Source organism: Allobosea sp. BE125 (genome assembly GCF_031456075.1).
In the GTDB taxonomy this organism is placed as follows: Bacteria; Pseudomonadota; Alphaproteobacteria; order Rhizobiales; family Beijerinckiaceae; genus Allobosea.
Genome location: NZ_JAVDTY010000005.1, coordinates 394,504 through 441,422, shown reverse-complemented (window position 1 = coordinate 441,422; position 46,919 = coordinate 394,504). Strand labels below are relative to the sequence as shown.

The following is a 46,919-nucleotide window of genomic DNA, read 5'->3' as shown; positions in this document are numbered from 1 at the left end:
GTCAGGTCAAAGCGAGCCATCTCAACCTCCAAGGCTGAGATCAATGAATCAGAACTCAGTCCCGCAGGGAATCCCGTTTATGAGTATGTGACCTAGAGCATCGGCCCGAAAAGTGGAATCCGGTTTTCGGAAGAAGCCGATGCTCTAGCTGGCGCTGACCAGCTCTTCCTCGATGTCGCGGCTCAGCAGGGCCGGGTCGCGCTCCGCCGGGTTGCCGATGCCGGCGCCGCCCGGCGTCAGCACGACCAGCCGGTCTCCCGCTGGAATCTCCTGAAAGCCCTTGCCCTTGAGCTTCTTGCCGGATTTGAGCCCGACATAGCCGGCGGCTCCGTTGCCGCCGCCATCGCGTCCGCGCGGCGGATGGTCGATCCGGTCGAAGGCCGCCAGGATCTCGAAGGAGGCGTCGACCCCACTCTCGATCTCGATGATCTGGCCGTGGCCGCCGCGCGTGCGGCCATTGCCGCCGCTGTCTGGGCGCAGCTCTTTCTTCCAGAAGATCAGGGGCGTCTGCGTCTCGGCGATCTCGACCGGCGTGCCGCGCACGCCGCTGGGATAGGCGGTGGCCGAGAGCCCGTCCTTGTCGAAGCGCGCGCCGGTGCCGCCATTGCTGGTGACGGCCATGGCGAAACCGTAATTGCCCTGCGCGCCGGCATGCGTCCGGCCGCGCACGTTCAGATTCCACAGGCAGGAGGTGCCTTCGGCCGGCACGCGCTCCGGGATGACCTGGCGCAGGCAGCCGAAGACGACGTCGGGCAGCATCTGGCCGATGACATGGCGCGAGGAGACGGCTGCCGGCTTGGGCGCGTTCAGGATCGAGCCTGATGGCGCGGAAACGGTCAGCGGGCCCAATGAGCCGGCATTGTTGGGGATCTGGGCGGCGACGACGCAGCCCAGCCCGAACACCGTATAGGCTGTGGTGTAGGAATGCGGCACGTTGATGCCGCGCTGCGCCTGTGGCGAGGTGCCGGTGAAATCGACATGGATGCCGTCATCCGAGATCGTCAGCTCGGCGGCGAGCGTGACCGGCACGTCATAGCCGTCGACCACCATCTCGTTGCGCCAACTGCCTTTCGGCAGCTTGGCGATCTCGGCCAGCACGGCTTCGCGTGAGCGCTCGCAGATATGGTCGGCGAGCTCGTCGAGCGTCTCGATGCCGAACTCGTCCATCATCTCGACCAGGCGTTTCGCGCCCATGTCGTTGCAGGCGGCGAGCGAATAGGTGTCGCCTTCGGTATCGACGGGCTGGCGCGTATTGGCGCGGATGATCGCCATGACGTTCTGGTCGACCTTGCCGGCGTCGATCAGTTTCAGCATCGGCAGATAAAGCCCCTCCATGAAGACGTCGGTGGCGTCGGGCCCGAAGCCGATGCCGCCGATATCCATCAGATGGCTGGTGCAGGAGAACAGCGCGACCGGCTTGCCGTTCCTGAAGGCGGGCGTCGTCACGACGAAGTCGTTGAGATGGCCGGTGCCCATCCAGGGGTCGTTGGTGATGTAGGCGTCGCCTTCCTTCATCGTCTCGATCGGGAAATGGCGGATGAAGTGCTTCACCGATTCCGCCATGGAGTTGACATGGCCCGGCGTGCCGGTGACGCCCTGGGCCAGCATCCTGCCCTGCAGGTCGAAGACGCCGGCGGAGATGTCGCCGCATTCGCGCACGATCGGCGAAAACGCGGTGCGCATCAGGATCTGGCCCTGTTCTTCCACCACCGCGATCAGGCGGTTCCACATGATCTGGAGATCGATCAGGCTGATCTTGTCGGTCTGGCTCATCTGATCTCTCCTCACGCGGCTTCGCGGTCCAGAATCTGGCGGTCGAGAACCTTGCGGTCCATCACGATGCAGCCGATGGCGTCGATATGCGCGTCGAAGCTCATCGAGACGAAAGTCGAGGTCTCGTCCTCGGCGATGATGGCGGGGCCGGCGATCGAGGCGCCCGGTATCATCGTCTCGCGCCGGTAGAGCGGGATCATGATGCTGGCGCCGGCCTTGCCGTCATGGAAGGCGCGGCTGCCGGAGGGCTCTGGCGCAGCCGAACTCGCGACGCGCGGCGCCACTTCGGGCTTCGGAGGCTGCGTCGTGACCAGAACCGACCAGCTCAGGATTTCGATCGCGGCTCCGGGAATAGGCCGTGCGAACAGGGCGGCGTAATCGGCCTCGAAAGCGCTCCGCAGCGCCGGGATGTCCTGTTCGCCCAGCATGCCGGAGGGCAGCGTCACGGTGATCTCATGGCCCTGGCCGACATAGCGCATGAAGGCGATGCGCCGTGCGATCACGGGTTCGCCGCGCGCACCGGGCTCGACCAAAGCGTGGGCTTCCTGCTCCATCTCTGCGAGGAGTTCCGAGACCAGCGCCCCGTCGAAGGCATCGAGCCTGACATGGCGGCTCCGGACCAGCTCATAGGAGACCGGCGCGGCGAGGAAGCCGACAGCCGAGCCGACACCGGCATTGGGCGGCACGATGACGCGCTTGACGCCGATCTTCTCGGCGACGCGCGCGGCATGCAGGGGAGCCGCCCCGCCGAAAGCGATCAGCGTGTGATCGCCGACGACCGCGCCGCGCTCGACCGCATGCACGCGGGCCGCGCTCGCCATGTTCTCGCAGACCATTTCATGCACGGCATAGGCGGCGGTTTCGGCATCGAGCCCGAGCGGCTGGCCGATATCGGCCAGCAGTGCCTTGCGCGACAAGTCAGGGTCGAGCGGGATGGTGCCGCCGGCAAAGGCGACGGGATCGATCATGCCGAGCACGACATCGGCGTCGGTGACGGCGGGATGCGTCCCGCCGCGTCCGTAGCAGGCGGGGCCGGGCTCGGAGGAGGCGCTCTCGGGGCCGACCGTGACGCGCTTCAACGCATCGATCCTGGCGATCGAGCCGCCGCCGGCGCCGATCTCGACCATCTCGATCACCGGGATGCGTACCGGGAGCCCTGAGCCCTTGAGGAAGCGGGCGGCGCGGTCGACCTCGAAGATGCGCGAGGATTGCGGTTCGAATTTCTCGATCAGGCAGATCTTGGCCGTGGTGCCCCCCATGTCGAAGGAGAGCACCTTGCTCTCGCCGAGCTGGGCTGCGGTCAGCGCGGCGAAGATCGCTCCGCCAGCGGGCCCGGATTCGACGAGGCGCACCGGGAAGCGCTGTGCGGTCTCGATCGAGGTCAGGCCGCCGCCCGAGGTCACCAGGTAAATCGCGCCACGGAACTGCTCCTGCGCCAGCCCCTCGGCCATGCGGGCGAGATAACCCGCCATCAGCGGCTGGACATAGGCGTTGGCGATGGCCGTCGAGGTGCGTTCATATTCGCGCACCTCCGGGCAGACCTCGCTGGAGAGCGTGATGCCGAGCTCGGGCATCGCGGCTTTCAGCAGGGCGCCGGTGCGGCGCTCATGCTCGGCATTGGCATAGGAATGCAGGAAGGCGATGGCGACGCTCTCGACACCGGCCGCCTTGAGTTTCGGCACGAGCGCGGCGAGCGCCGCCTCATCCAGTGGCAGGCGGACCTTGCCGTGCACATCGACGCGCTCGGGCAGCGTGAAGCGTAGGGCGCGCTGCACCAGCGGGCGCGGCTTCTCGATCGAGAGGTCATACTGGTCGTAGCGGCTTTCCGTGCCGATCTCGATGATATCGCGAAACCCCTCGGTCGCGATCAAGGCGGTTTTCGCGCCGCGGCGCTCGATGATGGCGTTGGTCGCCAGGGTGGTGCCATGGACGAAGACATCGATGTCGGACATGTGCATCCGCGCATCCGAGAGGATCAAGCGCATGCCGCCGAGCACGCCTTCCTCCGGCCGCGACGGCGTGGTCAGCACCTTGCGCGTCATCCGCCCGGCCTCGGTCTCCAGCACCACATCCGTGAAGGTGCCGCCGATATCGACCGCGAGTCTGACGTGCTGGTTCGGTGCCATGTCGATGTGTCTCCGTCGGATCGCCCGCGGCCCAGTGTCTGATCCGCGGAAGGCACCATGCAAGAAGCGGGGGCAAGAATCGGGGGCAAGAGCATGCGCGGTATGCATGGGGCATCTAACGTCAGGGGGCGACATGCCGGAGATTCGCAGGCCATAGTCGCGGCCCCGAGGCACGGCTCTTGCCTGCGCGGCCCGTCTTCGACGAGAGGTCCTTCCCTTGACTGAACCCTGTGAACTCAGCGCCGTAGAGGCTCGTGCCTTGATCGGAACCAAGAAGCTGTCGGCGAGCGAATTGCTCGAAAGCTGTATCGCCCGCATCGATGCAGTGGACCCGGCCGTCAACGCCATGGTGGCGCGTGACGATGAGCGGGCGCGCAAGGCGGCAAAGCTCGCCGATGAGGCGACGATGCGCGGCGACCGGCTCGGTGCGCTGCACGGGCTGCCGCTCGGCGTGAAGGATCTCGAGAACGTCGCCGGCCTGCGCACCACCTATGGCAGCCCGCTCTTCGCGAACCATGTGCCGACCGAAGACCAGTTGATCGTCGCCAACACCCGCAACGCCGGCGCGATCGTCCTGGGCAAGACCAATACGCCGGAATGGGGCGCCGGCGCCAACACCCGCAACGCCGTCTATGGCGCGACGGGCAACCCCTTCGACCCCTCCAAATGCGCCGCCGGCTCCTCGGGCGGCTCGGGCGTCGCGCTCGCGACGAACATGGTGCCGATCGCGACCGGCTCCGACACTGGCGGCTCGCTGCGCAACCCGGCCGCCTATAACGGCATCGTCGGCTTCAGGCCTTCGCCGGGGCTGGTGCCGAGCGAGAAGCGGCCGCTGGGCTGGAATCCGTTGAGCGTGCTCGGGCCGATGGCGCGCACGGTGCCCGATCTGTGCCTGCTGCTCTCGACCATGGTCTCGGATGACGCAGCCGATCCGCTGGCCACGACGATCCATGGCAGGACGGTGCGCCGCCCTGAGGATTTCGCCAGGCCGGGAACGATCGATCTCTCCTCGCTCAAGGTGGCGCTGACGCCGGATTTCGGCTTCGCACCGACCGAGCGGCATATCCGCGAGGTCTTCGCCGAGAAGACCGGCGCTTTCAGCCATCTCTTCGCGCATGTGGAGGCGGCGACGCCCGATTGCACCGGCGCCGACGAGACCTTCGAGGTGCTGCGCTCGGTTGCGTTCCTTGCCGGCATGTATGAGCGCGTCCGCGATACGCCCGAACTCGTCGGCCCCAATGTCCGCGCCAATGTCGAGGAGGGGCTGCGCTACAGCGCGCTCGACGTCACCCGCGCCCTGAAGCAGCAGACCGTGCTCTACAAGAACTGGCAGGGCTTCTTCGCGGATTACGACGTCATCCTCTCGCCGGCCGTCACCCTGAGCCCACGGCCCTGGTCGGAGCTCTACCCGGCCGAGATCGACGGCACGCCGACCCGGACCTATTTCCACTGGCTCGCCATGGCCTATGCCGTCACCAATGTCGGTCATCCCGCGATTTCGCTGCCGGTCGGGCTCGACCGCAACGGCATGCCGTTCGGCCTGCAGATCGTCGGCCCGCGCGGCGGCGACGCCAAGGTGCTGGCCGTGGCGGCTGCGCTCGAGGCGGCCCTGGCGGGCGATACGCTGACGGCGCGCCCGGTGCCCGATATCGCCAAGCTGACGGCCGCGCCGAAGCTGAGCAACAGCCCGGGCTTCCTGGGTTTCGATTGAACGATTTGAGCTTCGATCGAGGTTATTGGGCCTCGACTAAGCAAGGCCGGTATATGCCGGCCCAAATCCACAAGGCTGCAAGTCATAATGAGGGGAACAGCAATGAAGCGTCGGACATTCCTGAAGGGGGCGACCGCCCTGACATTGGCCGGACCGGCGATGACGGGACGCGCCTTTGCGCAGGCAGGGACGACCCTGAAATTCGCGCCGCAGGCCAATCTGACAGCGCTTGATCCGATCTGGACGACGGCGACCGTGACCAATAATCACGGCTACTACGTTTACGACACACTCTACGCCCACGATCTCGACATGAAGCCCCAGCCGCAAATGGCTGAAGGGCATGAGGTTTCGGCCGACGGTAAGGTCTGGAAGATCAAGCTGCGCGAAGGCCTCGTCTTCCATGACGGCACGCCGGTGAAGCCGGCCGACTGCATCCAAAGCCTGAAGCGCTGGGCACAACGCGATTCCTACGCTCAGCTCCTGGCCAAGGTGGTCGAGAGCATGACGGCGCTCGACGAGCGCAGCTTCGAGATCAAGCTGACGCGGCCATTCCCGATGATGCTCGACCTGCTTGCCAAGGCGGATTCGCCCCTCTTCGTCATGCCGGAGCGCCTGGCCGTGACCGATGCGAACAAGCAGGTCACCGAAATGATCGGCTCCGGGCCTTATCGCTTCGTGCCGGGCGAATTCGTCTCGGGCAGCAAGGTCGTCTACGAGAAGTTCGAGGCCTATAAGCCCCGCAGCGAGCCGCCGAGCCGCGGGGCCGGCGGCAAGGTCGCGAATTTCAAGCGGATCGAATGGCAGATCCTGCCCGATCCCGCGACAGCGGCGAACGCACTGATCAAGGGCGAGATCGACTGGTGGGAGCGCCCGCTCTCCGATCTCCAGCCGATGCTGGCGAAGGTCCCGGAGGTCGTCCGCGAGGTCACGGACGAGGCCGGGCGCGGCGCGATCATGCGCATGAACCACCTGCAGCCGCCCTTCAACAACCCCAAGGTGCGTGCCGCCGTGCGCATGGCGGTGAACCAGGAAGACTATATGCGCGCGGCCCAGGGCGACGACACCTCGCTCTGGCAGACCTCGCGCAATCTCTGGTGGCGCGGCACGCCCTATTACGACGGCGAGCATGAGGACCTGATGCCGCAGAGCCTTGAAAAGGCCAAGGCGGCGCTGAAGGAATCCGGTTATAACGGCGAGAAGGTCGTCATCATCAACCCGACCGACTTTCCCGATATCGGGCCGCTCGGCGACGTCACCGCCGAGTTGCTCAAACAGCTCGGCATGAATGTCGAGTTCGTGGCCAGCGACTGGGGCACGGTGATCCAGCGCCGCAACAGCCGCGAGCCGGTCGAGAAGGGTGGCTGGAGCATCTTCCACACCACGGGCTCGACCATGGCCTGGGCCAGTCCGGCGCAGTCCTTCCTGGTGCGCGGGCAGGGGGCGAAAGGCTGGTTCGGTTGGTATGACAGCGCCAAGGCCGAGGCGCTGGCGGAGGAGTGGCTCTACGCCCCCGACGAAGCCGCGCAGAAGAAGGCTGCCGCCCAGCTCGGCCGCCTCGCGCTCGAGGAGACCGCGACGGTCCCGCTCGGCCGGTTCGTCATCAAGACGGCCTATCGCAAGAACCTGACCGGCATGCTGAAAGGCTCGGCGCCTTATCCCTGGGGCCTGAAGCGCGCCTGATCGGCGCGGAAGAGCCAGCGTCGTCCCGGGCGGTCACAGGCCGTCCGAGACGATGGAGATTTTGGGCTCGGGGCTCCAAGCTCCGGGCCCTTACTGTTTGACCGCTGCCGTTGCCGACCGAGGCGAGGTCACCTCGCTGCAGCCGTCCTCACCGTCCTTGCCGACGCGGATGACGTGTGGCCAGGCGAAGATCCTCGGCCCAAGCGGCGCCAAAGTGCTTGCTGTCGCTGCGGCACTCGAGTCACTCTTGGCCGGTGATCCATGGGCCCCGCGCCTCACACCTGACATCGCCAGATCGAAGGCGGCGCCGAAGCTCAAGGACAGCCCGAACGTCCTCGGCTTCGACCGGATTGAAATCGCTCCGGGTTCTGGATTTCGGGCTCAAGCCCGCGGCAAGCCCCGGAATGACGTAGTGTTCTCATCAAAGGCCAACCATAAAAGGGGAGAGACCATATGAAGCGCCGTCAGTTCCTGCAGGGCACGGCAGCCGCGGCCCTGTTCGCTCCAACACTGGCCCGCGAGGCCTTGGCTCAATCGGCGAGCCCGACCGTGCTCAAGATGGCGCCGCAGGCGAACCTCACCTCGCTCGATCCGATCTGGACGACCGCGACCGTCACCAATAATCACGCCTACTACGTCTACGACACGCTTTATGGCGGCGATCTCGACCTGAAGCCGCAGCCGCAAATGGCCGAGGGACACGAGATCTCGGCCGACGGCAAGGTCTGGAAGATCAAGCTGCGCGAAGGTCTCGCTTTCCATGACGGCCAGCCGGTCCGGCCCGCAGACTGCATCGAGAGCCTGAAGCGCTGGGGCCAGCGCGATCCTTACGGCCAGTTGCTGCTCAAGGCGGTCGAGGCCTGGGGCGCGCCGGATGAGCGCACCCTGGAGATCAAGCTGACCCGGCCCTTCCCGATGATGCTCGATTGCCTGGCCAAGGCCGACAACGCGCCCTTCATCATGCCGGAACGCCTGGCCAAGACCGACGCGACCAAGCAGGTCACCGAGATGGTCGGCTCGGGCCCCTACAAGTTCGTCGCCAGCGAATATGTCTCCGGCAGCCGCGTCGTCTATGAGAAGAACGAGGCCTACAAGCCGCGAGCTGAGCCGCCAAGCCGCAATGCCGGCGGCAAGATCGCGTATTTCAAGCGGATCGAATGGCCGATCCTGCCCGATCCGGCGACCGCCGCCTCGGCGCTGGCCAAGGGCGAGATCGACTGGTGGGAACGCCCTCTCGCCGATCTTCAGCCCCTGCTCGCGAAAAGCCCCGACATCACCCGCGAGGTCATCGACAAGAACGGCCGCGGCTCGATCATGCGGCTGAACCATCTCCAGCCGCCCTTCAACAATCCCAAGGTGCGGGCGGCCGTGCGCATGGCGGTGAACCAGGAAGATTATATGCGCGCCAGCCAGGGCGACGACACCACTGTCTGGCAGGTCTGCCGGAACCTGTGGTGGCGCGGCACACCCTATTACACCGGCGAGCTCGAGGACCTGATGCCGCAGAGCCTCGACAAGGCCAAGGTGGCGCTGAAGGCGTCCGGCTATAACGGCGAGAAGGTCGTCATCATCAACCCGACCGACTTCCCCGATATCGGGCCGCTGGGCGACGTCACCTACGAGTTGCTCAAGTCGCTTGGCATGAATGTCGAGTTCGCGGCGAGCGACTGGGGCACGGTGATCCAGCGCCGCAACAGCCGCGAGCCGGTCGAGAAGGGCGGCTGGAGCATCTTCCACACCACCGGCGCGGCGGTCGGCTGGGGGAATCCGGCGCTGTCAAATCTCGTTCGCGGTCCTGGCGAGAAGGGCTGGTTCGGCTGGTGGACCAATGCCAGGGCCGAGGAACTGGCCGAGGAATGGCTCTACGCGCCTGATGAAGCCAAGCAGAAGCAGGTCGCGGTCACGCTCGGCCGGCTGGCGCTGGAGGAATGCGCCACCATCCCGCTCGGCCAGTTCGTCATCAAGACGGCCTATCGCAAGAACCTGACCGGCATGCTTCCCGGCTCTGCGCCTTATCCATGGGGGCTGAAGCGGGTGTGATCGGCGCGGGAGCGTCAGCATAACCCCGGGCGGCGGCAAATCGCCCGGGGTGACTGGGATTTTGGGTCTCGGAGCTGCGAGACCCAGTTCTCAGTGTTTCGCCGCCACGGCGGCCGACCAGGGCGAGATCACGTCGCTGCAGCCTTCCGCTCCGTCCTTGCCGACGCGGATGATGTTGGGGCAGGCGAAGTTGATCGGCAGCACGCCGTGCTCCACCACCGCGAGCGGGCCGGCCGCCTCCAGCGCCGCCAGCGTCTCGTCGGGCAGGCGGTAATCGGCGCTGGTCGAATCGGGGCCGGAGACGTCGATGCGCGGGGTATGGGCGGCCTCTGCGATCTCCATGCCGCAATCCAGCGTCCAGGCCAGCATCTGGTAGACGCTGGCGAGAATCCGCCGGCCGCCCGAGGAGCCCGCCGCCAGGCGCGGCCAGCTGCCGTCCTTCGGCGTCACGATGACCGGGCACATATTGCAGAGCGGCCTGGCCCCAGGCGCGATCGCATTGGCGCTGCCGGGGCGCGGGTCGAACCACATCATGCCGTTGTTCATCAGCACGCCGGTTCCGGGCAGTACGACGCGGCTGCCCATCGAGGAGAGCAGCGTCGTCGTCACCGAAACGAGATTGCCCTCGCCGTCGACGACGGTGAGATGCGTCGTGCAGGTGTCGCCGGGTTCGGTCGCGGCCTTCGCCGCGCCCAGCCCTTCGAGCCGGCTCGCATAGGCCTGGCGCATCACCCGTGACAGCGTCGCGAACCAGATGGCGTCGGGGCCCTCGGAAGAGGGCGCGCTGTCCGCCATGCCCTCGACCACGGCTGCGAGCGTCGGCGCGGCGGTCAGCCCGCCGGCGGTGTGCAGGAGATGCGTGCCGCGCCAGTCGATCATGGGGGCCTCGCGCAGGACCGCCTTGCAATTGGCGAGGTCCTCCGCATCGACTACGCCGCCCAGCGCCTTGATGTCGGCGGCGAGCCGGGTCGCCAGTTCGCCATGGTAGAAATCATCCAGCCCCGCCGCGGCCAGGCGCTCCAGCGTCGATGCGAGATTGCCGAGCCGGAAGAAGCCCGGCATGCCCTGATAGGGCGGCACCGGCGGCAGGCCGCCGGGCAGATAGATGCGCGCGCTCTCCTCATAGAGCCGCAGCACCGAGGCCGAGGATGAGACCTTGAGCGTGGTGTACCAGTCCTGCGCGAGGCCGCGCTTGGCGAGCGCGATCGCCGGCGCCAGCAGATCCGCAACCGGTAGGGCAGTGCCGAAGGCCTCCTTCAGCTTGGCGTAGCCCGCGACCGAGGAGGGGATGCAGAAGGAGAGTGGGCCGTGAATGTTCACGTCGCCCACCACCTCCGGCCAGGTGAAGAGGTCCTTCTTCATCGCGCCGGTCAGCGGGTAGTCGGCCGGGTCGGCGCGGCGCGGTGCGACGGGGCCGAAATCGACGACCTGCGCCCGCGTCTCGTTCGCCTTCAGCACCAGCGCGAAGCCGATGCCGCCTAACCCGCTGTTCCAGGGCTCCACCGCTGCGAGTGCAAAGCAGGCCGCGACCGCCGCATCGGCCGCATTGCCGCCGGCTTCCAGGATTGCGACGCCGGCCTCGGCCGCCTCGCGGTTCTGCGACACGACGATGCCGTGGCCGCCCTTCGCCGTCGGCTTGGTCAGGGTCCAGTTCTGGGTGCGGTAAGGTGGCGTGCGTGTCGATACAGGCGTGGACATCGGCGTCTCTCTGGTTTTGGCGTGCCTGCATAGTGGCACGCCGGCAAAGCCAGCGTCGAATGCGTCCTGCGCAGATGGGCGGCATGTTTCGTGCTTGGCGGCAGGGTCTTGGCGGCAGGATCATTTTCCCCAGTAAGTCATGCTGCAATTTGTCCTGACGAGCCCGCTTGATCCGCAGAAGGGGCTGCAGAGCCAGATCCAGGAGCGGCTCGTCGCTGCGATCCTGGCGGGCGGCCTGCCGTTGCACGAGCCCTTGCCGGCCTCCCGCATCCTTGCCCGGAAGCTCGACGTCTCCCGCAACACGATCACGCTGGTCTATGAGCGGCTGGCCGAGGACGGTTACCTCAAGGCGGTCAATCGGCGCGGCTACTTCGTCAATGATCGCTATCTGCGCGAGCAGCTCAACGTGCCCGTCGACGAGCATGCGGGGAGGGCTCTGCTCCGCTCGGACGAGCCGGTGGATTTCGCCCGCCGCCTGCGCCGCCCGCTCGCCGAACAGGCCAATATCGTCAAGCCGGCGAACTGGCGCGAGTTTCCCTACCCCTTCGTCTATGGCCAGCTCAGCCCCGACAAGATCTCGCTCAGCCGCTGGCGCGACTGTGTCAGGCTCGCAGGCACAGTCCGCCACAGCCATGACTGGATGGGCGACCTGATCGACAATGACGATCCGATCCTGATCGAGCAGATCATGCGCCGCATGCTGCCGCAGCGCGGCTTCAGGGCCGATCCGGGCAGCATCCTCATCACGGTCGGGGCGCAGAACGCGCTTTTCCTCATCGCCATGCTGCTCTGCGGCACTGGCACACGCGTCGCCATCGAGGAGCCGGGCTATGTCGATGCCCGCAACATGTTCCTGGCGCTGGGCGCAACGCTGGAGCCGCATCCGGTCGACGCCAACGGCATGCGCGTCAGCGAGGTGCTGGCGGGCGCCGACCTCGTCTATGTCACGCCGGGCCATCAGTCGCCGACCAATGTGACGATGAGCGTGGAGCGCCGTCTGTCGCTGGTCGCGGCGGCCGAGCGGCACGACTTCCTGATCGTCGAGGATGATTACGAGCACGAGCTCAACTTCGTCGGAGCACAGCGCGCCTCGCTGAAGAGCTTCGATCGGTCAGGCCGGGTGCTGCATGTCGGCAGCCTGTCGAAGCCGCTCTTCCCGGGCCTGCGGCTCGGCTTCATCGTCGCCGCGCCGGCTTTGATCCGCGAATTGCGGGCGCTGCGGCGCTTGATGTATCGCCACCCCTCGGCGCTCGACCAGCGTGCGATGGCGCTGTTCCTGGCCGAGGGCCACTACGACGCGCATATCCGCCGCCAGCGCAAGGAACTTGCCGCCAGATGGGGACTGATGCTGCGCGAGATCGATCGGCAATTGTCCGGCTGCGACGTCACCATGACGACAGGCGGCTCGGGCCTCTGGCTGACGCTGCCGCGCGGCGTCAGGGCGCAGGACCTCCAGCAGCGCGCCGCGCAGCTCGGCGTGCTGATCGAGGCCGGCGACGTGCATTATCTGAGCGAGAACCGGCCGGGAAACCGCATCCGCATGGGTTATGGCGCGATCGCGCAGGACAGGATCGCGCCAGGGATTGCGCTGCTGGCGCAGGCGTTGCGCGAGTTGGCGGATGATGTTGGGAAGCAACCCTGAGCTCGCTCCGCCCCTCAAGCCGCCATCAACTCGCTGCGCCCCAGCACCTTGCGCAGGATATCGGTCATCGCGCCGATCTCGTCCTCGGTCGTGACCAGCGCCGGCGCGAAGATCAGCGCGTCGCCGGTCGCCTTGACGTGCAGCCCCTCCTTGAACAGCAGACGCTGCACGAGCGAGCCCTTTTCGCCGGGCGCGTTGCCGGGCGTGAGCTGGATGCCCGAGATCATGCCGTAGCCGCGCAGGTCGTGGACCTGGGCCAGGTTGCGCAGGCTGAAGACGGCGTCGAGGAAGGCATCGGACATCGCCTGGCCGCGCGCGAACAGGCCGTCATCGCGGTAGATGTTCAGCGAGGCGAGCGCTGCCGCGCAGGCGACCGGATGGGCGGAATAGGTGTAGCCATGCATCAGTTCGGGCCGGTCGGCCTTGATCGAGCCGATCACGGCCTGCTGGATCTCGGTCTTGACCGCGACCGCGCTCATCGGGATCGCGCCATTGGTCAGCGCCTTGGCCATGGTCAGGACGTCGGGCGTCACGCCGAATTCCTGCGAGGCGAAGGCCGCGCCGGTGCGGCCGAAGCCGGTGATGACCTCGTCGAAGACCAGCAGGATGCCATGCTTGTCGGCAATGCTGCGCAGACGCTGGAGATAGCCCTTGGGCGGTACGATGGTGCCGATCGAGCCGGCGATCGGCTCGACGAAGACGGCCGCGATCGTCTCTCCGCCATAGGTCTTGCAGAGCTCTTCGAGATCATCGGCGAGCCAGGCGCCGTCATCGGGCTGGCCGCGGGTAAAACGCTGCTCGTCGCTCCAGGTATGGCGCATATGGACGACGTCGCAGGTCACGCTGGAGAATTCGCGGCGGTTGCCGACCATGCCGGCAAGCGAGGTGCCGCCGAGATTGACGCCGTGATAGGCCCAGGCGCGCGAGACGAAGCGCGTGCGCTGGGCCTCGCCCTTGGCGCGGTGATAGGCGAGGCAGATCTTCATCGCGGTATCGACGGCTTCCGAGCCCGACGAGCCGAAGAACACCCGGTCGAGGCCCTTCGGCAGGATGCCGGAGAGCCGCTCGGCCAGCTCGAAGGAGATCGGCGCAGCGCGCTGGAAATGCGGGGAATAGTCGAGCTCCAGCAATTGCGCGTGCACCGCCTCGGCGATTTCGCGCCGACCGTGGCCGGCGGCGCAGCAGAACAGCCCCGACGCGCCGTCGAGGATCTCGCGGCCCTCCGGCGTCCAGTAGCGCACGCCCGAGGCCTTGGCGAAGAGCTGCGGCTCGGCATGGAACAGCTTGTTGTTGGTGAAAGGGAGCCAGTGATGGTCCATGTTGAGGGGCTGCTGGTCCATGGCCGTCTCCTGAATGCGTTCGCCTCTGGGCCGTGCTGCTTTAGCCGCGCGGGCAGGGCTGATCGTAGAGCCAGGCGTGACATTCGTTGGGTCCAGCGCCGAAGGCGCGTGGTCATCGCCTTGTCACGGGGGGCGTTCCTCCTGCAAAGCTGCATCAGCTTTGAAAGGCGCATGAGGACGGCGATGGCCAAGACGATTCTGATTTCGGGTGCGACGGCGGGCTTCGGAGCAGCGACCGCGCGCCGCTTCGTTCAGGCCGGCTGGCAGGTCATCGGCACGGGCCGGCGCGCTGAACGGCTGGACACGCTGAAGGCCGAACTCGGCGAGGCCTTCCATGGCGCCGCCTTCGACATCACCGACGAGGCGGCGACGCTGGTGGCGCTCGCGGCCCTGCCTGAAGGTTTCAAGGGCATCGACGTGCTGGTCAACAATGCCGGCCTTGCGCTCGGCACCAAGCCGGCTCCACAATCTGCGCTCTCCGACTGGAAGACGATGATCGGCACCAATGTCACCGGTCTCGTGTCGCTGACGCATCACCTGCTGCCGGGGCTGATCGAGCGCAAGGGCGCGATCGTCAATATCGCCTCGGTTGCGGCGAATTGGCCCTATTCCGGCGGCAACGTCTATGGCGCCACGAAAGCCTTCGTGCAGCAGTTCTCGCTCGGGCTGCGCTCCGACCTGCACGGCAAGGGCGTGCGCGTGACCTCGATCGAGCCCGGCCTGTGCGAGAGCGAATTCACTCTGGTGCGCAATGGCGGCGACCAGAAAGCCTATGACGCGCTTTATGGCGGAGCCAATGCACTGCAGCCGCACGACATCGCCGAGACGATCTTCTGGATCGCGACGCAGCCCGCGCATGTCAACGTCAATAGCCTCGAGATCATGCCGGTGAGCCAGTCCTTCGCCGGCTTCCAGGTCCATCGGGAGGCGTGATGGCGACCTTCGATCTCGCCATCGTCGGCGCCGGTATCGTCGGCTTGGGCCATGCCTTGGCAGCCGCCAGGCGCGGCAAGCGTGTCGTCGTGATCGATCGCGATGCGCAGGCCAATGGCGCCTCGGTGCGCAATTTCGGCTTCGTCACGGTAACGGGGCAGGGCGCCGGCGATTGCTGGACTCTCGCCCGGCGTGCCCGCGACGTCTGGGTCGAGATCGCGGATGCCGCAGGGATCGACATCCTCCAGCGCGGGCTCGTCCTGGCCGCACGCCTGCCGGAATCGGAGGCCGTGATCGAGGCCTTCCTGGCGAGCGAGATGGGGGAGGGCTGCGAACGCCTCAGCGCCGGGCAGGCGCTTTCGCATGTGCCTTGCCTGAGGCCCGAGGCGGCGCGCTTCGCCTTGTACAGCCCCCATGAGGTGCGCGTGGAATCGCGCCAGGCGGTGCCGCTGGTCGCGCGCTTCCTCACTGAGCGCCATGGCGTCGAATTCCGCTGGGGCACGAGCGTCGTCGCGGTCGAGGCCCCGCGCCTGATCACCGCCGATGGCGGCGTCATCGAGGCTGAAGCCGTGATCGTCTGCCCCGGAGACGAGTTCACGGCGCTGTTTCCGGAGCGGATCGCTGCCTATGGCGTGACCCGCTGCAAGCTGCAGATGATGCGGGTGCGGCCCGCCACGCCAGTTGCGCTGGGGACAGCGGTGATGTCCGATCTCGGGCTCGGCCGCTATCCCGGCTATGCCGAATTGCCTGAGGCCGAGCCGTTGAAGCGGCGCCTGGACGCCGAGATGGCGGCCCATCGCCAAAACGGCATCCACCTGATCGTGACCCAGTCGGCCGACGGCTCGCTGGTCGTCGGCGACAGCCATCATTATGCCACGACGCCCGACCCATTCGGGTCCGAAGGGGTCGACCGGCTCATCCTCGACGAGTTCGACGCGGTGCTCGACCTGCCGGGCCGGGAGGTCGTCGAGCGCTGGATCGGCACCTATGCCTCGGCCGATGGCCGCTGGCGCTTCACCGACAGGCCGTCCGATTCCGTCCGTATCGTCGTCGTCACCAGCGGCTGCGGCGCCTCGACGGCCTTCGGGATCGGCGAGGAAACCATCGACGAACTCTATGGGCGGCAAGGGTGATCTCGGCATGACCAAATTCAAGGCGGTGGTGTTCGACTGGGCCGGCACCATGATCGATTTCGGCTCATTTGCGCCGATGGGGGCTTTCGTCGACACCTTCGCCAAATTCGGCGTCGCGGTGACGATCCCCGATGCCCGCAAGCCGATGGGGCTGCCCAAGCGCTTACATATCGCCGCGATGCTGGCAGAACCCCATATCGCCGCAGGCTGGCGGGTCGCGCAGGGCGCGCTGCCCGACGAGGCCGCGATCGATGCCGTCTACAAGCTCTTCGTCCCCCTCAACGAGGAGGTGGTGAGCAATTACTGCACGCTCGTGCCCGGCGCGCTCGAAACCGCGAATCATATCCGCGCCAAGGGCATGAAGATCGGCTCGACCACCGGCTATACCCGCTCGATCATGCAGCGCGTGCTGCCGCTGGCCGCCGCACAGGGCTACGCGCCCGACAATCTCGTCTGCGCCGACGACCTGCCGCTGGGACGGCCGACCGCGATCGGGATGTATAAATGCTTCCTCGATCTGATGGTCCATCCCGCCTCGGCCGTGATCAAGGTCGACGATACCGAGCCCGGCATTGCCGAGGGCGTCGAGGCGGGCTGCGTCACGGTCGGTTTGACCCTGTCGGGCAATGAGGCCGGCCTGACGCCGGACGAACTCGCCGCGCTCTCGCCTGTGCAGCGTCAGGCGCTGCATGAACGCGTCGCCACCAAGCTGATCGCGGCCGGTGCGGACTATGTCATCGGCACCGTCGCCGAATTGCCGGCCCTGATCGACCGGCTGGAGGACGACCGCTGAGAGATGGCGACGGCATGAAGCCCAACCTCCTCCTGATCACCGCCGACCAATGGCGCGGCGACTGTCTCTCGGCCGTCGGCCATCCTTGCGTGCGGACGCCGAATGTCGATGCGCTGGCAGCCGAGGGCGTGCTGTTCGCGCGGCATTTTGCCGGGGCTGCGCCCTGCTCGCCGGCGCGGGCGGCGCTCTATACCGGCCTCTATCAGATGAATCATCGCGTCTGCCGCAATGGTTCGCCATTGGATGATCGCTTCGACAACCTCGCCCGGCTGGGGCGCAGGGCGGGCTATGACCCGACGCTGTTCGGCTACACCGATGTCTCGCTCGATCCCCGGACCCTGCCGCCGGGAGACCCGCATCTGACGACCTATGAGGGCGTGCTGCCGGGCTTTTCCGTGCGCGAATTGCTGCCCGAGCACGAAAAGCCCTGGCTGTCCTGGCTCCGCTCGCGTGGGCATGAGAGCGCGACCGATCGCGGCGTGCATGCGCCGACAGGGCAGGGAGCCGATGTCGGCAACGCGCCTCCGGCCTATGGCCGGGACGAAACCCAGACCGCCTATCTGACCGATGCTTTCCTGCGCTGGCGCTCCGAGCAGGAGGCGCCCTGGTTCGCGCATCTCTCCTTCCTGAGGCCGCATCCGCCCTTCGTCGTGCCGGCGCCCTACAACACGATGTTCACCGCGCAGGACGGGCCGGAATTCGTCCGCGCGCCCGACCGCGTAGCCGAGGCGGCACTCCACCCTTATCTTGCCTTCCAGATCGCGCAGAACACGCAATCCGGCTTCGTTCAGGGCGCGAGCGGACGCGTCCAGGACTGGAGCGCCGAGGAACTCGCCACGCTGCGCGCCACCTATTTCGGCATGATCGCCGAGGTCGACGCCCAGCTCGGCCGGATATGGCAGGGGCTGCAGGCGAGCGGCGAATGGGAGCGTACCATCATCGTGTTCTGCTCCGACCATGGCGAGATGGCCGGTGACCACTGGCAGCTCGGCAAGGGCGGCTTCTTCGAAGGCAGCTACCATATCCCACTGGTGATCCGCGATCCGGCCCAAGGCGCGCATGCCGGCCGCAGGGTCGAGCAGTTCACCTCGGCTGCCGACATCATGCCGACATTGGCCGAGCGGCTCGATCAAGCGCCCTTGAACCATCAGGACGGGCGCTCGCTGCTGCCGTTTCTGGCAGGGCAGGAACCGGCCTCCTGGCGCGAGGCTGCGTTCTGGGAGTTCGATTTCCGCGACATCGAGAACGGCGTGGCGGAGCGCCATTTCGGCCTCGGCTCCAACGCCTGCAACCTCTCCGTCATTCGCGACGAGGCCTATAAATACGTCCATTTCACCGGTTTGCCGCCGCTGCTCTTCGACCTGACGAACGACCCTGCCGAAACGCGCGATCTCGCCTCCGACCCCGCCCATTTCGCGGTCAGGCTGCATTATGCGGAGAGGCTGCTCGCGCTGAGGGCGCGGCATCTCGACCAGACGCTGGCCTATACGCATCTCTCCAGTCGCGGTCCGGTCACGAAGCCTTTCGACGCTTGAAGCCGGGCGCAGTGTCGCCGGCCTGTTGCAATCGCGCGGCAAGTCTACGGTCGAGGAAGCTGGACCCATAGAATTCGACCTGTGGCTCTAATCTTGCTTGCCTCTCCCCCATAACAATCCAGGGGCGCGCCGGTTTGAAGCCGGCTTCCGATCAGAAGCAGACGCAGCGCAACGCAATCACAGGGGATCACGATGTCCAACAAGCCTGGAACCGCCTTCGCCCGCCGTGACGTCCTCAAGCTCGCTGCCATGGCCGGCGTCGCCATGCCGGCGCTCATCAGCCGCGGCGCTCTCGCCTCCTCGGGCGAGATCAACATCATGATGTGGTCGGACTACCTGCCGGAGAGCTTCGTCAAGGGCTTCACCGAGAAGACCGGGATCAAGGTCAACTTCACCGGCATCGGCTCGAATGACGACATCCTCAACAAGATGAAGGCGTCGAACGGGCAAGGCTTCGATATCGTCACCCCGACGGTCAATCGCAGCCCGCTCTGGAAGGATCTCGGCCTCTTGATGCCCTTCGACATGAAGAAGGTCGCGATCGACAAGGTGAACCCGGCCATGGCGCTGGGCGAGACGCATTGGAATTTCGCCGGCAAGGGCAGCCATTGGCTGCCGCATATCTGGGGCACCGAAGGTGTCTCCTGGCGCACCGACAAGTTCACGCCCGCCGGCTCCGCGCCGAGCTATTACGACGTCTGGGACGACGCCAATGCCGGCAAGACGATGGGGCGCGGCCATTCGATGATCCTCGGCCTGGGTCTGGGCATGGAGCGTCGCGGCGAACTGGCTCCGGGCTCGGTCTGGGAGGCGTACAAGACGCCCGAGAAGATGACGGAGGTCTGGACCAAGCTGACCGAGGTCGCGATCAAGAAGAAGAAGAACATCAAGCTGGTCTGGAACGATGCCGACGCCCAAAAGAACGGCCTGCTCAATGAGGGCGTCATTGTTGGCCAGACCTGGGACGGCCCGCCGATCGCGCTCAAGACCGCCGGCGAGCCGGTGATGTATCGCGCACCGGTTGAGGGCGCGATGGCCTGGGTCGACGGCCTCTCCCTGCCGATCGGCGCCAAGAACATCGACCAGATCTACGCCTTCATCGACGCCTGCTACGACGCCAAGCTCGCAGGCGAGGCGATCAAGACCCATGGCTACAATTCGCCGGTCGTCGGCGCCGACAAGTTCGGCGGCGAGGTCTACGCCAAGAACTTCGCCGACGCCTATCCCGGCGACTCGCTGGCCAAGCTGAACCCCTGGCCGGCCGAGGCGCCCTGGTATGCTTCCAAGCGCTCGGAATTCACCAACAAGTTCATGAGCGCCTGAGGCACTTCTTTTGCCATCACTGCGCCGTCATCCCGGCCGGAGCGAAGCGGAGAGCCGGGATCCATTCCGGAACAGTTCAGGAATGGATCCCGGATCGGCGCGGCTTCGCCGCTTGTCCGGGATGACGGCGCGGTGAAACACCGGTGATTTTACCAGGCGAATAGGCCGCTCCGTCCGAAGCCTCCTCCGATCCAGGACCAGCATGAACACCAGGGACGTCGTCCTCGAGCACGTATCGATCCGCTTCGGAAACTACAGGGCCGTCGAGAACGCCCATCTCTCGATCAAGGGCGGCGAATTCTTTTCGTTCCTCGGGCCGTCGGGCTGCGGCAAGACGACCTTGCTGCGCTGCATTTCGGGCTTCGTCCAGCCGAGCGAGGGCCGCGTGCTGATCGGCGGCAAGGATATGAGGAATGTCGGCCCCAACAAGCGGCCGACCGCGCTGATATTCCAGAATCTCGCGCTGTTTCCGCTGCTCTCGGTCGCCGAGAACATCGCCTTTCCGCTCGAGGTGCGTGGTGTCGGGCGTAAAGACCGCCGCAGGCGCGCCGATGAGCTGCTCGAGATGATCGCGCTGCCCGGCACCGGCGACAAGAAGGTGCATGAGCTCTCGGGCGGACAGCGCCAGCGTGTCGCGATCGCCCGCGCGCTCGCTGCCGAGCCCGACATCCTGCTGCTCGACGAGCCGCTCTCGGCGCTCGACCTCAAGCTGCGCCAGCATATGCGCACCGAACTGCGCGCCATCCAGCAGCGCGTCGGCCTGACCTTCATCTACATCACTCATGACCAGGGCGAGGCCCTGACCATGTCGGATCAGGTCGCGGTGATGAATGCCGGCGTGGTCGAGCAGGTCGGCGATCCGCAAACGATCTACAACCGGCCCAAAACCCCCTTCGTCGCCTCATTCGTCGGTGAGACCAATGCAATTCCCGGCGCCGTCATGAGCCAGCAAGGCGCATTGGTGACGCTCGACACTGCGCTCGGCCCGCTCACCGGGCAGTCGGCGGGCGGGCGCGACTATCAGGCCGGCGAGCGTTGCACATTGTTCGTCAGGCCCGAGCAGCTCGCCCTTACTGAGACGGCTCCCGCGACGAATGCGATCGCCGCCAGGCGCGTCAACGAGGAGTTCGAGGGCTCGATCCGCACGCTCTACCTCAGCGCCAACGGGCTCGATCTCAGGCTTTACCGCATGAATGCCGATGCCTCCGGGCCGACGCTCGCAGCTGACGGCGCGACCAGCGTCTGGTTTCGCGCGGAGCATGCGACCGTTCTTCCCGCCGATCCGTCGCGGAGCGGCTGAGGCCATGGCAGCGCTTCGTCAACTCTGGAGCACGATCGCCGATCGGCACGGCCTGGGCGTCGCGGTCTTCATCGGTGGGGCGGTGCTGTTCTGGGTGCTGGTCCTGATCGTGCTGCCGCAATTGGCGATGTTCGACGTCTCGCTGCGCCACAACCTGCCGCGCCCCGAGATCGGCGGCCCGGCCGATGTCTACACCTTGAAGAACTACAGCTATTTCCTGTTCGGCAATGGTGCGCTGAACACGCTCGACATCGGCGTGCTGGTCAAGACCTTGATCGCCGCCGTCATCGTCACCCTGCTCGACATCGTCATCTGCTACCCGATCGCCTTCATCCTCGCCCATTCCGCCACCGGCGTCGCGGCGCGGATGATGGTCATCGGCCTGATCGTGCCCTTCTGGATCAACGACATCCTGCGTGCCTTCGCCTTCCGCATCCTGTTCGGCGCGACAGGCGTCATCAACGGCGTCGGCCAGGGGTTGGGCCTGTGGTCGAGCCCGATCGACTTCATCCGCGCCGATGTCGCGCTCTATGCCGGGCTTGCCTACACCTACACGCTGCTGATGGTGTTCTCGATCTACAACGCGGTCGAGACGCTCGATCGCAACCAGATCGAGGCGGCGCGCGACATGGGCGCGAGCTGGTGGCGGGTGCATTGGCGCGTGGTGCTGCCGGTCGCCAAGCCCGGCATCGCGTCGGGCGCGACCATGGTCTTCATGCTGACGGCGGGGGCGCTGGCGGCTCCGCAGATCCTCGGCGGCCCGTCGAACCTCTGGTTCACCCAGATCATCTATCAATGGTTCAACGATGCCGGCGACTGGCAGCGCGGTTCCGCCTACGCCACCATCCTGCTCGGCGTCTGCCTCGCCTTCGTCTTCCTGATGATGCGCGTCTTCAAGGTCTCGATCGGAGCGATCGGGCGATGACGCGTGGGTCAGGCGGCGGCCTTTTCGCATTCAGCTACGCGCTGTTGTTCTTCCTGTTCTTGTTCGGCCCGCTGATCATCATGGTGATCACGGCTTTCAACTCCTCGGCCTTCCCCAGGGTGGTGCCGTGGGAGTGCTTCACCACCGACTGGTTCGGCGTGCTGGTGCGCAATGAGCGGTTGATGAGCGGGCTGTGGACCAGCCTCGCGATCGGCGTCGCGGTGGTCGCGATCGCGGTGCCGTTCGGGCTGGCGGGTGCGCTCGCACTTGCCGATATCGGCCCGCGCCTGCGGGCCGGGCTCTACGCCGTGCTGATCACGCCGATCCTGATCCCCGGCGTCGTGCTCGGCATCTCGACCATCGTCTTCTGGAGTTTTGTCGGGCGCGGGGTGGGAGCCAGCTACGATACGGTCTTCTACAACGGCTTCTTCCTGACGCTGCTCGGGCAGGTCGCCTTCATCGCCTCCTATGCCATGCTGGTCCTCAACGCCCGGCTTCAGCGCTTCGACCCGACGCTGACGGAAGCCGCGCTCGATCTCGGCGCGACGCCGGGCCAGGCCTTCCGCAAGATCCTGCTGCCCTTCATGAAGCCGGCGCTGGGCTCGGCCGCCTTCATCACCTTCCTGGCCTCATTCGAGAACTACAACACCACCGTCTTCACCATCCTCTCCGGCAACACCTTCACCACGGCGCTGGCCTCGAAGGTCAGGCTCGGCACCGACCCTTCGCTCTCGGCGCTTGCCGTCATCATCATCGCGGTGACGCTGGTCGGGGCTATGGTCAGCGAGGCCCATACCCGCCGCCAGGAGCTTCTGCGCAGCGGCAAGGCCGGCCAGTCCCGGCTCTACGCCAACCCGCTCTCGCGCCTGCTGACGCATCCGGGCGCGGTCTTCGTTCTGCTCCTCGGCGTGACGGGCTTCATCACCTGGTCGGCAAGCCGCGTCGACGCGAATGTTTGCCGCGCCGCGATCCTGCAGGAGAAGCAGCAAGTGCAGGAAAGGCTGATGCAGGAGCAGCGCAACCGCATTCAGCAGCAGGCCCCGGCGCAGCCGGCAATACCGTCACCCTCCAACAACCCGTCCCCCTTCGGCGGCGCGTTCAATCCGAATTCGCTGGCGCCGCCGGCCCAGCCTGCGCCTCCGGCCGCGCTGCCACCGTCGAGCAATCCCTCACCCTTCGGCGGAGCCTTCAACCCGAACTCGCTTGCCCCCAAGAATTAGCTTGCCCCGAAGCCGTGACGGCTGCGGCTCAAAGGGCAGGCGGCAGGACCCAAGGGGCGATTTTGAGTTAAGCCCTCATCCTGAGAAGTCGCGAAACGGCGTCTCGAAGGATGTTCCAGGAGGTTCGGGAGCCTCAGGATGAGGGCTGAGGAATTTCGGACGATCTTCAGCCTCTCGCTCAAGCGACTCGCCTTCGCGCGGAGCACGTTCTATATAAGAACAAAGAGAGAACACGTATCCCGATGAACCCGAAACCCGCCCCTCTCGCCCTGGCCGATCTGCGGCGCAGCCTTGCCGAAGCGGCGCTGCGCACCGCGCCGGCTGCGGTCGGGCGTGTGAGCTTCGGCGTGCCTGCTCTTGATGAGCCGCTGGGCGGAGGCATCGCGCGCGCGGCGCTGCATGAGGTTTATGCGCCGGGAACGGCGGACCTCGCTGCGGCGACGGGTTTCGCCGTGGGGCTGACGATCCGGGCGGCGCAGATGCGCCAGGTCCTCTGGGTCAGGCAGGATGTTCTCGATGCCGAGACCGGGCGTTTGCACCCGCCGGGGCTGGCCGAGCTCGGTCTCGACCCTGCGCGCATCCTTCTGGTGCGGGCGCGCGATGCGCAGGACGTGCTGCGGGCCGGCGCGGAGGCCGCGCGCTGTTCGGCGCTGGGGGCGGTGCTGATCGAACCCTGGGGCGAGCCGCGCCTGTTCGATCTGACAGCGAGCCGGCGATTGGCGCTGGCGGCGGAGGCGTCCGGCGTCACGACGGTGCTGCTGCGTGCGAGCGCCCGGCAGGATGCCAGCGCCGCCCGGACCCGTTGGCTGGTGCGCGCTTTGCCGTCGCGAGCCCTGGAGGCCAATGCGCCGGGCGATCCGGCTTTCAGCCTCCGGCTGCTGCGCGATCGCGGCGGCCTGGGTGAGCGTGAGTGGCGTGTGGAGTGGGACCGTGACCGACAATCTTTCCACGAGAGAGCTGCCTTCCAGGCAAACCCTGCCTTCCATGCAAGACCTGCCTTCCATGAGACAGCCGGCAACCAGGGAAGAACACAGGATGTCGCGCCGCTATCTCGCCCTCTGGTTCCCTTTCCTGCCGACGGACCGGCTGAGGAGGGAGCGCGGGGTCCCGGCTTCCGGCGGGCGGGGTGAGCCGCCGCTGGTCGTGGTCGAGACGGTGCGCAACGCGCTCCGGCTGGTCGATTGCGACCAGAACGCCGTCAGGCTCGGGCTCACGCGCGGGCTGACGCTCGCCGATGCGCGCGCCCGGATTCCGGACCTCATCGTGGTCGAGGCCGAGCCGCAGGTCGATCAGCGCCTGATCGAGCGGCTGGCCGCCTTCTGCGACCGTTTCACGCCGCTGGTCGCGCTCGACCCGCCTCATGGCCTGCTGCTCGACATCACCGGCTGCGCCCATCTCTTCGGTGGCGAGGCGGCGCTGCGGGCGCTGCTCACTGAGCGGTTGCGGGCAGGCGGGCTCCATCAGCGCAGCGCGATCGCCGGGACGCCGGAGGCGGCGCATGCGCTCTCCCGCTTCGGCGCGGGCGGCATCGTGCCGCCGGGCGAGGACGAGGCCATGATCCGCCCGTTGCCGGTGGCGGCATTGGAGATCGGCGCCGAGACCGTCATCGCCTTGTCCCGGGCCGGGCTGAAATCGGTGGGGGACCTGGCCGAGCGGCCCTCCATGGTCCTGTCCGCCCGTTTCGGCGAGGATCTGGCGGTCCGGCTCAGGCGCACGCTGGGCCGGGAGGATGCCCGGATCACGCCGCTGCGCCCGGCGCCGGCATGCATGGCCGAGCGGCACTTCGCCGAGCCTCTGCTGGACATGCAGGGGCTGGAGACGGTGGTGACGCAGCTGATCGCGGAGGCTGCCCGCCTGCTCGAAGAGCGCGGCGAGGGCGGGCGCGCCTTCGAGGTCAGCCTCTTCCGCACGGATGGCGCGGTCAGGCGGTTGGGTATCGAGACCGGCCGTCCCTCGCGCGACACTAAGGCCATCCTCAGGCTCTACCGCGAACGCATCGACACGCTGGCGGACCCGCTTGACCCGGGCTTCGGCTTCGACGCGGTCCGCCTCGCCATCCCGGTCTGCGAGCCGCTGAACACGCATCAGCCCAGCCTGGACGGGCGCGCCGTCGAGGACGAGGCGGTGGCCGAGCTCCTCGACCGTCTGGTCACCCGTTTCGGCCGCGACCGTGTGCTGCGTTTTGCCGCGCGGGACACGCATGACCCGCGCCGCGAGGCGAGGGCGGTTCCGGTCGCCACCCCCGCGTCACCGATCGCCTGGCCCATGCCCGAGCCCGATGAGCCGCCGACGCGCCCGCTCCAGCTCTTCGAGCCGCCGCAGCCGATCGAGACCTTGGCCGAGGTGCCGGACGGGCCACCCTTGCGCTTTCGCTGGCGGCGCGTGCTGCACGAGATCGCCCGCGCCGAGGGACCCGAGCGCATCGCGCCGGAATGGTGGCGCGACGGGCCAGCCGAGCCGGCGCGCGACTATTACCGTGTCGAGGATGCGCAAGGGCGCCGCTTCTGGCTCTTCCGCGCCGGGCTCTATGAGCGCGAAAACGAGATGCCGCGCTGGTTCCTGCACGGGCTTTTCGCGTGAGAAACCTGGCATGAATCAACCTCTGAGCACTTACGCCGAACTCGTTGCCGCAACGAACTTTTCCTTCCTGCACGGTGCCTCGCCCGGGCCCAATCTGGTACTCAGCGCCCTGCTGCTCGGCCATGCCGGCATCGGCATTGCCGACCGCAACACGGTCGCGGGTGTGGTGCGCGCCTTCAGCGCTCTTGCCTATCTGCGCGAGCATGGTTTGCCGGAGCCCGAGAAGATCCGCGAAGGCGGCAGCCCGGGCGAATTTATCTGGGTCGAGAACCCGACCTTCGCCGATCTGGCCTTCACCGAACCACAGCTCCAGAGTATGGCCCGGGCCTTCAAGCTCGCGGTCGGCAGCCGGCTCGTCTTTGCCGACGACACGCCCGACATCGTCGTCTACCCCGCCAATCGCGCCGGCTGGGGGAGGCTCTGCCGCCTGCTCAGCCAGGGCAATCTGAGGGCGCGGAAGGGTGTCTGCATCCTGCATCTCGACGATCTGCTCTCGGATGCGCGCGACCTGCTGCTCATCGTCATGCCGGGCAAGCGCCATGACGCTCTGCCCGCGCTTCTCGCCCGCCTGGACGAGGCCGCGCCCGGCGCGGTCTGGCTGGCGGCCAGCATGCATCGCAAGGGCGACGATCGCCGCCGCCTCGCCCGGTTGAAGTCGATTGCGGCCGCGACCCGCACGCCGCTGCTGGCCACTAATGACGTGCTCTACGACGCCCCCGAGCAGCGCGATCTGCAGGATCTGCTGACCTGCATCCGCGAGGGCGTCGCCATCGACCAGGCGGGCCGCTTGCTCGAGGCCAATGCCGAGCGCCATCTCAAGGCCGGGCAGGAGATGGCGCGGCTTTTCCGCGATGCGCCCGATGCGATCGCGGAGACCGGCCATCTGCTCGGCCGCATCGAGTTCGACCTGGGCGAGCTCACCTATGAATATCCCGACGAGCCGGTGCCGCCGGGCTGGACGGCGCAGGGCTGGCTTACGGAGCTGGTCCGCAAGCGCTCGCAGATGCGTTATCCCGATGGCGTGCCCGCGAAGGTGCAGGCGCTGCTCGACCAGGAGCTCGTCTTGATCGGGAAGCTCGAATACGCCCGCTATTTCCTCACCATCCGCCAGATCGTCGAATTCGCCGATGGTGAGGGCATCCTCTGCCAGGGCCGAGGCTCGGCTGCCAATTCCGCCGTCTGCTATGTGCTCGGCATCACGGCGGTCGATCCGGCCGAGAACGACGTGCTCTTTGCCCGTTTCATCTCCGAGGAGCGGCGCGAGCCGCCCGATATCGACGTCGATTTCGAGCATGAGCGGCGCGAGGAGGTGATCCAGTGGATCTACGGGAAATACGGCCGCCACCGCGCCGGCATCGCCGCGACTGTGATCCGTTACCGGCCGCGCAGCGCCATCCGCGATGTCGGCAAGGCACTGGGCCTGACCGAGGACGTCACCGCCCGGCTCGCCGACACGCAATGGGGTAGCTGGGGCACCGAGATCGGCGCCAACCATGTCCGCCAGGCCGGGCTCGATCCGACGAACCCGACGATCCTGCGCGCAGTCGGCTTCGCGCTCAGGCTGCTCGGCTTCCCGCGCCATCTCTCGCAGCATGTCGGCGGCTTCGTGCTGGCGCGCGGCCGCCTCGACGAGATGGTGCCGATCGGCAATGCCGCGATGGACGACCGCACCTTCATCGAATGGGACAAGGACGACATCGACGCGCTGCGCCTGATGAAGGTCGATGTGCTGGCGCTCGGCATGCTGACCTGCATCGGAAAATCCTTCGACCTGCTGCGCGAGCATGAGGGTAAGGATTTGGGGCTGGCCGATGTCCCCAACGATGATGAAGCGACCTACGACATGCTCTGCGAGGGCAAGTCGCTCGGCGTCTTCCAGGTCGAAAGCCGGGCGCAGATGAACATGCTGCCGCGTCTGCAGCCGCGCGTCTTCTACGATCTCGTCATCCAGGTCGCGATCGTTCGGCCGGGCCCGATCCAGGGCAACATGGTCCACCCCTATCTCAAGCGACGCGCCAAGGTGGAGGAAGTGACCTATCCTTCGCCGTCGCCCGAACACGGCCCGCCCGACGAACTCGTCGAGGTGCTCAAGAAGACCTGCGGCGTGCCGCTCTTTCAGGAGCAGGCGATGAAGCTCGCCATGGTGGCGGCGAAATTCACCGATCCCGAGGCCAATCGCCTGCGCCGCGCCATGGCGACCTTCCGCAATCTCGGCACGATCGGCCAGTTCGAGGAGATGATGGTCGGGCGCATGGTGGCGCGCGGCTATGAGCGCGATTTCGCCCAGCGCTGCTTCGACCAGATCAAGGGCTTCGGCAGTTACGGCTTTCCCGAGAGCCACGCCGCCTCCTTCGCCAAGCTGGTCTACATTTCCTCCTGGCTGAAATGCCACCATCCGGCGATCTTCGCCTGCGCGCTGTTGAATTCGCAGCCGATGGGGTTTTACGCCCCGGCGCAGATCGTCCGCGAGGCGCAGGAGAATGGCGGCGTGGAGGCGCGCGCCATCGATGTGAACTTCAGTGTCTGGGACAATGCGGTGGAGCGGCAGTCGGCAATAGGCAGTCGGCAGTCGAAAGAAACGAAATCGATGTCGTTCCCGACTGCCGACTGCCTATTGCCGATTGCCCCTCACACCTTCGCCCTTCGCCTCGGCCTGCGCCAGATCGACGGCTTCCAGGAGGAATGGGGACTGCGCATCGCCAAGGCACGCGGCGAAGGCTATGCCGATGTTGAAAGCCTTGCCCGTCGCGCCAGGTTGCCGGCCCGCGCGATGCGCCTGCTCGCCGATGCCGATGCCTTCCGCTCGCTCGGACTCGACCGGCGCGAGGCGCTCTGGGCCGTGCGCCGCTTGCCAGATGACGAGGCGCTTCCCCTGTTCGCCGCAGTGCAGGCGCATGAATTGGGCGAAGAGCCCGCCATGGCGCTGCCCGTCATGCCGTTGCCCGAGCACATCGTCACCGACTACCAGACGGCGCGCCTCTCGCTGAAGGGCCATCCGATGGGCATGCTGCGGCCGCTCTTCAGGCGGGAGGGCGTGCTGAGCTGTGCGCAGACCGAGGCGAAGCCGGACGCCGCCTGGGCGCGCACAGCCGGCGTCGTGCTGGTGCGCCAGCGCCCGGGCAACGGCAATGCGGTCTTCATCACGCTGGAGGATGAGACCGGCATCACCAATGTCGTGCTCTGGGCGCGGCTGTTCGAACGCTTTCGCCGCGAGGTCATGGGCGCGCGGCTGCTGCTGGTCGAGGGCCGGGTGCAGAAAAGCCCGGAGGGCGTGACGCATCTGATGGCGCAGCGCGTGATCGACCGTACGGCCGACCTGCTGAGGCTCTCGGACACGCATCGCGTCGAGAGCGCCTCGACGCTGACCGATGAATTTATGCCCCCGCAAATTCCGCGCGGCCGCCATCCGCGCAATGTCCGTATCCTGCCGAAATCGCGGGATTTCCATTAGGTTCAGCCGCTGCCTATTTTAACGGCAGGTCTGACTGCCTTCCTTTTAGGCGCATCATTGCGCGACGGTTGCCTCGGCAAAGATCACGGCGGTGCATGGCGTTGCTCCGCCGCGCCGCACTGGCACAGCCTTTGCTCAGGCTTCTTCGAAATCATCCATTTCGGAGTTAGCTGATGATCCGTTCCGCTCTCGCCTTGTCTTTTGCCGCGGGGCTCCTGCTCGCGGCGCAATCGGCTTCCGCCCAGGGCACGCTGCGGATCGGCATGACCGCCTCCGACATCCCGCTCACCACCGGCCAGACCGACCAGGGCGGCGAGGGCATGCGCTTCATGGGCTATACGGTCTATGACGGGCTGATCAATTGGGACCTGAGCAAGGCCGACAAGGCCTCGGATCTCGTGCCCGGCCTTGCCACGAGCTGGACCACCGATCCCGCCGACAAGACGAAATGGACCTTCGTGCTGCGCGAGGGCGTGAAGTTCCATGACGGCTCGGAGTTCACCGCCGACGCCGTCGTCTGGAACCTCGACAAGCTCCTGAAGAACGACGCACCGCAATTCGACCAGCGCCAGGCCGCGCAGGGCCGCTCGCGCATCCCGGCCGTCGGCACCTACAAGGTGATCGACAAATACAAGGTCGAGATCGTCACCAAGACGCCGGACGCGACGCTGCCCTATCAGATCGCCTGGATCATGATGTCCTCGCCGGCGCAGTGGGAGAAGCTCGGCAAGAGCTGGGACGCTTTCGCCAAGACGCCTTCGGGCACCGGCCCCTGGCAGCTCACCGCCTTCCAGCCGCGCGAGCGCGCCGAGCTTTCGCCGTTCCCCGGCTATTGGGAGAAGGCGCGCGTGCCCAAGCTCGACAAGCTCGTGCTGCTGCCGCTGCCCGAGCCCAACGCCCGCGCCGCCGCCTTGAGGGCGGGGCAGGTCGACTGGATCGAGGCGCCGTCGCCCGATCTCGTGCCCTCGCTCAAGAGCGCCGGCTTCCAGATCGTCACCAATGCCTATCCGCATAACTGGACCTGGCACCTCTCCCGCGCCGAAGGCTCGCCCTGGAACGATATTCGCGTCCGCAAGGCGGCCAATCTGGCCGTCGACCGCGAGGGGCTGAAGGAATTGCTCGGCGGCATGATGATCCCGGCCGAGGGCTTCTATCCGCCCGGCCATCAATGGTTCGGCAATCCCAGCTTCAAGCTGAAATACGATCCCGAGGCCGCCAAGAAGCTGCTCGCCGAGGCTGGCTATTCGCCCGCCAAGCCGGTGCAGACCAAGATCCTGATCGCGCCCTCCGGTTCCGGCCAGATGCAGCCTCTGCCGATGAACGAGTTCGTCCAGCAGAACCTCGCCGAGGTCGGGATCAAGATCGATTTCGAAGTCGTCGAATGGAACACGCTGATCAACATCTGGCGCGCCGGCGCCAAGCATGAATCGTCGCGCCAGGCGACGGGCATGAACTACACATATTTCATCCAGGATCCCTTCACCGGCCTGATTCGGCATCTGCAGTGCAATCTGCAGCCGCCGGCTGGCACCAACTGGGGCTATTACTGCGACCCCGAGATGGACAAGCTCTTCGAGCAGGTCCGCAACACCTTCGATCCGGCCGAGCAAACCAAGGTGCTGCAGAAGATCCATGAGAAATATGTCGATGAGGCGCTGTTCCTGATGGTGACGCATGACGTCAACCCGCGCGCCTTGAGCCCCAAGGTGAAGGGCTTCGTTCAGGCCCAGAACTGGTTCCAGGACTTCTCGCCGATCTCGATGACGAAGTGAGGTGATGTGATGGCTGCGCCCGCGATCGTCGTCATTCTCGGGCGTAGCGAAGCGCAGACCCGAGAATCTCGTGACAGAAAGGCACTGGTTTCCGAGATGGTCGGGTCAGGCCCGACCATGACACGCGGGCCTCGCCGCGCATCTGGAGTGATGATGGCAACCCCATGCTGAGCTATCTCGCCAAGCGCATCCTCTATGTCCTCCCGGTCGCGTTCGGCGTCAGCGTGTTCTGCTTCCTGCTGGTTCATATCGCGCCCGGCGATCCGCTGACTGCGGTGCTGCCCCCGGACGCCTCGCAGGCGATGCAGGACGAGTTGCGCAAGATCTACGGTTTCGACCGGCCGCTGCCGATTCAGTTCGGCCTCTGGTTGCTGAAGGCGCTGCAGGGCGATCTCGGCACCTCGATCGCCACGGGCCGCCCGGTTGCAGCCGAGGTCTGGCGCGCGGTCGGCAACACGCTGCTGATCGCGGTGCTGGCGACGGTGATCGGCTTTCTGCTCGGCTCGTTCTTCGGCTTCGTCGCGGGCTATTTCCGCGGCTCCTTCCTCGACAAGTTCGCTTCGATGCTGGCGGTGCTCGGCGTCTCCGTGCCGCATTACTGGCTCGGCATGGTGATGGTGATCGTGTTTTCGGTGCAGCTCGGCTGGCTGCCGCCGGGCGGGGCGGGGCCGGGCGGTTCGGCCGCCTGGATCTGGGATTGGGAGCATGTCAGCTACATGATCCTGCCCGCCATCACGATGTCGGTGATCCCGATGGGCATCATCGCCCGCACCGTGCGCGCGCTGGTCGCCGACATCCTGAACCAGGAATTCGTCCCAGCCCTTCGCGCCAAGGGGCTGATGGATTTCGGCGTGTTCAAGCATGTCGTGAAGAATGCAGCCCCCACTGCGCTCGCCGTGATGGGGCTCCAGCTCGGCTATCTGCTCGGCGGCTCGATCCTGATCGAGACCGTGTTCTCCTGGCCGGGCACCGGGTTCCTGCTCGGCAATGCCATCTTCCAGCGGGATCTGCCGCTGCTGCAGGGCACGATCCTGGTGCTCGCGATGTTCTTCGTGGGCCTGAACCTGCTCGTCGACATCCTGCAAGGGCTGCTCGATCCGCGCGTGCGGAGGCGCTGAGATGACCACGCTCACCGAGGCCGCCACTCCCGTCGTTGCCCCGCTCGCCAAATCGCCGGGCTATTGGGCCGGCGTCTTCAGGCGCTTCAAGACCGACAAGGTCGCGGTCGGCGCCGGCATCGTCGTCCTGTTGATCATCCTGATGGCGATCTTCGCCGATTATATCGCGCCGGCCGATCCGACGCGCTCCTCGATGCTGCGGCGGCTGCGCCCGATCGGCACGCCGGGCTATCCGCTCGGCGCCGACGAGCTTGGCCGCGATATGCTCTCGCGCTTGATCTTCGGCGCCAGGCTCTCGCTCTTCATGGGCGTGGTGCCGGTCTTCATCGCTTTTGTCTTCGGCTCGCTGATCGGCGTCGCGGCCGGCTTCTTCGGCGGCAAGTTCAACACCATCACCATGCGCACGGTCGATGTGTTCTACGCCTTCCCCTCGGTGCTGCTGGCGATCGCGCTGTCGGGCGCCATGGGGGCCGGCATCGCCAATTCGCTGCTGTCGCTGACCATCGTCTTCATCCCGCCGATCGCGCGCATCGCCGAGAGCGTGACGACGCAGGTGCGTGGCATGGACTATGTCGAGGCGGCGCGCGCCAGCGGCGCCGGAGCCTTCACGATCATCCGCGTGCATGTGCTCGGCAATGTGCTGGGGCCGATCTTCGTCTATGCGACCAGCCTGATCTCGGTCTCGATGATCCTGGCCTCGGGCCTGTCGTTCCTGGGGCTTGGCACCAAGCCGCCGACGCCGGAATGGGGGCTGATGCTGAACACGCTGCGCACCGCGATCTACGTCCAGCCCTGGGTAGCCGCCCTGCCGGGTGCGGCGATCTTCATCACCTCGATCTCGTTCAACCTGCTCTCGGACGGCTTGCGCTCGGCGATGGATGTAAAGGGCTGATCATGGCTGAGAACCCGACCCTGGACGAACGCGACCGCGGCGGCGCCGGAACCCCGCTGCTCGAGGCGCGCACCCTGACCAAGCATTTCCCGCTTGGCCGCGGCGCGGTGGTGCGCGCGGTCGATGGCGTCGATTTCGCCGTGCTCAAGGGCGAGACGCTCGGCGTCGTCGGCGAATCCGGCTGCGGCAAATCGACGACGGCGCGCGTGGTGATGCAGCTCATCGCGCAGGACAAGGGTGAGATGCTGTTCGACGGCGAGATCGTCGGCGGGCTCTCGCTCAGCCTGAAGGAATATCGTCGCCAGGCCCAGATGGTCTTCCAGGACAGCTACGCTTCGCTCAATCCGCGCCTGACCATCGAGGATTCGATCGCCTTCGGGCCGACGGTGCATGGCGTCTCGAAGCAGGCAGCGATCCTGCGCGCCCGCGATCTCCTGGTTCGCGTCGGGCTCGATCCCGCACGCTTTGCCGCGCGCTACCCTCATGAGCTGTCCGGCGGGCAGCGCCAGCGCGTCAACATCGCGCGTGCGCTCGCACTGGGCCCGCGCCTCGTCATCCTCGACGAGGCGGTCTCGGCGCTCGACAAATCGGTCGAGGCGCAGGTGCTGAACCTGCTGATGGATCTGCGCCAGGAATTCGGCCTGACCTACATCTTCATCTCGCACGACCTCAACGTCGTCCGCTTCATCAGCGACCGCGTCATGGTGATGTATCTCGGCGAGGTGGTAGAGATCGGTCCGGTCGACGAGCTCTATGACGATCCGCGCCATCCCTATACCCGCGCGCTGCTCTCGGCGATGCCCTCGATGGACCCGGACAACCGGACGATGGAGGCGCCGCTCGCCGGCGATCCGCCCAACCCGATCAACCCGCCCGACGGGTGCCGCTTCCATCCGCGCTGCCCGCAGGCCCAGACCGTCTGCGCCAAGGTCAAGCCCGTGCTCGCAACAGCGGGCGAGGGCACGCGGCAGGTCGCATGCCATATGGAGGTCGCCGGCTCCGGCCATAGCCGCGCGCCCAAGCTGGAGGAGGCTGCGTGACCGCCCCGCTCGTCGCCCAGCCTCTCGTCGCTATCGAGAACCTCACCGTCCGCTTCCGCGGCGCGCAGAACGTCCATGCCGTCAACGGCGTCTCGCTGACGCTGGAGCCCGGCAAGGTGCTCGGCATCCTCGGCGAATCCGGCTCGGGCAAGAGCGTCACGCTGAAGACGCTGTTGCGGCTCCTGCCCGAGAACCGCACCGATATCGGCGGCACGGTCCAGGTCGATGGCCGCGACGTGCTGGCGCTGAACCCGCAGGACCTCTCCGATTATCGTGGCCGCGTCACCTCGATGATCTTTCAGGACCCGATGCTGGCGCTGGACCCGGTCTATACGGTCGGCGAGCAGATCGCCGAGGCGATCGTCCGGCATGAGAAGATCGGCAGGAAAGCCGCGATGGCGCGCGCGCTCGAACTGCTCGAGCTCGTCCGTATTCCCTCGCCGGAGCGGCGGCTCAAGGCTTATCCGCATGAGATGTCGGGCGGCATGCGCCAGCGCGCCATGATCGCGCTCGCGCTCGCGGCTCGTCCCAAGCTGCTGCTGGCCGACGAGCCGACGACGGCGCTCGACGCTACCGTGCAGATCCAGATCCTGCTGCTGCTGCGCCAGCTCCAGCGCGACCTCGGCATGGGCGTGATCTTCGTGACCCACGACATCGGTGTCGCGGTCGAGGTCTCGGACCGGCTCGCGGTGATGTATGCCGGCCAGATCGTCGAGACCGGCACGGTGCGCGAACTGCTCCGCGATCCGCAGCACCCCTATACCAAGGGTTTGCTCGCTGCGAATTTGCACGGCGCCAGGAAGGGCGAGCGGCTGGAGGCTATCCCCGGCGCGCCGCCCGCCCTGAACGAGCCGCCAGCCTCCTGCTCCTTCGCGCCGCGCTGCAAGCACGCTGAGGAGCGCTGCCACGCCGCCTTGCCGCCGGTCGTGACGCTGGGCGAGGGGCGCGTGGTACGCTGCGTCCTGGTCGAGGACGCGCTGGCTCCGGCCTGACGCGCGCGGCGGTCAGGCGGCTTCCGCGGCCGCCGCAGCTGTGGCGCGGGCTCCTGCGCGATCGCCGAGCGCGCCGAAATTCCCCAGGCTGATCAGATGGGCGTAGATCGGCGCGAGATAGCCCTTGCGGCGCAGATCGGCCAGAACGTCGTCCGGCAAGGCGTTGAAGCGCTCCTCGCTGACGGCGAGGAAGCCGCTGAAGCTCGAACTCAGGCCTGTGGGCGAGCGGATATCGATATTGACCGTCTGGAACAGGTCGAGCGCTTTCAGCTCGGCGGTGAAGACGCCTGTCGCCTTGGCCGCATCGGCATATTCGCCGACGAAGGTGACGGCGCGCTGCAGCATTTCGCTGGGCTCGCCGGCTTCGTTGAAAAGGCGCTCGCCGGCCTGGTCCTGCAGTCCGGCATAACTGCCATCGAGGCAGATCACCTGCTGCTCCTGCGAAACCTCGCCGCCGATGAACGGGTAGCGGCGCAGATAGGCCGGCGCATGCACGCCGTTCCAGCGCCCGCCGGCCTCGACGAAATCGTTCTCGCCGCTGCGCATCCCGACCATGAACAAGGGCGAGACGCTGCCGGCCTCTTCCAGGAACAGGATCGGCATGTCGCGGCAGCCGAGCACGAACTCCGCCATCAGCGCCGGCACGACATGGCTGCCGGCTGCGAAGGCATAGCCCCGCTCCGCCGGAGCGATCCGCGCATCGCGGTGGATATTGCGATCGAGTACGACGATGCTCGTGTAAAAGAGGGGCAATGGCGCCATGGTGCGGCTCTTATCCTGGAGAGACGGGACGGGTTCTCGTGACGGCCTTGGAGCGTGACGTCGGCGGCGGCTCGTAGTCACGATCTAAGTTACTGATTTAGATGTTTTTTCGCAAGGTTAGTCGGAAATAGAGCTCGTGATCGCGCTGCGCCACCGAGACCCGCTCCAGCGGGCGCGCGATGCCGCCTTCCAGCGTCGCCCAATCGGTCGGCCGCCAGGCGAGGCCGGCGCCGACGGAGGTCGCGCGCATGCTCGTAGGCACTGTCCCATAAGTGATGCCGTGATCGAGGAAGACGAAGGCGTCGAGGGTCTTCAGCGGCTCGGGCAGTACGTAATGCAGCTCGGCCTGGCCGTAAAACCCCGAATCGCCGAAGGCGGCGCCGATTGGATAGCCGCGCACCGTGGTCGGGCCGCCGATCTGGAAGATCTGGTCGCCGGGAAGCTGCTTGTCATTCGTGTATTGCCACGCGCCGATGAGCGAAGCGTAGATATCGTCGTTCAGGCGCGCGATCGTCGAGGTGTTGCCGGTCCAGAGCGTCAGATTGCGCTTGGCCTGGCCGATCTTGTCTTCGAAATCGATCCGGGAGAGCGTCGGAGAGGTCGTATGCATCAAGCCCGGCAGCGTCACGGTGAGCGAAAGGCCGCCGGATGCCTTGGTGTTGCTGCTATGCGCCGTCGTGATGTCGACCTGCTTGCTGCTGCTGATCCCGCCGCCGATGCTCGCGACGGCCTGCAGCAGCACCGCATCGGTCGCGAAAATGGGCTGAGAGAGGTTGAGCGCGCGGCTTTCCGAGATGCCCTCGGGTCGCAACTCCTTGATCGCTCCAGTGACGATGTGGAAGGCCGAGCGCGTATAGCTGATGCTCAGCCGCGTGCCGAAGGGCGAGACCGGAATGCTGTAGCTGCCGCTGCCGAGGATGCTGCCGCGAGAACGCGAACCGTAGAAGACCAGCCTGTCGTCGAGCCCGAGCAGGCCGTGATGCTTCAGGAACAGCACGCCCTGATAGCGGCCGGTCGATTTCACCGCCTGGTTGTCATAGGAGATCTGGGCGACGTTGCGCGGCGGCTCGGTTGCCGCCAATTCGATATCGGTCAGGCCGAACTCGCCGCCGGCCCGCAACTGAGCCCGCAACTGCACCTCGTTGAGGCGGTTGAAGATCGAAACCTGGCGGTTCAGCGTCGGCGTATCGACCACGCTCTGCGGAACGGTGGATATCTGCGACTGGAGATACCACGGCCAGGTTTGAACCGCGCCGGTGACGTTGACCTTGCCGACACGGCCCTCGATGAGCCCGACCTTGAGCACACCGCCATCGAGCTTCTGCGGCGGCAGGATGGCGCTGGCGGTGACCTGCCCCTTTTCGGCGTAGAGATCGTTGACCTCCTGGACGAGCTTCCCGATCTCGGCCAGATCGACCTTGCGGCCGAGATAGCGGGCGCGCAAGGCATCGAGCTCCGCCTCGCTCAGGAAGGTGGATTTGTCGAAGTCGATGCGCTTCAGGACGATCGTCGTCCCGCCCGCGGGAAAGCTCAGCTTCGGCAGGGGTGGCGGCGCCATGACGCCGGGGCCGCTTTGGCGCGGCGGGGCCGTCTGGCGTTCGATCTCCAGGCGCTGACGCTCGGCTTCCGTCTCGATCGTGCGGGGCACGATCTGCGCCAAGGCAAGGCTCGGAAGCCCCAGCCCAAGCAGGGCAGCCAGGAGTGAAGCGGAAGCGCAGACGGCTTCGCGCCGCCGCTGCCCGCAAGGGTATCTCGTCAAGGCCGGGCCTCGCCGCTTCCGAACTGGCCGAGATTCACCCGCGGGCCACTGCCTTCACCGAGGCTGGCGGTCGTCTCGGGATCGCTGCTGCGCCAGCGGCCGTCAGCGCCCAAGACGAAGCCGCGCGCGATCTCGCCGAAGCTCGGTCCGGTCGGCGCGACGACGCTGAGCCGCGCCATGTCGCGCACCAGCGAGACGCCATCTGCGGTATCGACATTCGCGATAGTGCTGTCGAAGCGCACGACATAGGCATTCGACGACAATTGGGTGCCGTTGACGGAGATGAAGAAGGTCCGGTCCTTCTGGTAGAGCTGCACATCGAAGCCGCGGACCGGAGCGATGCTGCGGTTATTGGCCAGGACGGTCATTCCGGGCGTGGTCAAGCGCAGAGCTCCCGGAACGAAATTGGCGGCGAGATCGAAGCGGCTGGCGCTCGTCGTTATGACAGCATCCGTAACGTCTAACCGGTTGGCGCGGAAGCGCAATGCGTCGATCGTAAGAGCAGCGGACCTCGCCGCGCGCTCGCGCAGACCTGCGATATCGAGCACGAGCGGGGCGCCCGAGCCGCCGGGCAATTGCACGATGCTGGAGGCGATGTCCGTCCCCAGGATGGTGATGCTGTCGCCTGCGCCGAAGCGGCCGAGGCGGACCTCGTCGGGAGCGGAGAATTCCGCGTTGCGCGCCGCGCCGACGCCGAGCCGGATCGAGCCGCTGCCGCCAAGGCCCGCCCGCGCCATGAGCGCATCGGTGGCGACGATGCTGTCGCCGTCGATATCGCCGGCGCTGGCGAGGCTGGCGGAGCGGCCGGCGTCGAGCGCGCCGAACCTGATCGCCTGCCCGGCGATGGCGATGTTCTCACCCGCTTGCGCTGTCGTGATGGTGACGCCGGCGCGGGTCGAATTCAGCCCGAGCGACCCGCCTGCCGTCAGGCTTTCAAAGCGCAAGGCCTCCGCGGCCGTGAGCAGCACATCGTCGCGAGCAACAAGCGTCTGGATATCGATGCCCGCGCCCGAGGATGTCGCAGTGACGGAGCCGGCGCTGCGTGCGATGCCGATGGTGATGGCGCCGGGCGCCTGCAGCAGGAGCCCACCTGCTGCATCGAGCGTTCCGGCGCGGATCGTGCCGAATTCGGATGCGACGGAGAGATCGCCCGACTGCGTCAGCACGCTGCCGAGCGCGACTGCGCCGCGACCATTCACATTCGCGCTTTCGCCTGCGGCGAGCGCGGTGAGGGCGATGGCGTTGCCGAAGATGGACGTTCCGCCGCCGCTGCGCAGGTCGTTGATCGTCACAGTCCCTGCCGCCACGAGATCGGCGCGGCCGTTGGCGTGCAGGGTTTGCGCGGTGATGCCGTCTGCCGTCGAGCGCAGCGACAGATTGCCCGCGCTCGTCACGCTGGTGAGGGTCAGCATGTTCGTAGCGGTGAGCGTGGCGTCGCCGCCGGTAGCAAGCGTGCCGATCGTCAACCCGGCGCGCGTCGAAGCGCTCGTTCCGCTCCCGCTGCTCGCCGTCTGGACGACGATCGCACCGGTCGCGTCGAGTGCGATCGCGCCTGCCGCGTCCAGCGCGGCCGCCGTGATGCCGGCAGCGTAGGAGGTCGCGACGATATCGCCGCCCCGCGTTGTGAGCGTGCCCAGGCTGATCGCGCCAGCGGCCGAGAGCCTGGCGGTGTCGCCTGTCGTCGCGGTCGTGAGGTCGATCGTCGCATTCCGCGAAGAGAGCGTGGCAGCGCCGCCGGCGCTCAAGTTGGAAATGATGAGCGCGCCAGCTGCATCCAGATGCGTGACGCCGCCGCTGGTCAGCGAGTCTATTTCCAGAGCGCCGAGTTGGGTGGTGGCCGCGGCTTCGCCGCCACTCGTGACGGTGTCGATCTGCAGCGTGGCGGCGCTCAGGCTTGTCGAGCCGAAGGCTTGGACTGTGGTGGCGGTCAGGCGGCCGCCGGTCGAGGTCGCGAGGAAGTCTCCCGTCGTCGTGGTTGCCGTGCCCAGCGCAATGGCGCCGGCGGCCTGCAAGGTTGCGGTCGCGCCTGCGTTCAGCGTCGTGATCGTTAGCCTGCCCGTTGTCGAATGCAGGCTGGCCTGGTCGCCGCTTGTCAGCGTCGTGCCGGAGATGTCGCCGAAGGCGCCCAGTTCGAGTCCGGCCGCCGAAACCAGGGTCGCAGCCGAGATCCCGGCATGGCTCGATGTGACGCGGATCGCGCCGTTGCTCGTCTCGACCCGGCCCAGCGTGACCGCATCATGCGCTGCGAGTGCGGCTTCGCCTGCTGCCGTGAGCGTGGTGATGTCGAGTGTGCTGCCCGAGGACGTCGCGTTCGTGCCGCTACCGCTCGTCAGTGTAGCGACGCTGATCGCGCCTGGAGCACTGAGGGTGGCTGCTCCAGCAGCCGCCAGCGTGGTCGCGGTGATCCCGGCATTGGCCGAGGACACTGCAAGATCGCCGCTCGTCGTCTGCGCCGATCCCAGCGTGACGGCGCCGGAGGCAGCGAGCGCTGTCGTGCCTCCGGCCGTGAGCGTGGTGATCCCGAGCGTCCCGCCCGAGGAGGTCGCATTCGCGCCGCTGCCGCTGGTCAGCGTCGTGACGCTGATCGCGCCTGGAGCGGCGAGTGTCGCCGCACCAGCCGCATCCAGCGTGGTCGCGGCGATGCTGCCGCTAGTCGAGGCGACGGACAGGTCGCCAGCTGTCGTCCGGGCGGTTCCCAGAGTGACGGTTGTTGCGCCGCTGAGCGTGGCTGTGCCGCCCGATGTCAGCGCCGCGAGATCGAGCGCCCCGCCGGACGAGGTGACGGACGCCGTGCCGCCGGTGGTCAGCGATGTCGTGATCGAGATCGCCCCGGCAGCGGTCAGCATCGCATTGCGGGCAACATTGAGCGTGGCGGCGGCAATTCCGGCGTTCGTCGAGGAGATGAAGAGATCCCCGATGGTCGTCTGAGCCGCGCCGAGCGTGACGGCGCCGAAGGCCGCGAGCGTTGTCGTTCCTCCAGCCGTAAGCGTGGTGACGCCGAGTGTCCCGCTCGAGGAGTTTGCGCTGGTGCCGCCGCCGCTGGTCAGCGTCGCGACAGTGATCGCGCCGGGAGCGGTGAGTGTAGCTGCGCCGGCCGCATCGAGCGTGGTTGCGATGATCCCGGCGGTTGCCGAGGACACAGCCAGATCGCCGGCAGTCGTCCGCACGGTTCCCAGCGTGACGACAGTCGCGCCATTGAGCGTGGCGGATCCGCCGGATGTCACAGCCGCGAGATCGAGGGCTCCGGCCGACGAGGTGACGGATGCTGTGCCTCCGGTGGTCAGCGACGTCGTGATCGCAATCGTGCCGGCAGCGGTCAGCGTCGCGTTGCGAGCCACACCGAGCGTTGCGGCGGTGATTCCGGCGGTCGTCGAGGAGACGGAAAGATCGCCGGTTGTGATCTGAATGGAGCCGAGGGTTACGGCGCCCGAGGCCGACAGGGCGGTCGTCGCATCTGCCGTCAAGGTCGTGATGTCGAGCGTTCCCCCCGACGAGGCCACGCTCGCGCCATTGCCGCTGGTCAGCGTCGCGACGGTGATCGTGCCGGGAGCGGTGAGGGTGGCCGCGCCAGCCGCATCGAGCGTGGTCGCGGCGATGGTGCCGCCGGTCGAGGCGACGGAGAGATCGCCCGCTGTGGTTCGCACCGTTCCGAGGGTGACGACAGTCGCTCCGCTGAGCGTGGCGGACCCGCCGGATGTCACGGCCACCAGATCGAGCGATCCGCCCGACGAGGTGACGGACGCGGTGCCACCGGTGGTCAGCGATGTCGTGACCGAGATCGCCCCGGCAGCAGTCAGGGCTGCTTTTCCTGCTGCATTGAGCGTGGCCGCGACGATCCCGGCATTCGTCGAGGAGGCCAGGATATCTCCGGCGCTGGTCTGCGCGGAACCGAGCGTGACAGTGCCGAAGGCCGAAAGCGTCGCCGTCTCGCCAGCCGTAAGCGTGGTGATATCGAGCGCCCCGCCTGACGAGGTCGCGGTCGTGCCGCTGCCGCTGGTCAGCGTCGCAACAGTGATGGCGCCGGGCGCGGTGAGGGTGACAGCCCCATCGGCATCGAGCGTGGTTGCGGTGATGCTGGCGTTGGTGGAGGAGACCGAGAGGTCGCCCGTCGTCGTCCGCGCTGAGCCGAGCGTGACCGTGCTGGAGGCTGCGAGCGTCGTGGTTGCGCCGGCCGTGAGCGTGGTGACGCCAAGCGTGCTGCTCGACGAGGTCGCACTCGTGCCGCCGCCGCTGGTCAGCGTCGTGACGCTGATCGCGCCTGGAGCGGTGAGGGTTGCAGCATTGGCGGCGTCAAGCGTGGTCGCGGTGATGCCGGCAGTCGTGGAGGCTACCGAGAGGTCGCCCGCCACGGTCCGCACCGTTCCCAGCGTGACAGCCGTTGCGCCGCTGAGTGTCGCGGCTGCTCCCGATGTCACAGCCACGAGGTTCAGCGCCCCGCCGGACGAGGTGACGGAAGCCGTGCCGCCGGTGCTGAGTGATGTCGTGTTCGCGATTGCCCCAGTGGCGGTCAGCGTCGCATTTCGCGCCGCATCGAGCGTGGCGGCCGTGATCCCGGCGAGTGTCGAGGAGACGGAGAGATCCCCGGCGGTGGTCCGCGCCGATCCAAGCGTAACAGTGCCGGAGGCGGCGAGCGTGGTTGCTCCTCCAGCCGTAAGCGAGGTGATGCCGAGTGTCCCGGCCGACGAGGTCGCGTTCGTGCCGCTGCCGCTGGTCAGCGTGGCGACGCTGATCGCGCCGGGGGCGGTGAGCGTGGCCGCACCAGCCGCATGCAAGGTGGTGGCGTTGATGCCGCCGGATGTCGATACCAGCGTGAGATCGCCTATGGTTGTCGTCGCCGATGTCACGCTGAGCGCATTCGCGGCGCTCAGGGTTGTGGCTCCGCCCGAGGTGAGGGTACCGATCGTCAGCATCCCGGCGGTCGAGGTCGCGCTTGCCGCGCCACCGCTCGTCAGGGCATCGACGGTGAGGTTGCCTGTCGCGAGCAGGTTGGCTGCGCCGGTGTCGGCCGTCAGCGCCGTGACACGCGCTGTCGTGGCGGTCTTGAGATAGACGCCGCCTTGCAGGCTGCGGGCCGACAGGCTCGGTGCGTCGAAGCTCACAGGCGCCAGGCTGCTGCCGATGCCGCTGCCGGCATTGAGCGCGATGACGCCGCCGGCCTGGCCGGCGTTGAGATTGACGACGCTGTCGCCATTGCCGGCGATGGCTCCTGCGGCCGAAACGGCGATGGAGGCCGTACCGGCGGTGCCGATAAGCGTGCTCGTGACCCGCCCGAGCGTCACATCGCTGAGCGAGGCGAGGGTGATCTGCCCGCCCGATTGCACGGTCGCGCCAGCCGCCATGCTGATCGCGCCGGCGGTGATGGAGAGCGGCCCGGTGGTCGCCGCCAGGCTGCGCAGGATCCGCACCTCGGCGTCGGCGGCGAGCGAGAGTCCGCCAGCGGCCGTCAGCGCACCGATCCGCAGCGCGACGGCGGATTGGCTGGCGAGCGTCGGCGTTGAGAGCGTGGCCGAGCCGCCGATCTGGCCGGAGACCTCGCCATCGTTGGCGGCCTGGACCGCGAATGGCGTGACGCCGCTGCCGACATTGCCTGATGCGTTGAGCACGATGTTGGAGGCCGAGATCGCGACGCCCGGCAGGTAGCTCTGGATCGAGCCGGCTGTCGCCGTGAGCGAGGCCGTGCCGGAGGCGAAGATGCGGCCGATCTGGGCGTTGCCCGCTGCCGCGACGAGATAGGCATCGCCTGCGCCGGCCGAGGCCGAGACCAGCCGCCCGCCGATCTGGTAGGTCAGCGGCGTCGCCGCCGAGCCGATGCCGCCGCCGGCTCCGGTCAGGACCAGGTCGGTTCCGGCCTGAATCTGGACTGCGTTGAGCGGCGTCGTGCTGCTCGGCGCGGTCGCGACGGTGATCCCCTGCGGCGCCTGCAGGTTGATCGCGCCGGTGGCGGTGACGCGTCCGATATTGAGCGAGCCGCCGCCCGACTGCGCACCGGTCGTCGCCTGGACATAGATGTCGCCCTGGGCCGAGCCGGAGAATGTGCCGGTCGCGCTGATGAAGAGCGGCGCGGTCTGGCTGATATCGACCGAGGTCAGCGTCACGCCGTTGGGCACGGCGTTGATATCGGAGACCGCGACGCGCTGGCCGCTTCCGTTCGTGCCGAAGAGCTTGACCGACCCTGGCGTGGTGGCGACCGCAAGCGCCTGGAGCTGGCTCGTGCTCAGCGTGCCGTTGCGGATGGTGTCGAGGCCGATGGTGACGTCGGGCGCCAGCGAGCCGATGCTGCCGCCGATGTTCAGGCTCACATCGCGGCCGACGATGATCGCCGTGCCGTTGCCGACGACACCCGACGCCGGCTGCAGCGCCGCCTGGTCGATCGCGGCGACCAACTGGCCCGTCTGCCAGACCGCATTGGCGGTGATGCTGGCGGCAAGGTTCGGTGCGGCCCCGGCCGAGGCGGTGGTGAAGTTGAAATTGCTTTCGAGCGTGTTCTCCTGGAAGCGCGCCAGCGTGTTCCAGTTCGCGCCATAGGCCTTCTCGAAGACGCTGGCGTAGCTCGCATAACGGTCTGCCACATAGGCCGTGACGGTCATTCCTGCGGCGTCGGCGAGCGGCTGGTAGAGCGCGGTCGCGGCGGCGTCGAGCGTGAAGACGCCGTTGGTGACGCTGCCGTTGCGGATCAGGCTGGAATAGAGCGTGTAGGTCTGGGTGACGTTGCGCTCGAACGCGGCGACGCTGGCAAGCGCAGCGGCGTCGGCGCCGTCGGCCTGGGTCAGCTTGAGCTTGCTCTTGATCGTCGAGAGCTGTTCGGTCGAGAGCGACTGCGCCGCGGTCTGGGCGTTGGCCGCCTTGAGTGTGCCGCTGACCACGTCGACGCGGACATTGCCGCCGGTGCTGGCGATCTGGCCGACGCGGAGATTGCCCGACAGCTGCTGGACGCCGATATCGCCCTGCGCCGAGATGTTGACCACGCCGCCGGTCTGGCTGCCATTGGCCAGCGTCGTCGCCATGGCCTGCATGCGCAGCGGGGTATTGATGCCGCCGACCGCGCCGTTGACGCTGGTGATGTTGATGTTGTTGCCGAGCACATGGGTGAAGTCGGCCGGCGCGTATTGCGAAACCTCGAGCCCGCCGGTCGCGCGGATGTTGATGTCGCCATAGCGGCCGGAGGCCGCGTCGAGATCGGCGTTGAAGCGCCAGACCTTGGCGGCGGAATCGATGTTCAGGTTGATGCCGCCGGCGCCGGAATAGGCCGCAATGATACCGCCCTCGGTCAGCGAGACATTGACCGGCGCGGCGGCGGAGCCGAGCGCGTCGCGCCCGCTGATCGTCAGGTTCTGCGACAGGATATTGGTCTGCGGCGCCTGCGTGATGCTGCCGGCCGAAGCGGCAATATAGGCGGCGCCGCTCGGATTGACGATGTTGCCCTGCAGGCGGATCGACTGGTTCGAGCTGATGTTGAGCTGGCCGCTGGCATTGCCGGCGAAGCTGATCCCGAAATCATAGTCCGCCCTGACCGAGGCGGTGACCTGGAGCCAGGCGTCCCTGACGTGGTTGTAGTTCCAGTAGGTGTTGGCGGTCGAGCCGTCGACCTGGCGGAAGTCGCGGCTGCAGAAGCTCGGAGTGCCGCCATTGCAGCCCTCGTAGGTCTGCATCGCGTTCGAGACCTCGATGACGCCGCCCTGCAAGGTCTGGTAGAACACAGGATTGCTGGAGGCGTAGTACGGGTTATAGGTGACGCGGCCCTGCGCCCCGGTCGTCCCGTTCCAATAGTCCGGCCCCGACGAGGTGCCGTCGCCCCAGATGCCGGTCGCCGGCGCCGGGACATAGACCCAGGGATTGTTGGCCGAGCCCGAATTATAGCGCCACACGCCCTGTTGGTTCGGATCGCCGCTGACGAGGTTGTCCTTGTGAACGAGCAACTGCTGCGTCCACTCGTAGCGCATGCCGTCCTTGGTGTCGTAGGTCGTGCTGTCTCCGGCGATGAACTGCACGGGCTGAGTGGCGTTGGCGCCGCTCAGGATCGGCTGGCGCCCGTTGTCGGTGATGTATTTCGCGATGCCGGAGCCCGGCGTGTAGACGTAGACTGTGGTGTTCTCGGCGGCCGGCTTCAGCCGATCGACGATCGTGATCTTGCTCGTGCTGGCGTTGGCGCCGGCGGCCGTGCCGGTGTTGATCTTGTTGGTGATGAGCGCCATGCCGCTGTTGTTGACGATATCGACATGGCCGAAGCCGCCATTGATCTTGATCTTGCCGAGCACGTTGGTGCTGATGATCTGGCCGTCGAGCAACACCGAGCCGCCGCCCGAGGAGGCGTTGACGTCGCTGACATTGAGCTGTCCGGTGCGGATGTCGTAGGTGACGGGGATCAGCTTGTCGCCGCTGTTGAGGACGCGGTAGGAGCCGGCCGCGCTGCCGTAATTGATCAGGCGCGTATCGTTGGTGAGGTCGACCAGGGGCGAGCCGTAGCCATAGGTGTTGTAGTTGAAGATCGCGAAACCGAGCGCCTGGATCAGGTTATCGCCCAGAACGACCGACTGGTTGGTGATCCGCCCGGCCTCGATCGAGGCGTTGACGTTGATCACTGTCGCCTTGATCGCGACCTGTGCGCCGTAGATCTGTGAGCCGCTGCCTTGCGCCTGGACCGAGTCGCTCTGGTAGTATTTCGGCACGATCGGGATCTGGGCGAAGTAGATGCCGTTGCCGAAATCGTAGCCGCCCTGGCAGTTCATGCCGGTCGAGCCATAGCCGATGCAGTTGCCGTACATGATGGTGCTGTAGCGCAGCCCCGGATTCCCGCCATCCTCGATACGGTGGTAGAGGTTATAGTTCAGGCTGGCGCCGGAGCCGAAATACAGCGTGTTGGCGATCGCGTTGACGGTGTCGTTGATGACGTAGCTCTGCGACGGCGCACCGGGCGTGGCGCCGGGATAGGTGATCGCAGCGCCCCATTCCGCCTGCGGCGACGCGCCGGCATTGTACATCCCATTCGGCCCGTTCGACGCAACCGCGACCGCGCCGTTGGGCACCGTGACGTTGAACTGCAGCGAGTCGATGCGCTGGCCTGAGAAGCCGAACGACCCTTGCGTGTTGTTGATCGAGACCAGGCCGCCGAGATTGCTGATGTCGTCGGCGATCAGCAGCGCCGGCCCGTAGTTGCCGATATCGGCGCGGGTGTAGGCGTTGTTGATGATGACGCTCGCCGTGCCGTTGGCGTTGTAGCGGGTCTGCATCAGCCCGTTCTGGCCCTGCGCCGCGCCGGTGAACAGGATCTGCCCGGTCGAGAGGTCGGGGATATAGGCGCCGCCGTCGAGGATCAGATAGGCGGCGCTGTTGTTGACGACCTTGATCGTCGGCCCGCCATTGGCGGTCAGCGTGCCATTG

The 46,919-nt window shown here is 66.9% G+C and carries 27 protein-coding genes (1 of these 27 running past the window's edge); 20 read left to right on the top strand and 7 right to left on the bottom strand.

All coding sequences use genetic code 11. The features are described 5' to 3' along the window. Positions 1 to 144: 144 nt before the first annotated feature. Positions 145 to 1,773: a hydantoinase B/oxoprolinase family protein gene (locus J2Y55_RS14795; protein ID WP_310154335.1), complete on the bottom strand. Its 1,629-nt coding sequence runs from the start codon at positions 1,771 to 1,773 to the stop codon at positions 145 to 147. Between the two features lie 11 nt (positions 1,774 to 1,784). Continuing rightward, the gene (locus J2Y55_RS14790; protein WP_310154333.1) at positions 1,785 to 3,899 is read right to left on the bottom strand and encodes a hydantoinase/oxoprolinase family protein; all 2,115 of its coding nucleotides are present in this window, start codon (positions 3,897 to 3,899) and stop codon (positions 1,785 to 1,787) included. Positions 3,900 to 4,116: 217 nt separating this feature from the next. Here J2Y55_RS14790 and J2Y55_RS14785 point away from each other — a divergent pair, with 217 nt between their 5' ends. From J2Y55_RS14785 to J2Y55_RS14775, 3 genes are all read left to right on the top strand, one after another. Continuing rightward, positions 4,117 to 5,610, top strand: a complete 1,494-nt coding sequence (locus tag J2Y55_RS14785; RefSeq protein ID WP_310154331.1) for an amidase — start codon at positions 4,117 to 4,119, stop codon at positions 5,608 to 5,610. Between the two features lie 102 nt (positions 5,611 to 5,712). Beyond that, complete coding sequence (locus J2Y55_RS14780) at positions 5,713 to 7,293, top strand: ABC transporter substrate-binding protein (protein ID WP_310154329.1); 1,581 nt, start codon at positions 5,713 to 5,715, stop codon at positions 7,291 to 7,293. 453 nt (positions 7,294 to 7,746) lie between these two features. Beyond that, positions 7,747 to 9,333 carry an ABC transporter substrate-binding protein gene (locus J2Y55_RS14775; protein WP_310154327.1) on the top strand — a complete coding sequence of 529 codons (1,587 nt, stop codon included), beginning with the start codon at positions 7,747 to 7,749 and terminating at the stop codon, positions 9,331 to 9,333. A gap of 90 nt (positions 9,334 to 9,423) precedes the next feature. Here J2Y55_RS14775 and J2Y55_RS14770 read toward each other — a convergent pair whose 3' ends face one another. Next, complete coding sequence (locus tag J2Y55_RS14770) at positions 9,424 to 11,031, bottom strand: gamma-glutamyltransferase (RefSeq protein ID WP_310154325.1); 1,608 nt, start codon at positions 11,029 to 11,031, stop codon at positions 9,424 to 9,426. Positions 11,032 to 11,170: 139 nt separating this feature from the next. Between J2Y55_RS14770 and J2Y55_RS14765 the strand changes: the two genes are divergently transcribed. Further along, entirely contained in the window at positions 11,171 to 12,673 is a 1,503-nt protein-coding gene (locus tag J2Y55_RS14765) for an aminotransferase-like domain-containing protein (RefSeq protein WP_310154323.1), read from the top strand. Between the two features lie 14 nt (positions 12,674 to 12,687). On the opposite strand, the gene aptA is transcribed toward J2Y55_RS14765, so the two are convergent. Continuing rightward, positions 12,688 to 14,013 carry an omega-aminotransferase AptA gene (gene aptA / locus J2Y55_RS14760; protein ID WP_310154321.1) on the bottom strand — a complete coding sequence of 442 codons (1,326 nt, stop codon included), beginning with the start codon at positions 14,011 to 14,013 and terminating at the stop codon, positions 12,688 to 12,690. 183 nt (positions 14,014 to 14,196) lie between these two features. Here aptA and J2Y55_RS14755 point away from each other — a divergent pair, with 183 nt between their 5' ends. From J2Y55_RS14755 to J2Y55_RS14680, 16 genes are all read left to right on the top strand, one after another. Beyond that, on the top strand, positions 14,197 to 14,946 hold the full coding sequence (locus J2Y55_RS14755; protein ID WP_310154319.1) for an SDR family NAD(P)-dependent oxidoreductase: 750 nt from the start codon (positions 14,197 to 14,199) through the stop codon (positions 14,944 to 14,946). Further along, entirely contained in the window at positions 14,946 to 16,079 is a 1,134-nt protein-coding gene (locus J2Y55_RS14750) for a TIGR03364 family FAD-dependent oxidoreductase (RefSeq protein ID WP_310154317.1), read from the top strand. The genes J2Y55_RS14755 and J2Y55_RS14750 overlap by 1 nt, the downstream gene beginning before the upstream one ends. Positions 16,080 to 16,086: 7 nt before the next feature. Continuing rightward, entirely contained in the window at positions 16,087 to 16,872 is a 786-nt protein-coding gene (phnX, locus tag J2Y55_RS14745) for a phosphonoacetaldehyde hydrolase (protein ID WP_310154315.1), read from the top strand. A gap of 14 nt (positions 16,873 to 16,886) precedes the next feature. Then, the gene (locus tag J2Y55_RS14740) at positions 16,887 to 18,407 is read left to right on the top strand and encodes an alkaline phosphatase family protein (RefSeq protein ID WP_310154313.1); all 1,521 of its coding nucleotides are present in this window, start codon (positions 16,887 to 16,889) and stop codon (positions 18,405 to 18,407) included. A 192-nt stretch (positions 18,408 to 18,599) separates the two neighbouring features. Further along, positions 18,600 to 19,730, top strand: a complete 1,131-nt coding sequence (locus J2Y55_RS14735; RefSeq protein ID WP_310154311.1) for an extracellular solute-binding protein — start codon at positions 18,600 to 18,602, stop codon at positions 19,728 to 19,730. Between the two features lie 202 nt (positions 19,731 to 19,932). Further along, entirely contained in the window at positions 19,933 to 21,030 is a 1,098-nt protein-coding gene (locus tag J2Y55_RS14730) for an ABC transporter ATP-binding protein (protein WP_310154308.1), read from the top strand. Positions 21,031 to 21,034: 4 nt separating this feature from the next. Further along, entirely contained in the window at positions 21,035 to 21,955 is a 921-nt protein-coding gene (locus tag J2Y55_RS14725; protein WP_310154306.1) for an ABC transporter permease, read from the top strand. Further along, entirely contained in the window at positions 21,952 to 23,175 is a 1,224-nt protein-coding gene (locus J2Y55_RS14720; RefSeq protein WP_310154305.1) for an ABC transporter permease, read from the top strand. Before J2Y55_RS14725 ends, J2Y55_RS14720 begins: the two co-directional genes overlap by 4 nt. A 242-nt stretch (positions 23,176 to 23,417) precedes the next feature. Beyond that, positions 23,418 to 24,305 (top strand): ImuA family protein, encoded by an 888-nt coding sequence (locus J2Y55_RS14715; protein ID WP_310154303.1) that lies wholly within the window; start codon positions 23,418 to 23,420, stop codon positions 24,303 to 24,305. Beyond that, positions 24,211 to 25,755 (top strand): Y-family DNA polymerase, encoded by a 1,545-nt coding sequence (locus tag J2Y55_RS14710; RefSeq protein ID WP_310154301.1) that lies wholly within the window; start codon positions 24,211 to 24,213, stop codon positions 25,753 to 25,755. The genes J2Y55_RS14715 and J2Y55_RS14710 overlap by 95 nt, the downstream gene beginning before the upstream one ends. Positions 25,756 to 25,765: 10 nt before the next feature. Further along, entirely contained in the window at positions 25,766 to 29,206 is a 3,441-nt protein-coding gene (locus J2Y55_RS14705; RefSeq protein WP_310154299.1) for an error-prone DNA polymerase, read from the top strand. A gap of 173 nt (positions 29,207 to 29,379) precedes the next feature. Further along, positions 29,380 to 30,978 carry an ABC transporter substrate-binding protein gene (locus J2Y55_RS14700; protein WP_310154297.1) on the top strand — a complete coding sequence of 533 codons (1,599 nt, stop codon included), beginning with the start codon at positions 29,380 to 29,382 and terminating at the stop codon, positions 30,976 to 30,978. 164 nt (positions 30,979 to 31,142) lie between these two features. Then, the gene (locus tag J2Y55_RS14695; RefSeq protein WP_069691260.1) at positions 31,143 to 32,096 is read left to right on the top strand and encodes an ABC transporter permease; all 954 of its coding nucleotides are present in this window, start codon (positions 31,143 to 31,145) and stop codon (positions 32,094 to 32,096) included. Position 32,097: 1 nt separating this feature from the next. Beyond that, positions 32,098 to 32,988: an ABC transporter permease gene (locus J2Y55_RS14690; protein ID WP_310154295.1), complete on the top strand. Its 891-nt coding sequence runs from the start codon at positions 32,098 to 32,100 to the stop codon at positions 32,986 to 32,988. Positions 32,989 to 32,990: 2 nt separating this feature from the next. Continuing rightward, positions 32,991 to 34,028, top strand: a complete 1,038-nt coding sequence (locus tag J2Y55_RS14685; RefSeq protein ID WP_310154293.1) for an ABC transporter ATP-binding protein — start codon at positions 32,991 to 32,993, stop codon at positions 34,026 to 34,028. Further along, the gene (locus J2Y55_RS14680) at positions 34,025 to 35,020 is read left to right on the top strand and encodes an ABC transporter ATP-binding protein (RefSeq protein WP_310154291.1); all 996 of its coding nucleotides are present in this window, start codon (positions 34,025 to 34,027) and stop codon (positions 35,018 to 35,020) included. Before J2Y55_RS14685 ends, J2Y55_RS14680 begins: the two co-directional genes overlap by 4 nt. A 12-nt stretch (positions 35,021 to 35,032) precedes the next feature. Here J2Y55_RS14680 and J2Y55_RS14675 read toward each other — a convergent pair whose 3' ends face one another. The 3 genes from J2Y55_RS14675 to J2Y55_RS14665 all read right to left on the bottom strand — a co-directional run. Next, entirely contained in the window at positions 35,033 to 35,782 is a 750-nt protein-coding gene (locus J2Y55_RS14675) for a SapC family protein (RefSeq protein WP_310154289.1), read from the bottom strand. Positions 35,783 to 35,879: 97 nt separating this feature from the next. After that, positions 35,880 to 37,442 (bottom strand): ShlB/FhaC/HecB family hemolysin secretion/activation protein, encoded by a 1,563-nt coding sequence (locus J2Y55_RS14670; protein ID WP_310154287.1) that lies wholly within the window; start codon positions 37,440 to 37,442, stop codon positions 35,880 to 35,882. Positions 37,443 to 37,537: 95 nt separating this feature from the next. Beyond that, positions 37,538 to 46,919, bottom strand: partial view of a leukotoxin LktA family filamentous adhesin gene (locus tag J2Y55_RS14665; RefSeq protein ID WP_310154286.1) — the 3' portion only. Its footprint extends 10,250 nt past the window's final position; the window shows 9,382 of its 19,632 coding nt (coding positions 10,251–19,632); the start codon falls outside the window, past its right edge; it ends in the stop codon at positions 37,538 to 37,540.

Excerpts from the sequence above, each read along its gene's own strand:
- J2Y55_RS14780 (WP_310154329.1), top strand. The coding sequence starts at position 5,713 with ATGAAGCGTCGGACATTCCTGAAGGGGGCGACCGCCCTGACATTGGCC.
- J2Y55_RS14795 (WP_310154335.1), bottom strand. The coding sequence starts at position 1,773 with ATGAGCCAGACCGACAAGATCAGCCTGATCGATCTCCAGATCATGTGG.
- J2Y55_RS14775 (WP_310154327.1), top strand. The coding sequence starts at position 7,747 with ATGAAGCGCCGTCAGTTCCTGCAGGGCACGGCAGCCGCGGCCCTGTTC.
- J2Y55_RS14715 (WP_310154303.1), top strand. The coding sequence starts at position 23,418 with ATGAACCCGAAACCCGCCCCTCTCGCCCTGGCCGATCTGCGGCGCAGC.
- J2Y55_RS14730 (WP_310154308.1), top strand. The coding sequence starts at position 19,933 with ATGAACACCAGGGACGTCGTCCTCGAGCACGTATCGATCCGCTTCGGA.
- J2Y55_RS14710 (WP_310154301.1), top strand. The coding sequence starts at position 24,211 with ATGTCGCGCCGCTATCTCGCCCTCTGGTTCCCTTTCCTGCCGACGGAC.
- J2Y55_RS14675 (WP_310154289.1), bottom strand. The coding sequence starts at position 35,782 with ATGGCGCCATTGCCCCTCTTTTACACGAGCATCGTCGTACTCGATCGC.
- J2Y55_RS14770 (WP_310154325.1), bottom strand. The coding sequence starts at position 11,031 with ATGTCCACGCCTGTATCGACACGCACGCCACCTTACCGCACCCAGAAC.
- J2Y55_RS14725 (WP_310154306.1), top strand. The coding sequence starts at position 21,035 with ATGGCAGCGCTTCGTCAACTCTGGAGCACGATCGCCGATCGGCACGGC.
- J2Y55_RS14755 (WP_310154319.1), top strand. The coding sequence starts at position 14,197 with ATGGCCAAGACGATTCTGATTTCGGGTGCGACGGCGGGCTTCGGAGCA.
- J2Y55_RS14705 (WP_310154299.1), top strand. The coding sequence starts at position 25,766 with ATGAATCAACCTCTGAGCACTTACGCCGAACTCGTTGCCGCAACGAAC.
- J2Y55_RS14790 (WP_310154333.1), bottom strand. The coding sequence starts at position 3,899 with ATGGCACCGAACCAGCACGTCAGACTCGCGGTCGATATCGGCGGCACC.
- J2Y55_RS14765 (WP_310154323.1), top strand. The coding sequence starts at position 11,171 with ATGCTGCAATTTGTCCTGACGAGCCCGCTTGATCCGCAGAAGGGGCTG.
- J2Y55_RS14695 (WP_069691260.1), top strand. The coding sequence starts at position 31,143 with ATGCTGAGCTATCTCGCCAAGCGCATCCTCTATGTCCTCCCGGTCGCG.
- J2Y55_RS14750 (WP_310154317.1), top strand. The coding sequence starts at position 14,946 with ATGGCGACCTTCGATCTCGCCATCGTCGGCGCCGGTATCGTCGGCTTG.
- J2Y55_RS14690 (WP_310154295.1), top strand. The coding sequence starts at position 32,098 with ATGACCACGCTCACCGAGGCCGCCACTCCCGTCGTTGCCCCGCTCGCC.
- J2Y55_RS14700 (WP_310154297.1), top strand. The coding sequence starts at position 29,380 with ATGATCCGTTCCGCTCTCGCCTTGTCTTTTGCCGCGGGGCTCCTGCTC.
- aptA (WP_310154321.1), bottom strand. The coding sequence starts at position 14,013 with ATGGACCAGCAGCCCCTCAACATGGACCATCACTGGCTCCCTTTCACC.
- J2Y55_RS14735 (WP_310154311.1), top strand. The coding sequence starts at position 18,600 with ATGTCCAACAAGCCTGGAACCGCCTTCGCCCGCCGTGACGTCCTCAAG.
- J2Y55_RS14685 (WP_310154293.1), top strand. The coding sequence starts at position 32,991 with ATGGCTGAGAACCCGACCCTGGACGAACGCGACCGCGGCGGCGCCGGA.
- J2Y55_RS14720 (WP_310154305.1), top strand. The coding sequence starts at position 21,952 with ATGACGCGTGGGTCAGGCGGCGGCCTTTTCGCATTCAGCTACGCGCTG.
- J2Y55_RS14740 (WP_310154313.1), top strand. The coding sequence starts at position 16,887 with ATGAAGCCCAACCTCCTCCTGATCACCGCCGACCAATGGCGCGGCGAC.
- phnX (WP_310154315.1), top strand. The coding sequence starts at position 16,087 with ATGACCAAATTCAAGGCGGTGGTGTTCGACTGGGCCGGCACCATGATC.